Annotated in this window: 48 protein-coding genes and 1 pseudogene (2 of these 49 cut by a window edge); 17 read left to right on the top strand and 32 right to left on the bottom strand. The window is 71.6% G+C overall.

The window, feature by feature from the left end; genetic code table 11:
- On the bottom strand, nt 1-207 hold the 5' portion of the coding sequence (locus tag ACIPWY_RS12695; protein ID WP_100594282.1) for a hypothetical protein. 9 nt of this gene lie to the left of the window's left edge; only the first 207 of its 216 coding nucleotides appear in the window; its start codon is at nt 205-207; its stop codon lies beyond the left edge, outside the window.
- A 405-nt stretch (nt 208-612) separates the two neighbouring features.
- Nucleotides 613-1,356, bottom strand: coding sequence for a FadR/GntR family transcriptional regulator (locus ACIPWY_RS12690; RefSeq protein WP_362902652.1), 744 nt, complete (start codon nt 1,354-1,356; stop codon nt 613-615).
- A 204-nt stretch (nt 1,357-1,560) separates the two neighbouring features.
- Between ACIPWY_RS12690 and ACIPWY_RS12685 the strand changes: the two genes are divergently transcribed.
- The 5 genes from ACIPWY_RS12685 to ACIPWY_RS12665 are packed head-to-tail and all read left to right on the top strand — an operon-like array spanning nt 1,561 to nt 8,149.
- Nucleotides 1,561-3,183 (top strand): ABC transporter substrate-binding protein, encoded by a 1,623-nt coding sequence (locus ACIPWY_RS12685; RefSeq protein WP_362902650.1) that lies wholly within the window; start codon nt 1,561-1,563, stop codon nt 3,181-3,183.
- A 30-nt stretch (nt 3,184-3,213) separates the two neighbouring features.
- Complete coding sequence (locus ACIPWY_RS12680) at nt 3,214-4,176, top strand: ABC transporter permease (protein ID WP_362902708.1); 963 nt, start codon at nt 3,214-3,216, stop codon at nt 4,174-4,176.
- Nucleotides 4,177-6,165 (top strand): dipeptide/oligopeptide/nickel ABC transporter permease/ATP-binding protein, encoded by a 1,989-nt coding sequence (locus ACIPWY_RS12675; RefSeq protein WP_362902648.1) that lies wholly within the window; start codon nt 4,177-4,179, stop codon nt 6,163-6,165.
- Entirely contained in the window at nt 6,162-7,166 is a 1,005-nt protein-coding gene (locus ACIPWY_RS12670) for an ABC transporter ATP-binding protein (protein ID WP_362902646.1), read from the top strand. The genes ACIPWY_RS12675 and ACIPWY_RS12670 overlap by 4 nt, the downstream gene beginning before the upstream one ends.
- Nucleotides 7,163-8,149: a dihydrodipicolinate synthase family protein gene (locus tag ACIPWY_RS12665; protein WP_362902644.1), complete on the top strand. Its 987-nt coding sequence runs from the start codon at nt 7,163-7,165 to the stop codon at nt 8,147-8,149. The genes ACIPWY_RS12670 and ACIPWY_RS12665 overlap by 4 nt, the downstream gene beginning before the upstream one ends.
- Nucleotides 8,150-8,163: 14 nt before the next feature.
- Here ACIPWY_RS12665 and ACIPWY_RS12660 read toward each other — a convergent pair whose 3' ends face one another.
- Nucleotides 8,164-8,895 carry a TerB family tellurite resistance protein gene (locus ACIPWY_RS12660; protein ID WP_362902642.1) on the bottom strand — a complete coding sequence of 244 codons (732 nt, stop codon included), beginning with the start codon at nt 8,893-8,895 and terminating at the stop codon, nt 8,164-8,166.
- A 166-nt stretch (nt 8,896-9,061) separates the two neighbouring features.
- Complete coding sequence (gene leuA, locus ACIPWY_RS12655) at nt 9,062-10,780, bottom strand: 2-isopropylmalate synthase (RefSeq protein ID WP_362902640.1); 1,719 nt, start codon at nt 10,778-10,780, stop codon at nt 9,062-9,064.
- A gap of 292 nt (nt 10,781-11,072) precedes the next feature.
- Between leuA and ACIPWY_RS12650 the strand changes: the two genes are divergently transcribed.
- The 4 genes from ACIPWY_RS12650 to ACIPWY_RS12635 all read left to right on the top strand — a co-directional run bounded on the left by ACIPWY_RS12650 (nt 11,073) and on the right by ACIPWY_RS12635 (nt 15,113).
- Complete coding sequence (locus ACIPWY_RS12650; RefSeq protein WP_362902638.1) at nt 11,073-12,146, top strand: M4 family metallopeptidase; 1,074 nt, start codon at nt 11,073-11,075, stop codon at nt 12,144-12,146.
- 71 nt (nt 12,147-12,217) lie between these two features.
- Nucleotides 12,218-12,484 carry a protealysin inhibitor emfourin gene (locus tag ACIPWY_RS12645; protein ID WP_362902636.1) on the top strand — a complete coding sequence of 89 codons (267 nt, stop codon included), beginning with the start codon at nt 12,218-12,220 and terminating at the stop codon, nt 12,482-12,484.
- A 101-nt stretch (nt 12,485-12,585) separates the two neighbouring features.
- A complete protein-coding gene (locus ACIPWY_RS12640; RefSeq protein WP_362902634.1) occupies nt 12,586-13,926 on the top strand; it encodes a GH1 family beta-glucosidase in 1,341 nt (446 codons plus the stop codon).
- Nucleotides 13,923-15,113: an MFS transporter gene (locus ACIPWY_RS12635; RefSeq protein WP_401533054.1), complete on the top strand. Its 1,191-nt coding sequence runs from the start codon at nt 13,923-13,925 to the stop codon at nt 15,111-15,113. Before ACIPWY_RS12640 ends, ACIPWY_RS12635 begins: the two co-directional genes overlap by 4 nt.
- A 50-nt stretch (nt 15,114-15,163) precedes the next feature.
- On the opposite strand, the gene ACIPWY_RS12630 is transcribed toward ACIPWY_RS12635, so the two are convergent.
- Complete coding sequence (locus ACIPWY_RS12630) at nt 15,164-16,018, bottom strand: NAD(P)-dependent oxidoreductase (protein WP_362902630.1); 855 nt, start codon at nt 16,016-16,018, stop codon at nt 15,164-15,166.
- A 127-nt stretch (nt 16,019-16,145) separates the two neighbouring features.
- On the opposite strand from ACIPWY_RS12630, the gene ACIPWY_RS12625 reads away from it, so the two are divergent.
- On the top strand, nt 16,146-16,985 hold the full coding sequence (locus ACIPWY_RS12625; protein ID WP_401533052.1) for a helix-turn-helix transcriptional regulator: 840 nt from the start codon (nt 16,146-16,148) through the stop codon (nt 16,983-16,985).
- Nucleotides 16,986-17,042: 57 nt separating this feature from the next.
- Here the strand turns inward: ACIPWY_RS12625 and era are convergent, their stop codons facing one another.
- On the bottom strand, nt 17,043-18,005 hold the full coding sequence (gene era, locus ACIPWY_RS12620) for a GTPase Era (RefSeq protein ID WP_362902626.1): 963 nt from the start codon (nt 18,003-18,005) through the stop codon (nt 17,043-17,045).
- A 184-nt stretch (nt 18,006-18,189) separates the two neighbouring features.
- On the opposite strand from era, the gene ACIPWY_RS12615 reads away from it, so the two are divergent.
- Complete coding sequence (locus ACIPWY_RS12615; RefSeq protein ID WP_362902706.1) at nt 18,190-19,500, top strand: ammonium transporter; 1,311 nt, start codon at nt 18,190-18,192, stop codon at nt 19,498-19,500.
- Nucleotides 19,497-19,835, top strand: coding sequence for a P-II family nitrogen regulator (locus ACIPWY_RS12610; RefSeq protein WP_362902625.1), 339 nt, complete (start codon nt 19,497-19,499; stop codon nt 19,833-19,835). Before ACIPWY_RS12615 ends, ACIPWY_RS12610 begins: the two co-directional genes overlap by 4 nt.
- Before the next feature lie 22 nt (nt 19,836-19,857).
- Here the strand turns inward: ACIPWY_RS12610 and ACIPWY_RS12605 are convergent, their stop codons facing one another.
- The 6 genes from ACIPWY_RS12605 to ACIPWY_RS12580 all read right to left on the bottom strand — a co-directional run bounded on the left by ACIPWY_RS12605 (nt 19,858) and on the right by ACIPWY_RS12580 (nt 24,702).
- A complete protein-coding gene (locus tag ACIPWY_RS12605; protein WP_362902623.1) occupies nt 19,858-20,211 on the bottom strand; it encodes a cytidine deaminase in 354 nt (117 codons plus the stop codon).
- Between the two features lie 73 nt (nt 20,212-20,284).
- On the bottom strand, nt 20,285-20,638 hold the full coding sequence (locus tag ACIPWY_RS12600) for an MmcQ/YjbR family DNA-binding protein (RefSeq protein ID WP_401533048.1): 354 nt from the start codon (nt 20,636-20,638) through the stop codon (nt 20,285-20,287).
- A 4-nt stretch (nt 20,639-20,642) separates the two neighbouring features.
- Entirely contained in the window at nt 20,643-21,926 is a 1,284-nt protein-coding gene (locus tag ACIPWY_RS12595; protein ID WP_362902619.1) for a hemolysin family protein, read from the bottom strand.
- The gene (gene ybeY, locus ACIPWY_RS12590; protein ID WP_362902617.1) at nt 21,923-22,420 is read right to left on the bottom strand and encodes an rRNA maturation RNase YbeY; all 498 of its coding nucleotides are present in this window, start codon (nt 22,418-22,420) and stop codon (nt 21,923-21,925) included. The genes ACIPWY_RS12595 and ybeY overlap by 4 nt, the downstream gene beginning before the upstream one ends.
- 10 nt (nt 22,421-22,430) lie before the next feature.
- Entirely contained in the window at nt 22,431-23,468 is a 1,038-nt protein-coding gene (locus tag ACIPWY_RS12585) for a PhoH family protein (RefSeq protein WP_362902615.1), read from the bottom strand.
- A gap of 142 nt (nt 23,469-23,610) precedes the next feature.
- Nucleotides 23,611-24,702, bottom strand: coding sequence for a PfkB family carbohydrate kinase (locus tag ACIPWY_RS12580; protein ID WP_362902613.1), 1,092 nt, complete (start codon nt 24,700-24,702; stop codon nt 23,611-23,613).
- Between the two features lie 349 nt (nt 24,703-25,051).
- Between ACIPWY_RS12580 and ACIPWY_RS12575 the strand changes: the two genes are divergently transcribed.
- Complete coding sequence (locus tag ACIPWY_RS12575) at nt 25,052-26,428, top strand: MFS transporter (protein WP_362902611.1); 1,377 nt, start codon at nt 25,052-25,054, stop codon at nt 26,426-26,428.
- On the opposite strand, the gene ACIPWY_RS12570 is transcribed toward ACIPWY_RS12575, so the two are convergent.
- The 9 genes from ACIPWY_RS12570 to hrcA form a co-directional block, all read right to left on the bottom strand.
- Entirely contained in the window at nt 26,389-27,393 is a 1,005-nt protein-coding gene (locus ACIPWY_RS12570) for an adenosine deaminase (protein ID WP_362902609.1), read from the bottom strand. The two genes, ACIPWY_RS12575 and ACIPWY_RS12570, sit on opposite strands and share 40 nt — an antisense overlap.
- A 21-nt stretch (nt 27,394-27,414) precedes the next feature.
- Nucleotides 27,415-28,323, bottom strand: a complete 909-nt coding sequence (locus tag ACIPWY_RS12565) for a ribonuclease Z (protein ID WP_362902607.1) — start codon at nt 28,321-28,323, stop codon at nt 27,415-27,417.
- A gap of 20 nt (nt 28,324-28,343) precedes the next feature.
- Complete coding sequence (locus ACIPWY_RS12560; RefSeq protein ID WP_362902605.1) at nt 28,344-28,697, bottom strand: histidine triad nucleotide-binding protein; 354 nt, start codon at nt 28,695-28,697, stop codon at nt 28,344-28,346.
- Between the two features lie 131 nt (nt 28,698-28,828).
- Entirely contained in the window at nt 28,829-32,116 is a 3,288-nt protein-coding gene (locus ACIPWY_RS12555) for a S41 family peptidase (RefSeq protein WP_393701996.1), read from the bottom strand.
- 91 nt (nt 32,117-32,207) lie between these two features.
- Nucleotides 32,208-32,600 carry a VOC family protein gene (locus ACIPWY_RS12550; protein WP_362902601.1) on the bottom strand — a complete coding sequence of 131 codons (393 nt, stop codon included), beginning with the start codon at nt 32,598-32,600 and terminating at the stop codon, nt 32,208-32,210.
- A 20-nt stretch (nt 32,601-32,620) separates the two neighbouring features.
- A complete protein-coding gene (locus ACIPWY_RS12545; RefSeq protein WP_362902599.1) occupies nt 32,621-33,364 on the bottom strand; it encodes a 16S rRNA (uracil(1498)-N(3))-methyltransferase in 744 nt (247 codons plus the stop codon).
- Entirely contained in the window at nt 33,361-34,434 is a 1,074-nt protein-coding gene (locus ACIPWY_RS12540; RefSeq protein WP_393701992.1) for a nitronate monooxygenase, read from the bottom strand. Before ACIPWY_RS12540 ends, ACIPWY_RS12545 begins: the two co-directional genes overlap by 4 nt.
- A 168-nt stretch (nt 34,435-34,602) precedes the next feature.
- Nucleotides 34,603-35,739 (bottom strand): molecular chaperone DnaJ, encoded by a 1,137-nt coding sequence (dnaJ, locus tag ACIPWY_RS12535; protein WP_266670426.1) that lies wholly within the window; start codon nt 35,737-35,739, stop codon nt 34,603-34,605.
- Nucleotides 35,740-36,756, bottom strand: coding sequence for a heat-inducible transcriptional repressor HrcA (hrcA, locus tag ACIPWY_RS12530; protein ID WP_362902595.1), 1,017 nt, complete (start codon nt 36,754-36,756; stop codon nt 35,740-35,742).
- Between the two features lie 121 nt (nt 36,757-36,877).
- On the opposite strand from hrcA, the gene ACIPWY_RS12525 reads away from it, so the two are divergent.
- Together ACIPWY_RS12525 and ACIPWY_RS12520 are read left to right on the top strand one after the other, a co-directional pair.
- Complete coding sequence (locus tag ACIPWY_RS12525) at nt 36,878-37,609, top strand: MBL fold metallo-hydrolase (RefSeq protein ID WP_393701989.1); 732 nt, start codon at nt 36,878-36,880, stop codon at nt 37,607-37,609.
- 34 nt (nt 37,610-37,643) lie between these two features.
- A complete protein-coding gene (locus ACIPWY_RS12520; protein ID WP_401533041.1) occupies nt 37,644-38,474 on the top strand; it encodes a DUF3097 domain-containing protein in 831 nt (276 codons plus the stop codon).
- A 12-nt stretch (nt 38,475-38,486) separates the two neighbouring features.
- Here ACIPWY_RS12520 and hemW read toward each other — a convergent pair whose 3' ends face one another.
- From hemW to lepA, 4 genes are all read right to left on the bottom strand, one after another.
- On the bottom strand, nt 38,487-39,719 hold the full coding sequence (hemW, locus tag ACIPWY_RS12515) for a radical SAM family heme chaperone HemW (protein ID WP_401533039.1): 1,233 nt from the start codon (nt 39,717-39,719) through the stop codon (nt 38,487-38,489).
- A gap of 77 nt (nt 39,720-39,796) precedes the next feature.
- Nucleotides 39,797-41,749, bottom strand: a complete 1,953-nt coding sequence (locus ACIPWY_RS12510) for a SpoIIE family protein phosphatase (protein WP_362902587.1) — start codon at nt 41,747-41,749, stop codon at nt 39,797-39,799.
- Between the two features lie 257 nt (nt 41,750-42,006).
- Nucleotides 42,007-43,896: a long-chain fatty acid--CoA ligase gene (locus tag ACIPWY_RS12505; protein ID WP_362902585.1), complete on the bottom strand. Its 1,890-nt coding sequence runs from the start codon at nt 43,894-43,896 to the stop codon at nt 42,007-42,009.
- A gap of 326 nt (nt 43,897-44,222) precedes the next feature.
- The gene (gene lepA, locus ACIPWY_RS12500) at nt 44,223-46,082 is read right to left on the bottom strand and encodes a translation elongation factor 4 (protein ID WP_362902583.1); all 1,860 of its coding nucleotides are present in this window, start codon (nt 46,080-46,082) and stop codon (nt 44,223-44,225) included.
- A gap of 220 nt (nt 46,083-46,302) precedes the next feature.
- On the opposite strand from lepA, the gene rpsT reads away from it, so the two are divergent.
- Nucleotides 46,303-46,569: a 30S ribosomal protein S20 gene (gene rpsT / locus ACIPWY_RS12495; protein WP_362902582.1), complete on the top strand. Its 267-nt coding sequence runs from the start codon at nt 46,303-46,305 to the stop codon at nt 46,567-46,569.
- Between the two features lie 775 nt (nt 46,570-47,344).
- Here the strand turns inward: rpsT and holA are convergent.
- Complete coding sequence (holA, locus tag ACIPWY_RS12490) at nt 47,345-48,331, bottom strand: DNA polymerase III subunit delta (protein ID WP_362902580.1); 987 nt, start codon at nt 48,329-48,331, stop codon at nt 47,345-47,347.
- A gap of 57 nt (nt 48,332-48,388) precedes the next feature.
- Here holA and ACIPWY_RS12485 point away from each other — a divergent pair, with 57 nt between their 5' ends.
- On the top strand, nt 48,389-48,634 hold the full coding sequence (locus ACIPWY_RS12485; protein WP_362902578.1) for a hypothetical protein: 246 nt from the start codon (nt 48,389-48,391) through the stop codon (nt 48,632-48,634).
- A gap of 245 nt (nt 48,635-48,879) precedes the next feature.
- On the opposite strand, the pseudogene ACIPWY_RS12480 reads toward ACIPWY_RS12485, so the two are convergent.
- The 6 genes and pseudogenes from ACIPWY_RS12480 to leuS form a co-directional block, all read right to left on the bottom strand.
- Nucleotides 48,880-49,614 (bottom strand): annotated as a pseudogene (locus ACIPWY_RS12480) (YceI family protein); the annotation flags it as partial.
- A gap of 78 nt (nt 49,615-49,692) precedes the next feature.
- Nucleotides 49,693-52,443 carry a ComEC/Rec2 family competence protein gene (locus ACIPWY_RS12475; protein ID WP_401533034.1) on the bottom strand — a complete coding sequence of 917 codons (2,751 nt, stop codon included), beginning with the start codon at nt 52,441-52,443 and terminating at the stop codon, nt 49,693-49,695.
- Nucleotides 52,440-53,600, bottom strand: coding sequence for a helix-hairpin-helix domain-containing protein (locus tag ACIPWY_RS12470; RefSeq protein WP_401533090.1), 1,161 nt, complete (start codon nt 53,598-53,600; stop codon nt 52,440-52,442). Before ACIPWY_RS12470 ends, ACIPWY_RS12475 begins: the two co-directional genes overlap by 4 nt.
- A 185-nt stretch (nt 53,601-53,785) precedes the next feature.
- A complete protein-coding gene (locus ACIPWY_RS12465) occupies nt 53,786-54,631 on the bottom strand; it encodes a DegV family protein (protein WP_362902574.1) in 846 nt (281 codons plus the stop codon).
- A 63-nt stretch (nt 54,632-54,694) separates the two neighbouring features.
- Entirely contained in the window at nt 54,695-55,438 is a 744-nt protein-coding gene (locus ACIPWY_RS12460; protein WP_362902572.1) for a hypothetical protein, read from the bottom strand.
- Nucleotides 55,439-55,587: 149 nt separating this feature from the next.
- Nucleotides 55,588-57,369, bottom strand: the 3' portion of a protein-coding gene (leuS, locus tag ACIPWY_RS12455; protein ID WP_393701981.1) for a leucine--tRNA ligase. The gene runs 1,113 nt beyond the window's last position; the window shows 1,782 of its 2,895 coding nt (coding positions 1,114-2,895); the start codon falls outside the window, past its right edge; its stop codon occupies nt 55,588-55,590.

The following is a 57,369-nucleotide window of genomic DNA, read 5'->3' as shown; positions in this document are numbered from 1 at the left end:
CTCGCCGCGGCTCCTGGCATTCGCATAGGCGGTGGCCGCCCGCAGCCGCTCGGAAGTCGTCGCCACCCGCACGGTGTCCGGGGCGCAGTCCCATTCGCGGCCGCCTCCGAAGGGCCGGAGCTGTACGTACGGACCCTCGTGCCCCATGACCCGGCCCACCTGTCCGGTGCTGATGTCGACGGCGTAAGAACCGATTGGCGGCTTCATCGGCGTTGGCTCCTGTCCATACGTTCCGTGCGTTTCCCGGCGGGCGGCAGCGTCAACCGAAACAACGGCCCCATTCCACGCGCAGACACGGGACGCGGCGCTGAATCGTCAGCGGGGTGACGCGAGAGGCAATTCCCGATCTCCGGTGCGGGTATTCGCCCAGCTCTTCCCGCACCCCCGATCGTGTGCCCGAGCCGCCGTTCCGCCCACGTCAGGTGGCTCCCCGCCGCCGTCGAATTTCACGCTTCCCACCCAGGGAGCGGCGCGCGCCAAATAGACTGCGAAGGACCTCTGGGTTCTATGCGGCGAGGGAAAATTCGAACACTAAATTCGCAAACAGGGATGCTCGATACTGTGCGAAGCCGGATGAATGTGCGCGCGTAACTCCACAGATATCCAGCGCACTCACTCGACGCCTCTCGTCTCCTGTTCCGCGCGCGCCTCTATGCCCCGGAAGTGGTGCGCCATGGCCCGCTGCGCGCCGACGGCGTCCTGGGCGCGCAGGGCCGTGACGATGTCGCGGTGGCGGCTGACGGTGACGTCGGGGGCGGGGTCGCTGGACCAGGAGCGCGCGCCGGCGACGCGGTCGAAGACGTTCCAGAACGCGCCGAGGAGCTGCGGGATCAGCTCGTTGCCCAGCGAGCGGTAGAGGGTCTCGTGGAAGTCCCGGTCGAGGTCGGCGAAGGGCACGTCGGCCTCGCCCGCCGTTGCCATCCTGCCGACGATGCCGTCGAGCCGGTCGAGGATCTCCGCCGGGAGCGGTGCCGCGGCGACCCTGCGGATCAGGCCTTCCTCGAGGATCTCGCGGACCTGGAGGATCTCGGCGAGGGCGTGCGCGTCGGCGGCGGGGCGCAGCAGGGTGCGGAAGGTGAGGCCGTCGGCGAGCGGGGTGAGGGAGGCCTGGCCGACGTAGGTGCCGTAGCCGTGTCTGATCTCGACGATGTCGAGTGCCTGGAGGGCCTTGAGGGACTCGCGTACGGAGTTTCTGCTGACGCCGAGTGATTCCATCAACTCGGCCTCGGTGGGCAGCAGTTCGCCGGGATGCAGCCCTCTGTCCAGGATCAGCTGGGTGACCGCGCGCTGGACCTGCTGACTGACGCGGCGGTGCCGTATCGCCGGGTTCCTGGGCTCCTCAGACATGCGGGGCATCGTAGGCGCAGCAGACGTCCCACGTCCCATGTCGGGACCAAACTTCTTCCCGCCCGGCGCCCGGAGCCTTCCGGACACCCTCCGGGCTCCCTCCGGGCTTCTCTGCGCGATCTCTTGACCGGCCCTCCCGGCGCTCTTATGGTCACGTCGCTACCAAGACGTAGGACGTTGGATCTCCCGCGCATCTCCCTCTCTGGAGGCACCATGAGCGACCACGAGACGACCGGCCGCCGATCTTTCCTCAAGTACACCGGCGCCCTCGGCGCGGCCGCTGCCATCTCCACCTCTCTGTCGGCCTGTTCGTCCGGGCCGAAGTCCACCAACGACACGGGCGGCGACAAGGGCGGCGGATCCTCGCTGACCGCGGTCATCGGGTACGGCAACGACGGAAGCTGGGACCCGACGCAGACCGCGTCGGCCTTCGCCATGGCCGGTAACCAGCACATCTACGAGGGGCTCCTCGACACCGACCCGATCACGCGCGAGCCGTACGCGGCGCTCGCCACGAAGGTGCCGACGGACGCCGAACTGGCCACCACCTCATGGAAGTTCACCCTGCGCGCGGGCGCCAAGTGGCACGACGGCAAGCCCGTCACGGCGGACGACGTCGTGTTCGTCTTCGACCGGATCCTCGACCCGGGCACGCAGTCGCTCGCCAAGGGCTTCTTCGAGAGCTGGCTCAAGGAGGTCAGGAAGACGGGCGACGACTCCGTCGAGCTCGTCCTCAAGTTCCCGTTCCCCGACGGGGCCGCGCGGCTGACCCTCGCCAAGATCATGCCGAAGCACGTGTTCTCGAAGCCGGGCGCGTGGGACGACGCGACCAAGGGCAAAGCCGTGGGCTCGGGCCCGTACCGGCAGACCTCGCACCAGCCGAAGACGAACACCACCTTCGAGGCGTATCCGGACTACAACGGGCCGCGCAAGGCGTCGTTCAAGAAGATGAACTGGCTGACCATCGTGGACGCGGCGCCCCGCGTCGCGAAGATCTCCGGTGGCAGCGCGGACGCGCAGATCGCGGACAACATCCCGTACGCGAACATCGCGCAGCTGAAGAAGGGCGGCCTCACCGTCGAGGGCGGGGCCGGGATGAACAACCTCTTCCTGATGTTCAACACCGCGCACAAGCCGTTCGACGACGTGCGGGTGCGCCAGGCGCTGCACTACGCCATCGACAAGCAGAAGATGATCGAGGTGGCGCTCAAGGGGCACGGGAAGGGCGCGAGTTCGTTCCTGAACGAGGGCAACCCCGACCACCGGCCGGCGAAGACGGTGTACGACTACGACCCCGAGAAGGCGAAGAAGCTCCTCAAGGACGCCGGGGTCAGCGGACTCTCGGTCTCCCTGATGTCCGTCAACGTGTCGTGGATCATGGACTGTCTGCCGACGATCAAGGCGTCGTGGGACGCGATCGGCGTGAAGACGACGCTCGACCCGCAGGAGACCACGGCCGTCTTCACGAAGATGGACCAGAAGAAGGACTACCAGATCGTGGCGGCCGCCTCGAACCCCAACCAGTTCGGTCTCGACGCCGACCTGATCATGCATTACAACTACGGCCCCTCGAACCTGTGGATGGGCTACGCGCGCTGGGCGGGCAGCTCCGACGCCAAGCACCTCTTCAAGCTGATGGACCAGGCGACGCGCGAGCCGGACCCGGCGAAGAAGAAGACGATGATCCAGGAGTACATCGACATCGTCGCCGAGCAGGCCGTGCTCTACCCGGTCGTGCACAACGAGCTGATGACGGCCTGGGACCCCAAGAAGATCACCGGTGTGCAGGCGCAGCCCTATCCCGGGATCAACGTGCTCAAGGCCAAGCCCGCGTAACGCGGCTTTCTCGCAAGGGAGTTCGTGCCCGTGGTCGTGATCGCCAGAATTCTGGCCCGCCGCCTGGTCCTGCTCGTGCCGCTGCTGCTCGGCATCGTCCTGTTCGTCTTTCTCGTGATGCGGTTCTCGGACAGCGATCCGGCGTCGGCGTTCTTCCAGGGCGCCAATCCGACGCCGCAGCAGCTGCACGACTTCCGGGAGCGCAACGGGCTGCTCGATCCGCTGCCCGTGCGTTACTTCCACTTCGTGGGCGATCTCGTCCGGGGCGACATGGGGGTCAGCGCCCTGACCCGGCAGCCGGTGGTCGAGCAGGTGACCACCGCGCTGCCGCTGACACTGCAGCTGACGTTCCTCGGCCTCGCGGTCGCGGTCGTCGTGTCCCTGGTGCTGGGTGTCACGGCGGCCATCCACCGCGACCGGCTCCTCGACCAGATCATCCGCGTGGTGTCCCTGACGGGGGTGGCGGCGCCCGGGTTCTGGCTGGCGCTGCTGATGATCCAGTATCTGGCGGTCGGGCAGGGCTGGTTCCCGACCGGCGGTTACATCAACCCGGCCGACTCCTTCACCGGCTGGCTCAAGTGCATGACACTCCCGGCGCTCTCGCTGTCCCTGCCGGTCGCGGCGCAGCTGACGCGCATCGTGCGCACGGCGGTGGTCGAGGAGCTGGACAAGGACTACGTCCGTACGGCGATCGGCAGCGGTCTTCCGCCGGTCGTCGTGGTGGGGCGCAACGTGCTGCGCAACGCCCTGATCAATCCGCTGACCGTGCTCGGACTGCGGGTCGGCTATCTGCTGGGCGGGGCGGTCGTCACGGAGACGATCTTCTCCCTGCCGGGGATGGGGAAGCTGATGATCGACGCGGTGAAGAACGGGGACCCGGCGGTCGTCCAGGGCGTCGTCCTGACGACGGCCGTCGGGTTCGTCGTCGTGAACCTCGCCATCGACATCCTGTATCTGATGGTCAACCCGAGGCTCAGGGGGGCGCAGAGCTAGATGGTCACCTCCCGAAAAGCGCTCGCCGAGGCGCTGTCCCGGCCGGGCATCCGGCTGCGGTCCCTGCGCCGGCTGCCCGTCCTGTCCCGGATCGCGGTCGCCGTCGTCGGCGTCGTCGTCCTCGTGGCACTGTTCGCTCCGCTGCTCGCACCCCACGACCCGCTCGACCAGCAGACGCAGACCGACGGCACCGGGCATCCCTCGGGCAGCCACTGGATGGGGCAGGACAGCCTGGGCCGCGACATCCTCAGCCGGCTGATGTACGGGGCCCGCTGGTCGCTCGCCATCGGGCTCGGCGCGACGCTGCTCGCGCTCGTGGTGGGCGCGGTCCTCGGCGCGATCGCGGCGACGTCACGCAAGGCGGTCGACGAGACGCTGATGCGCTGCCTCGATGTCGTGATGGCGTTCCCCGGGATCGCTCTCGCGGCGGTCCTCGTCGCCGTGTTCGGCGGCGGCATCCCCGTACTGATCTGCGCGATCGCGTTCCTGTTCACTCCACCGGTCGCCCGGGTCGTACGGGCCAACGTGCTCGACCAGTACGGCGAGGACTATGTGACGGCGGAGCGGGTGATCGGGGCGCGGACGCCGCACATCGTGCTGCGGCACGTCGCGGTCAACTGCGCGGCGCCGGTCCTGGTGTTCTGCACGGTGCAGGTCGCGGAGGCCATCGTCTTCGAGGCGTCCCTGTCGTTCATCGGGGCGGGGGTCCGGCCGCCCGACCCGTCGTGGGGCAGTGTCATCGCGGACGGCAAGAACATGGTCCTCATCGGAGGCTGGTGGGCGACCGTCTTTCCCGGTCTGCTGATGCTGCTCACGGTGCTGGCGCTCAACATCCTGTCCGAGGGCGTCTCCGACGCGTGGGCCGCGCCCGCCGCGCGTGACGTGTCCGGCGCGGAGGCGGACCGCCTCGAAGCGCCGAAGCCCGGCAGCGGCACCGTCCTCGAACTGCCCGGCCTCGCCGAGGCCGCCACCCGGCTGAGGTCCCGCGCCCGGCCCCTTCCCGAGGGCGAGCCCGTCCTCCAGGTCACCGATCTCGCCATCGGCTTCGACGCACGGCACGGCGGCGTGGACATCGTCGACGGCATCACCTTCGACGTATGCCCCGGTGAAGTGCTCGGCCTGGTCGGCGAGTCGGGGTGCGGCAAGTCACTGACCGCACTGACGGTGATGGGGCTCGAACCCAAGGGCGCGCGGATCCGCGGCCGGGTCACCTTCGACGGCCAGGAGCTGATCGGCCGCTCGATGGGTGCCAGGCGCCGGCTCCTCGGGCACGACATGGCGATGATCTACCAGGACGCCCTGTCCTCGCTGAACCCGGCGATGACCGTGCGCTCCCAGCTCAAGCAGGTCGTACGCCGAGGTGGCCGGCGCACCCCGGCCGAGCTGCTCTCCCTCGTCGGCCTCGACCCGGAGCGGACCCTGCGCAGCTATCCGCACGAGCTGTCGGGCGGCCAGCGCCAGCGCGTCCTGATCGCGATGGCTCTGTCGCGCAGCCCGAAGCTGATCGTCGCCGACGAGCCGACGACCGCACTCGACGTGACCGTGCAGGCGCAGGTCATCGAGTTGCTGCTGCGGCTGCGCGAGGAGCTGGGCTTCGCGCTGATCCTCGTCTCGCACGACCTGGCGCTCGTCGCCGACGTCACGGACCGGGTGGTCGTGATGTACGGCGGGCAGATCGTGGAGACGGGCGTGACGGCGGACCTCGTCGAGGCGCCCACCCACCACTACACGCGCGGGCTGCTCGGCTCGGTCCTCTCGCTGGAGACGGCGGCGGACCGGCTGACGCAGATCCGGGGCGTCGTGCCGTCGCCGGCCGACTTCCCGGCGGGCTGCCGGTTCGCCGACCGGTGCCCGATGGCGAGCGAGGTGTGCCGGACGACGGCGCCCGATCTGCTCGGCGGCCGGCGGCACGCGTCGGCCTGTCACCATCCGGCGGTGGTGCCGCCGCCCACGGTTCCGGCTCCCCGGGGAAGCGAGGCTCTCAAGTGACGGATCCCGTGGTCGAGTTGAGGGATGCCCACGTGGTGCACCGGGCCCGCTCCGGCGGTCTGTTCGCCCGTGACCGGGTGTACGCCCTCACCGGCGCCGACCTGTCCGTGGCCCCCGGCGAGACGGTCGGCGTGGTCGGCGAGTCCGGCTGCGGCAAGTCGACGCTCGCCAAGGTCCTCGTGGGGGTGCAGCGTCCGACGTCCGGCACGGTCGTCGTGGACGGCCGCGACCTGTGGACGATGAAGCCGGGCGAGCGGCGCGCGGCCGTCGGCGAGGGTGTCGGCATGATCTTCCAGGATCCGTCGACCGCCCTGAACCGGCGCCTGACCGTCCGCCAGATCCTGCGCGACCCTCTCGACGTCCACCGCCGTGGCACGCCCGCCGCGCGCGAGGAACGCGTAACGGAGCTGATGTCCCTGGTCGGCCTGCCGGGCGCACTCGCGGGAGCGCTGCCCGGGCAGTTGTCGGGCGGGCAGCGCCAGCGCGTGGCGATCGCCCGTGCCCTCGCGCTCGAACCCGCCCTGGTCGTGGCGGACGAGCCGACGAGCGCGCTCGACGTGTCGGTGCGGGCGCAGATCCTGAATCTGCTGCTCGACCTGAAGGAACGCCTCGGTCTCGCCCTCGTGTTCGTCTCGCACGACATCCAGACCGTGCGGCGCATGAGCGACCGCGTGATCACGATGTATCTGGGCCGGATCGTGGAGGAGTCGCCGTCCGACGACGTGCTCGACCGGGCCAGGCACCCGTACACCCGCGCGCTGTTCTCGGCGACACCCGGGCTGCTCGACCCGATCGACCCGATTCCGCTGGTCGGCCCGGTGCCGTCGGCGACGCATCCGCCGAGCGGCTGCCCGTTCCGTACGCGGTGCTGGAAGGCCGACGCGGCCTGCGCGGAGGCGATGCCGGGGTTCGAAACGAGCGGTGACGGGCACCGATTCCGCTGTCACCATCCCGTGCGCGAGGGCCAGTCGACGCACGAACTCGTCCAGGAGGTTTCATGACTCTGCCCGCCCACCTGTCTCCCACCTCCGCCCTTTCACGGCCGCGCTCCGCGCCTTTCCCTCTGCTGACCGGCGTCGTCCCGCCCGTCTGCACTCCCCTGACCCCGGACAACGAGGTGGACGTCGCTTCCCTCGTACGCCTTGTCGACCACCTCGTCGCGGGTGGCGTCGACGGCCTCTTCGTGCTCGGCTCCACCAGCGAGGCGGCCTTCCTGCCCGACGGGCACCGCGAAGTGGTCCTCGACACCGTCGTGGGCCATGTCGCCGGTCAGCTGCCCGTCCTGGCCGGGGCGATCGACATGGCGACCCTGCGCGTCCTCGACCACGCCCGTACGGCGGCGGAGGCCGGCGCGGACGGGATCGTCGCCACGGCGCCCTTCTACACGCGCACCCACCCGGCCGAGATCGCCCGCCACTTCCGGCTCCTGGCCCAGCTCTGCGGCCTGCCCGTCTTCGCCTACGACCTCCCGGTGTCGGTGCACTCCAAGCTGGGCGCGGACCTCGTCCTCGACCTGGCCGCCGACGGGACGCTGGCCGGCCTGAAGGACTCCAGCGGTGACGAGGGCGCCTTCCGCGAGGTCCTCATCGGCGCACGCTCCCGCGCCGACATCACGGGGTTCAGCGTCCTGACCGGGTCGGAGCTGACTGTGGACTCGGCGCTCGCGATGGGCGCGGACGGGGTGGTGCCGGGCCTCGGGAACGTCGACCCGGCCGGGTACGCGCGGCTGTACGCGTACTGCCGGGCCGGTGACCGGGAGCGGGCGCGGGTCGAGCAGGAGCGGCTGTGCGCGCTGTTCCGGATGGTGCGGGTGGGGGATCCGGCGCGGATGGGCGGGAGTTCGTCCGCCCTCGGGGCGTTCAAGGCGGCCCTGCATCTGCGGGGCGTGATCGACTGCCCGGTGACGGCTGCTCCGCAGGTTCCGCTGTCGGCGGGGGAGGTCGAGCAGGTGGGGAAGTTTCTGGCGGCGGCGGGGCTGTCGTAGCGCGCCGTGATGGTTCACGACGGGGTGCGGGCCGCTTCCAGGAGCTGGGACACCTCGTCCGTGCACATGGTGAGGGCGGCGCCCGCGGTGCTGAGGACGTCGCGTTCGGCGGGCGTGTAGGGCCCGTCGGCGAGCGCGATTCTCGCGCCCTGGAGGAGGATCGACTCGCGTCCGGCGGGGGCGAGGTGCGGGGCGAGCGGGTCGAGGGCCTCGTGGAGTTCGATGGCGAGTCCGGCGCCGGGCCCGCAGTGTTCGGGGACGCGGCCCGCGTCGGTGAGCAACGCCTCGACGAGCGCGGCGAGCCGGACGTCCGTGCAGTCGTCGAACCCGGCGCCGCGCAGCGTCCCGACAGCGGTCTCCAGGGCCGTACGGGAGGAGACGCCGCCCGCGGAGAGGACCGCGAGGACGACGGTGTGGACGGCGTCGCGGAGCATCGCGGAGAAGCGGTGCGTGGTGGGGTGGTCGAGGACGTCGGCGGCGAACCGGTCCTCGCAGGCCGCGCATTCGACGACGGGCCCGATGCCGCCGCGCGGGACGAGCGGGATGCCGAGGAGCACGAAGCGGCGACGGCCCGTGCGGCGACGGTAGTTACGGTCACCGCCACAGCCGGGGCAGAAGAACTCCCCGTCGCCGACGGTGGTCCACGCGGTGCGGACGCCGATGAGGCGCGACAGGGGGCGGGCCACTGGAAGCGAAGCTTGACCAGCAGGCCCGTTACGGTCGGTTCGTCCCCAAATCGGCAGCACGTCGCACACCTCCGTCGACCCCCAGGCCACATCGCCTGGTTGGGCGTGATGTTAGCCACATTGTTGATACGGCGTCATCACCTTGTACGGGACCATGGCCGGTATACGACGCGGCCCCGCCCGCCACGAGGGCGGACGGGGCCGGGGAACGTGCCGGTGACCTGGGTCAGCGTGCGGAGCGGTTGACCGCCGAGACCACGGCCTTCAGGGACGCTCGTGTCGTATTCGCGTCGATCCCGATGCCCCACAGGACCTTGTCGCCGATCGCGCACTCGATGTACGAGGCGGCCTGCGCGGAGGCACCCTCACTCATCGTGTGCTCCTGATAGTCCAGCAGGCGGGCGTCGATACCGACGGCCTGCAGGGCGTCGAAGAACGCCGAGATCGGGCCGTTGCCCGTACCGGTCAGGACGGTGGCCTCGCCGTCGACGTCGGCCGAGACGGTCAGCGTGTCGACGCCGTCCGTGTCGGTCGTGGTCTGCCCGGCCTTGACCTGGATGCGGCCCCACGGGTTCTCGGAGTTGGGCAGGTACTCGTCCTGGAAGACCGACCAGATCTCCTTCGGCGTGACCTCGCCGCCCTCGGCGTCCGTCTTCGCCTGGATGATCTTCGAGAACTCGATCTGCATGCGGCGCGGCAGGTCCAGCTTGTGGTCGTTCTTCAGGACGTACGCGATACCGCCCTTGCCGGACTGCGAGTTGACGCGGATGACGGCCTCGTAGGAGCGGCCGACGTCCTTCGGGTCGATGGGCAGGTACGGGACCGCCCACTCGATGTCGTCGACGGACTTGCCGGCGGCCTCGGCCCGCGCGTCCATCGCCTCGAAGCCCTTCTTGATGGCGTCCTGGTGGGAGCCGGAGAAGGACGTGTAGACCAGGTCGCCCGCGTAGGGGTGGCGCGGGTGGACCTCCATCTGGTTGCAGTACTCGGCGGTGCGGCGGATCTCGTCGATGTCCGAGAAGTCGATCTGCGGGTCGACACCCTGCGAGAACAGGTTCATGCCCAGCGTGACCAGGTCGACGTTGCCGGTGCGCTCGCCCTGGCCGAACAGGCAGCCCTCGATGCGGTCGGCGCCGGCCATCAGCGCCAGCTCGGCGGCGGCGACGGCCGTGCCGCGGTCGTTGTGCGGGTGCACGGACAGGCAGACGTACTCACGGTTCGACAGGTTGCGGTGCATCCACTCGAAGCGGTCCGCGTGCGTGGACGGGGTCGAACGCTCCACGGTGGCGGGCAGGTTGAGGATGATCTCGCGGCCGGGGCCCGGCTTGTAGACCTCCATGACCGCCTCGCAGACCTCCAGCGCGAAGTCCAGCTCGGTGTCGGTGAAGATCTCCGGGCTGTACTGGTAGCCGAAGGTCGTCTCCGGGCCGAGGATCTTCTCCGCGTAGTCCATGACGTGCTGCGTGCCGTCGATGGCGATCTGCTTGATCTGTTCCTTGGTGCCGCGGAAGACGATCTCGCGGAAGGTCGGCGCGGTCGCGTTGTACAGGTGCACCGTGGCGCGCTTGGCGCCCTTCAGGGACTCGACCGTGCGCTCGATGAGCTCCTCGCGCGCCTGCGTCAGCACGGAGATCGTCACGTCGTCCGGGATCGCGCCCTCTTCGATGATCGACCGTACGAACGCGAAGTCGGTCTCGCCGGAGGCGGGGAAGCCGACCTCGATCTCCTTGTAGCCCATGCGGACCAGGAGGTCGAACATCTCGCGCTTGCGAGCCGGGGACATCGGGTCGATCAGCGCCTGGTTGCCGTCGCGCAGGTCGGTGGAGAGCCAGCGGGGGGCGACGGTGACGCGCCTGCCGGGCCACGTGCGGTCGGGGATGTCGACCTGCTCGTACTGTCCGTACTTGTGGACCGGCATGGAAGTGGGGCGCTGGAAGTTCGGCATGTGCGGGGGCTCCTCGGGTGTGTCCGGAAGGACGGCCGACGGTCTGAGCGCAACACCGAACTCCGCGGGGAGGGGGTCGGCCTCGACTACAGGCCCTCGCCGCGGCAGCTAAGGAGAAGCAACCCGTAACGCATGATGTGTCGCAGCCTAGCCCAGCCGTGCGAGGGACGGGGGTGTGTATCAGTATGCGGGACTGACGTCAGGTAACGGGCAGGAGGTGACGAATACCTCTATTTCATTAATCTTGGCTGCGGGTAGTGACAGCTCGGTCACGCAATGCCACATTGCCGCCATGACCGCGAACCGTAAGGGCTTCGAGCCCGTCTTCTGCACCATCGTGCCGCCTCACATCCTCGACAAGGCCGCCCGGTCCGCCGACCCCGCCCTCTCCGCCCCGGCCCGCCGCACCCTGGAGCGCGACGCCCTGGAGCGCACGCGCCGCCGCCTGACCACCGTGATCGGCGCCCCCGCGGTGGCCGCGCCCGCGGACGCCGTCGAGCACAAGCCGCACCGCACGGTCTACGACGCGGGCCATCACACCGAGCTGCCGGGCGCGAAGGTCCGCGGCGAGGGGACCGAGCCGGGCAAGGACGCGACCGTCAACCGCGCGTACGCGGGCCTCGGCGCCACCTTCGAGCTGTACCTGGAGAAGTTCGCCCGCGACTCCATCGACGGCAGCGGCCTGCCGCTGACCGCGTCCGTGCACTTCGACAAGGACTACAACAACGCGTTCTGGAACGGCGAGCAGATGGTGTTCGGCGACGGGGACGGGGAGATCTTCCTCGACTTCACCATCCCCGTCGACGTGATCGGCCACGAGCTGACGCACGGCGTCACCCAGTACACGGCGAACCTCACCTACTTCGGGCAGCCGGGCGCCCTGAACGAGTCGGTCTCGGACGTCTTCGGCTCCCTGATCAAGCAGTACTCGCTCGGTCAGAGCGCGGCGGACGCCGACTGGCTGATCGGCGCGGGCCTGCTCGCGCCGCGCGTCACCGGCAAGGCCCTGCGCTCCATGAAGGCGCCCGGCACGGCGTACGACGACGACGTGCTCGGCAAGGATCCGCAGCCCGCCGACATGGACCACTTCGTGCAGACGAGCAGCGACAACGGCGGCGTGCACATCAACTCCGGCATCCCGAACCACGCCTTCTACCTGCTGGCCGTGGCGCTCGGCGGCAACGCGTGGGAGCGGGCCGGGCAGATCTGGTACGACGTGCTGACCGGCGGCGAGCTGGCGCAGGACGCGTCCTTCGCGGACTTCGCGAAGCTGACGGTGAAGGCGGCGCGCACCCGCTACAAGGACGGCGAGGAGCTGGAGTCCGTCACGAAGGCCTGGTCCCGGGTCGGCGTACCGACGGAGTAGGGGCCGCCTCAGGCGCAGGCTCGGTGGCCGCCCGGCTGGGCAGCGGGCGGCCACTGGAGTAGACAGGTCCCATGCGTATTCAGGTCGTCCGTACCGGAGGATTCGCCGGGATCGAGCGGCGGGCCGAGGTCGACACCTCGGGCCGCGCCGACGCCCACGAGTGGCATGCCCTGGCCGAGCGGGCGCTGGCCGCGGGCCGGGGCACGCCGCCGGTGGGGGTGCCGGACGGGTTCAGCTACACGATCACGGTGGACGGGAAGACCGTGTACTGCGCGGATCCGCGGCTCACGGACGAGCAGCGGGGGCTGATCTCGCGGGTGCTGAAGGAAGGGGCGTAGCGACCCCTCGGGGTGTGGCCGCCCTCCGGGATGTCATGACCCTTCGGGGGTGTAACGGCCTTTTCCTGCAAGGGCGTTGACTTCTATTACCGCCGGTACGGATGATCGCGCGCATGGCAGCGAGCGAACCGGTACCTCAGTTCCCGCACGACTTCCTGTGGGGCGTGTCCACCTCGGCCCACCAGATCGAGGGCGCCGTCGACGCGCGCCTGCCCTCGGTGTGGGACGCGTTCACGGCAGAGCCGGGGCGGGTGAAGGACGGCTCGACGGCCACCGTCGCCTGCGACCACTACCACCGCTACGGCGAGGACGTGGCACTGATCGCGGGGCTCGGGGTGGGGGCGTACCGCTTCTCCGTCTCCTGGCCGCGGGTCCTGTCGCCGGGCGGCCTCGACTTCTACGACCGGCTCGTCGACGCGCTGTGCGCGGCGGGCGTACAGCCCGTACCGACGCTCTTCCACTGGGACACCCCGCTGTCCGTGGAGAAGGCGGGTGGCTGGCTGAAGCGGGACACGGCCTCGCTCTTCGCTGACTACGCGGTCCAGGTCGCGGACCGGATCGGCGACCGCGTACAGAAGTGGATCACCCTCAACGAGCCCGCCGAGCACACCCTGCTCGGCCACGCGCTCGGCCAGCACGCGCCCGGCAAGCAGCTCCTGTTCGACGCGCTGCCGGTGGCCCACCACCAGCTCCTCGGCCACGGCCTCGCCGTACGGGCGCTGCGCGCGGCCGGCGCCACGGACATCGGGATCGCCAACTCGCACGGCCCGACCTGGCCCGCCTCCGACGACCCGGCCGACCGTGAGGCCGCGGACTTCTACGACGTGCTCCTCAACCGGCTCTTCGCCGATCCCCTGCTGCTCGGCGCCTACCCGGAGGGCATCGGGGAGCTGATGCCGGGCGACGTGGACGCGGATCTGAAGGTGATCGCGGAGCCCCTCGACTGGTACGGGATCAACTTCTACCAGCCGACCAAGGTGGGCGCGCCGCTCGCCTCGGGGGCGGCGACGGAGTTCTCCGGCCTCACCCTGCCGCCCGAACTCCCCTTCTCCCCGCGGGAGATCGAGGGCTATCCCGTCACGGACTTCGGCTGGCCGGTGGTCCCCGAAGCGCTCACCGAGCTCCTCCTCGCCTTCCGCGACCGCTACGGCGACCGGCTCCCGCCCCTCGTCATCACCGAGAACGGCTGCAGTTACGAGGGAGTCGACGACCAGGAGCGGATCGCCTACCTGGACGGGCATCTGCGGGCCCTGCACCGGGCGCTCGACGCCGGTGTCGACGTACGCGGCTACTTCGTGTGGTCGCTGATGGACAATTTCGAGTGGGCGGAGGGGTACGCGCGCCGCTTCGGCCTCGTCCATGTCGACTACGCGACCCAGGAGCGCACGCCGAAGGCGTCGTACCACTGGCTGCGGGACGTGCTGCGGGCGCAGCGCGCATGACGTCCGCCGTCGCGGCGCTCGACGAACCCGTCGAGCGGGTCGGGCGCGGCTGGACGGCCGCCCTGTCGCTGGCCAACGGGGCGATCTGGGTCGGCTGGTACGGGCCCCTGCAGATCCTGCTCGCCGTCCAGGCCGAGGACTTCGCGCCCGGCACCGGCATGTCCAAGGAGACGCTGCTCGCGTGGGTGACCGGGGTGGGCGCGGTGGTGTCGCTCGCCGCGAACCCGTTCTTCGGCGCGCTCTCGGACCGCACGGTGTCGCGGTTCGGGCGGCGTACGCCGTGGATCGTGGCGGGCGCGGGCGGCGGCGCGTGTGCGCTGCTCCTGCTGGCGGGCGCCGGGTCGGTGTGGACGATGGCGGCGGGCTGGTGCCTGGTGCAGCTGACGCTGAACGCGGCGTTCGCGGCGGTGACGGCGGCCGTGCCCGACCGGGTGCCGCGGCTCCAGCGGGGCGCGGTGGGCGGCTGGCTGGGGGCCGCGCAGATCCTGGGCGTGGTCGTCGGCACCGGGCTCGCGACCGTCGTGGGCGGGGTCGGCGCCGGGTACACGGCGTGCGCGGTGTTCGCCCTGGTGGGCGTCATGCCGTACGTGCTGCGCCATCCTGACCTGCGGCTCGCCCCGGCGGACCGGCCACCGTGGGCCTGGCGGACCTTCCTCGCCGGGTTCTGGCTGAGCCCCCGCCGCCACCCCGACCTCGGCTGGGCCTGGCTGACCCGTTTCCTGATCAACCTCAGCAACGCGCTGGTCCTCCTGTACCTCCTCTACTACCTGCGCGACCGCCTGCACTACGGCGACCCCGACCAGGGCGTGCTCATCCTGACGGCGGTCAACGGCGTGACCCTGCTGTGCACGGTCGTCGTGGCCGGGGCCGCCTCCGACCGGGTGGGGCGCCGCAAGCCCTTCGTGATCTGGTCGGGCGTCCTGATGGCGGTGGCGACGGCCGCGCTGGCCTGCTGGCAGACCTGGCCGGGCGCGATCGTCGCGGCGGCCGTCCTCGGCGTCGGCTTCGGCGTCTTCACCTCGGTCGACTTCGCGCTGATGACGGACGCCCTGCCCCAGGTGGCCGCGCCCGCGCTCGCCGCGCCGATCGTGACGTATCTCGGCGGCTACCGCGTCCTGTACCTGGTGGCGGCGGTGATCGGGCTCGCGGGCGCGCTCCTGGTGCGGCGGATCCGGTCGGTGGCCTGACGGGTGGGCTCCATCGGTGGGGCTCTACCGATGAGCTCTACCGGTGGGCTCTACAGCGCGCCGGCGTCCAGGGCCGTCCACACGGACGGGAAGAACGGGCGGAAGCCCAGTTCGCGGCGGATGCGGCCCGTCGACATCACGCCGGACCACGGGTCCGTGTCCACCTTGTCGTACGCCTCCTGCGGCACCGGTACGCCGTTGAGCTGGTACAGGTCGACCGTGGTGATCGGGGCGTCGTCGGCGATGTTGTAGACGCCGTGCGCTCCAGGCGCGAACAGGAGCCGCTGCAGGCCCTGGGCGACATCCGCGTGGTGGCCCATGTGCAGGCGCTGCAGCGCCGGCCAGTTCGGCGCGAACAGCATCGCGTCGGCCAGGTGCGGATCCCCGTCGCCGTACACGAACGGCAGCCGTGCGATGCGCAGGTCGTCGAGGCCGTCCATCGCCCGCAGCGCGCGCTCCGCCTCCCACTTGGACTCGGGGTAGGCGCCCCACATGTGGCCGCCCGGGACCGGCTCGTCGTCCTCGACCAGCGGCCTGCCGCGCCCCGTGCCGTACACCAGACCCGTGCTGACCTGCACGAACCGTCGCACCCCTGCGGACACGGCGGCCCGGCCCAGCTCGATGGCGGCGTCCCTGTTGACCGCCCGCGCCTCCTCGTCGGACACTCCGCGGAAGGCGGCGGCAACGTTCACCACGGCGTCCGCCCCGGCCGTCGCCTTGCCGAGCACGTCCGCGTCCCGCAGGTCTCCGACCACCACGTCCGCGCCCAGTGCGGCGAACCGCTCACCGCGCGCCGCGTCCCGTACGAGCACCCGCACCCGGTCGCCCGGCGCCGTGTTCTGCAGCAGCCGCGGCAAGAACCGCTGTCCGACCTTGCCCGTCGCGCCTGTCACCAGTGTCAGCATGGCTGCCTCCTCGTGTTCGTAGCCATGTCCGAAGCCTGCGCGAGTGGCGGGCGCGGCGGGAGAGACGCGGTTGTCCAGGGACCGGCGCTCCCTGGTTACGGGAGCGGTTCCGAGCGATCCTGAAGAGGTGAACCGACCCGAACTCGCCGACTTCCTGCGCCGCTCCCGCGCCCGCCTGGCGCCGTCCGACGTGGGCCTGAGCGCGGGCCCGCGGCGCCGCACGCCGGGGCTGCGCCGCGAGGAGGTGGCGCAGCTCGCCGGGATGTCCACGGACTACTACACGCGCCTGGAGCAGCGCCGCGGCTCCCATCCGTCGCGGCAGATGCTGACGGCGCTGGCCCGCGCGCTGCGGCTCGACGACGCCGAGCGCGACCATCTGTTCCATCTGGCGGGCGAGGAGCCGCCCCGGGCGGGCCGTTCCTCCGGGCACGTCCGGCCCGGACTGCTGCTGATCCTGGACCGGCTGCACAATCTGCCGGCGTCGGTGATCAGTGACTGGGGCGAGATGCTCGCCCAGAACACGATGTCGGTGGCCCTGACCGGCGACCACACCGGCAGGAACGTGATCCGCGACTGGTTCATGAACCCGGCGACCCGGCCCATGTTCCCGCCCGAGAACCACGAGGCGCACGCCCGCGCCCACGTGGCGAGCCTGCGGGCGGTCGCCGCGGCCCGCCCGGACGACCCGGGCCCGGCCGCACTCGTGGCCGAACTGCGCGCCGGATCACGGGAGTTCGAGGAGCTGTGGCGGTCGCACGACGTGGTGGTGCGCCGCCCGTCACCGAAGCGCTTCCTGCACCCCGTGGTCGGCGCCCTCGACCTCGACTGCGAGGTCCTGCTCAGCGACGGCCACGACCAGCAGCTCGTCGTGCACTCGGCGCGGCCGGGCACGGAGGCGTACGAACGCCTGGAACTGCTACGGGTCGTGGGCCTCCAGGACCTGGCCCCGAGCACGTACGAGAGCTAGCGCGAGAGCCGGAGCCCCGAGGCGCGAGGCGCGCGGGCCCGCCCCCGATGCACCCGCCTAGAACCCGAGCTTGCGCAGCTGCCGCGGGTCCCGCTGCCAGTCCTTGGCGACCTTCACATGCAGGTCCAGGAAGACGGGGGTGCCGAGGAGCGCCTCGATCTGCTTGCGGGATTTGATGCCGACGTCCTTGAGGCGCTTGCCCTTCGGGCCGATGATGATGCCCTTCTGGCTGGGGCGCTCGATGTAGACGAAGGCGTGGATGTCGAGGAGCGGCCGGTCCGCCGGGCGGTCCTCGCGCGGCAGCATCTCCTCGACGACGACGGCGATGGAGTGCGGCAGCTCGTCGCGCACACCCTCCAGCGCGGCCTCGCGGATCAGCTCCGCCACCATGACCTGCTCGGGCTCGTCCGTGAGGTCGCCCTCCGGGTAGAGCGCGGGGCCCTCGGGCAGCAGCGGGACGAGCAGGTCGGCGAGCAGGTCGACCTGCTGGTCGGCGACGGCCGAGACGGGCACGATCTCCGCCCACTCGAAGCCGAGCTCCTTGCCGAGCTGGTCGATGGCGATGAGCTGCTCGGCGAGCTGCTTGCTGTCGACGAGGTCGGTCTTGGTGACGATGGCGACCTTCGGCGTCCTCTTGATGGAGGCGAGCTCCTTGGCGATGAAGCGGTCGCCGGGGCCGAGCTTCTCGTTCGCGGGCAGGCAGAAGCCGATGACGTCGACCTCGGCCCACGTCGTGCGCACGACGTCGTTGAGCCGCTGGCCGAGCAGCGTGCGCGGCTTGTGCAGGCCCGGGGTGTCGACCAGGATCAGCTGGGCGTCGGGCCGGTGCACGATGCCGCGCACCGTGTGCCGCGTGGTCTGCGGCTGGTCCGCGGTGATCGCGACCTTCTTGCCGACCAGAGCATTCGTAAGGGTGGACTTGCCCGCGTTGGGGCGGCCGACGAAGCAGGCGAAGCCGGCCCGGTGGGACGCTTCCCCGGACGGCTCGGATGACTGGGTACGAACGCTCATGGCGCCCATTGTCCCTGATCCATCGCGTCCTGCCGCACCTGCGGTGCCGAGCCGGTCCACGGTGAGGCTCCGGAAACCCCGGCGCAACACGAAACACCGCGGAAACGCGCGGGTCAGCGAACGGAAACGCACGGCGGTGAGGCTCGTCGTCCGCCCCCCACGCCCGAGGAGACCCCCCGTGCAGAGCGAGAACGTGCCCCTGGCCGCCGCCACCGGCCTCGACACCGGCGACACCGCGTGGCTGCTGGCCGCGACCGCGCTGGTCCTCCTGATGACGCCGGGCCTGGCCCTCTTCTACGGCGGCATGGTCCGCACGAAGAGCGTCCTGAACATGCTGCTGATGTCGTTCGTGTCGATCGCGCTGGTCACCGTCGTCTGGCTGGTCGCGGGCTATTCGCTCGCGTTCGGCGACGACGCGTTCGCGGGCCTCATCGGCGGCCTGGAGCACGCGGGCATGGCGGGCATCAGCCCGGACAGCCTCACCGGAACGGTCCCCACGTTCCTGTTCTCCACCTTCCAGCTCACCTTCGCGTTCCTGACGGCGGCGCTGATCAGCGGCGCGGTCGCGGACCGCACGAAGTTCGCGGCCTGGCTGGTGTTCGTGCCGGTGTGGACGCTGCTCGTATACGTTCCCGTGGCGCACTGGGTGTGGGGGCCCGGCGGCTGGATCTCGCACTCCCTCGGCGGGCTCGACTTCGCGGGCGGACTCGTCGTGGAGATCGCCTCGGGCGCGTCCGGTCTGGCCCTGTGCCTGATCCTGGGCCCGCGTCTCGGCTTCAAGAAGGAATCGATGCGCCCGCACAACCTGCCGATGGTGATGACGGGCGCGGGTCTGCTCTGGTTCGGCTGGCTCGGCTTCAACGGCGGCTCGGCGCTCGCCGCGAACGGCCTGGCCGCCGCGTCCGTCCTCAACACGCTGATCGCGGGCTGCACCGGCCTTCTCGGCTGGCTCTTCGTGGAGCACAAGCGCGACGGTCACCCGACGACGTTCGGCGCGGCCTCCGGCGCCGTCGCCGGCCTGGTCGCGATCACTCCGGCGTGCGGCGTGGTCGGCGTGCTGGGGGCCTGCGTGGTGGGTCTGGTCGCGGGCGTCGTCTGCTCGTACGCCGTCGCGTGGAAGTTCCGCTTCGACTACGACGACTCGCTGGACGTCGTCGGTGTGCACTTCGTCGGCGGCGTCGTCGGCACCCTGCTGATCGGCCTGTTCGCGACGGCCACGATGACCGGCGCCAAGGAGGGTCTGTTCTACGGGGGCGGGTTCGGGCAGCTCGGCAGGCAGGCCGTCGCCGTGCTCACCGTGGCGGCGTACACGTTCCTGGTGACGTACGGGATCGGCACGACGATCGACCGGGCGATGGGCTTCCGGGCCTCCGCCGACGACGAGCTGACGGGTCTCGACCAGACGGTGCACGCGGAGACCGCCTACGATCACGGCGTCCACGCCGGACACACCGTCCCGCACACCCCCCACCACTCCGCCCCGCCCAAGGAGCCCTCCGCATGAAGCTCGTGACCGCGATCATCAAGCCGTTCCGCCTGGACGAGGTGAAGACCGCGCTCCAGGAGCTCGGCGTACTGGGCCTGACCGTCACGGAGGCCAGCGGGTACGGACGCCAGCGCGGCCACACCGAGGTCTACCGGGGGGCCGAGTACCGGATCGACCTCGTCCCCAAGGTCCGGATCGAGGTCGTCGTCGAGGACGCGGACCTCGACCCGGTCATCGACGCGATCGTGAGCGCGGCACAGACCGGGAAGATCGGCGACGGCAAGGTGTGGGCGGTCCCGGTGGAGACGGTCGTCCGTGTGCGGACGGGCGAGCGGGGACCGGACGCGGTGTAGCGCCGCCTCTGGGCCGGCTGTCTCAGCCCGCCGCCACGGCCCCGTGCACCACGCCGTCGGGCCCGGCGAGGAACACCGGCGTACCCACGCCGCCGAGATCCCGTACCGCCGCCAGGTCCTCCGCCCCGACCTCCGAACCGCCGGAGACGACGGCGGCGGCCTCCAGCGACTGGGCCCCCGAAGCCACCGCCATCGCGACAGCGGTCCGCAGCGCGGACAGCTTCAGGGAGTCCAGCGCGACGGTCCCCGCCACATACGTACGCCCCGTCTCGTCCCGCACGGCGGCCCCCTCGGGCACACCGTTGCGGGCCCGGGCGCTGCGCGCGAGCGTGACGATCTTGCGGTCCTCGGGGGTGAGGTCGTTGCTCTCAGTCATGGGGTGAGCATAAGGAACGCCGTCACGCCCACCCGGCAACGGGGTACGCGGCCCCAGCTCGCGGGCCGGTGGGCTACGGGCGGTCGAGCTTGAGCCGCTCCGCCCTCGGCAGGCCGGCCACCACGAGGTCGTACGAGTCCTCCACGAGCTCCCGGACCATCCTGGCCGGGAGCTCGGCGACGGTCACGGTGTTCCAGTGGCGCTTGTTCATGTGCCAGCCGGGCACGATCGCCTCGTGGTCGGCGCGCAGGCGCACCGCGTCCTCGGGATCGCACTTGAGGTTGACGGTGAGGGGCCGCGCGTCCAGGTTCGACAGGGCGAAGAGCTTGCCCAGGACCTTGAAGACGGACGTGTCGGGGTTGAACGGGAACTCCTCGACGGCCGCGTTGAACGACAGACACAAGGCGCGCAGCTCCTGCGGCGTCACGACGTCACTCCTCCTCTTCGCCCACCGGCTCCACGAGCACGGTCACGATCTTGTTGCGCCGGCCGGCGGCGGTCTCGGCGGTCAGCCGCAGCTCGCGCCCGTCGGGCAGTTCGACGACGGACGAGGCCCCCGCGATCGGCACCCGGCCGAGCGCCTTGGCGAGCAGCCCGCCGACGGTCTCCACGTCCTCGTCGTCGTACTCCTCGATGCCGTACAGCTCACCGAGGTCGCCGATGTCAAGGCGGGCGGTCACCCGGAAGCGTTCGTCGCCGAGGTCCTGCACGGGCGGGAGTTCACGGTCATACTCGTCGGTGATCTCGCCGACGATCTCCTCGAGGATGTCCTCGATGGTGACGATGCCCGCGGTGCCGCCGTACTCGTCGATCACGACGGCCACGTGGTTGCGCAGCTGCTGCATCTCGCGCAGCAGGTCGCCCGCGTTCTTCGTGTCGGGGACGAACGTGGCGGGCCGCATCGCGGTCGAGACGAGCTCGCTCTCGGCGTCCCGGCTGATGTGCGTCTTGCGGGCGAGGTCCTTGAGATACACGATGCCGACGACGTCGTCCTCGCTCTCGCCGGTGACCGGGATCCGGGAGAAACCGGACCGCAGGGCCAGCGTGAGGGCCTGCCGGATGGTCTTGTACCGCTCGATGGCGACCAAGTCGGTGCGGGGGACCATGACTTCGCGGACCAGGGTGTCGCCCAGCTCGAAGACGGAGTGCACCATGCGGCGCTCCTCGTCCTCGATGAGGGACTCCTTCTCGGCGAGGTCGACCATGGCGCGCAGCTCGGCCTCGGAGGCGAAGGGCCCGTGCCGGAACCCCTTGCCGGGGGTCAGGGCGTTGCCGATGAGGATGAGCAGCGGCGGAATGGGCCCCATGATCCGGGCCAGCGGCAGCAGCACGTACGCGGCGGCCGTGGCCGTGTTGAGGGGGTGCTGGCGCCCGATGGTCCGGGGCGAGACGCCGACCGCCACGTACGAGACGAGGACCATCACACCGATGGCGACGGCCAGCGCCTCCCAGGTCGCGTCGAACTCCTGGAGACAGGCGTACGTGACCAGCGCGGCGGCGGCCATCTCGCAGGCGACCCTGACCAGCAGGGCGACGTTGAGATAGCGCGTCGGGTCGGCGGCCACCTGGGCGAGCCGGTCGCTGCCACGGCGCCCGGACCGGACGGCCTCCTCGGCACGGAAGCTGGAGGTGCGGGCGATGCCGGCCTCGGCGCAGGCCGCCAGCCAGGCGACCACGACGAGGGCGACAGCACCCGCGACGAGTGAAGGACTCATGACACGGTGGGCGCGGGAGACGGACCGGTCAGACCCTTGTCACCCCGCCACCCGTCCACGATGGCCGCCTGAAGCCCGAACATCTCGGCCTTCTCGTCGGGCTCCTCGTGGTCATAACCGAGCAGGTGCAGCACCCCGTGCACGGTGAGCAGCTGGAGCTCCTCGTCCATGGAGTGCTGCGTGGCCGCGTCCTCGCCCTGCTTCTTCGCGACCTCCGGGCACAGCACGATGTCGCCGAGCAGGCCCTGCGGGGGCTCCTCGTCGTCCTTCGACGGCGGCCGCAGCTCGTCCATCGGGAACGACATGACATCCGTGGGCCCCGGCAGGTCCATCCACTGCACGTGCAACTGCTCCATGGCGTCGGCGTCCACGACGATCACCGAGAGCTCGGAGAGCGGGTGGATGCGCATCCGCGCGAGCGCGTAGCGGGCGATGTCGAGGATCGCCTGCTCGTCGACCTCGGTTCCGGACTCGTTGTTGACGTCGATCGACATGCGGTGCTTGCTACTTCCCTCTGCCGCGGCCCTTGTGCGAGCCGTTCTCGGTGCCGTGCTGGCTGTCGTACTTCTCGTACGCGTCGACGATACGGCCGACGAGCTTGTGCCGGACGACATCCTGGGACGTGAGCCGCGAGAAGTGGACGTCGTCGAGGCCCTCCAGGATGTCCTGGACCTGCCGCAGACCGCTCTTCGTGCCGCTCGGCAGGTCGACCTGCGTCACGTCACCCGTGACCACGATCTTCGAGTCGAAGCCGAGGCGGGTGAGGAACATCTTCATCTGCTCGGCGCTGGTGTTCTGGGCCTCGTCGAGGATGATGAAGGCGTCGTTCAGCGTGCGGCCTCGCATGTACGCCAGCGGCGCGACCTCGATCGTCCCCGCGGCCATGAGGCGCGGGATCGAGTCCGGGTCGAGCATGTCGTGCAGCGCGTCGTACAGGGGGCGCAGATACGGGTCGATCTTCTCGTAGAGCGTGCCCGGCAGGAATCCGAGCCGCTCCCCCGCCTCCACGGCCGGCCGGGTCAGGATGATGCGGTTGACCTGCTTGGACTGCAGGGCCTGTACGGCCTTGGCCATCGCGAGATAGGTCTTGCCCGTACCGGCGGGGCCGATCCCGAAGACGATGGTGTGCTTGTCGATCGCGTCGACGTAGCGCTTCTGGTTGAGGGTCTTCGGACGGATGGTCCGGCCCCGCGACGAGAGAATGTTCTGAGTGAGAACCTCGGCCGGGGTCTCCTGGCCGTCACCCTCCCCGTTCTCGCTCGCCTTGAGCATGGCGATCGAGCGTTCCACTGCGTCCTCCGTCATCGGCTGTCCGGTGCGGAGCACCAGCATCATCTCGTCGAACACGCGCTGGATGAGGGCGACTTCCTTCGCGTCGCCCACGGCGCTGATCTCGTTGCCCCGGACATGGATGTCGGCCGCCGGGAAGGCCTTCTCGATCACGCGAAGGAGCGCGTCGCCCGATCCGAGGACGGTCACCATGGGGTGGTTCGCCGGGACCGTGAAATGCGCTCGCGCCTGAGCGGTGGGTGTCTGAGTCATGGGCCGGCACTGAAGGCCTGCTCATCCTCCTCGTGCGGGGGCTCTCGCCCGCGTCGACAGCCTTGCACTGCAAGGGTACGACGGTGCACCGACAACGCCGTAGGCCTTTTCCGCGGGCCCGGCATGATCCGGACGCGAAGCCCTAGACGCCCCGCCCGAAGCCGATCGTCGGCACCGCCCGCCGCAGGGGCCACGGGCGGCTCACCTCGGGCAGCAGCGCCTCCAGGAAGGCGTACCGGCGCAGGGCCGCGGGCTCCTGGTCGTCGTACGCCTGCACGTGGCGCCACCAGGCGGCCACTTCCGACCAGCCGGGCGCGGACAGCGAGCCGCCGAACTCCTGCACGGACAGCGCGGCGGTGAGCCCGGCGAAGGCGAGCCGGTCGGCCAGGGGCCACCCCGCGAGCGTCCCGGTCACGAACCCGGCGACGAAGACGTCACCGGCCCCGGTGGGGTCGAGGGCGGCGACCTCGATGGCGGGTACGGAGGCGGTCTCCCCGCTGCGGGAGTCCACGGCGTAGGCGCCCTCGGCACCCAGGGTGACCACGGCGAGCGGCACGTATTCGGCCAGCGCGTGCGCGGCGGCCCGGGGGCAGGACGTACGGGTGTAGCGCATGGCCTCCTCGGCGTTCGGCAGGAAGGCCTCGCAGCGCGACAGGTCGTCGAGGGAGCTCAGGTCCCAGCGGCCCGTGTCGTCCCACCCCACGTCGCCGAAGATCCGTGTCCCGCGGCCGGCGGCCGTGGCGATCCAGGGCTCGCTCGTTCCGGGGGCCAGCGACGCGACGGCGGCGCTCGCCCGCGGAGGGCACTGGGGGGCGGGCTCCTCCGGCGGCGGCTCGTGGCCGTGGCTGACCATGGTCCGCTCGCCCTCGTAGGCCATGGAGACGGTGACGGGCGAGTGCCAGCCGGCGACGGTCCGCGACGACGTCAGGTCGATGCCCTCGCCCTGCTCCAGACTGTCCCAGCAGTACTCGCCGTAGTGGTCGTCGCCGAAAGCGGCGGCCAGCGACGTCCGCAGTCCGAGCCGCGCCAGGGCGGTGGCCATGTTGGCGACACCGCCGGGACTGGACCCCATGCCGCGCGCCCAGGACTCGGTCCCCCGTACGGGGGCGCTGTCCAGCCCCGTGAAGATGATGTCGAGGAAGACGGTCCCCGTCAGATAGACGTCGCAGGGCGGATCGTCGGGGGTGCGCAGCCGGGCGAGCGGGTCCACATGCGCCGGGTCGTTGGAGTTCACGGTGGGCTCCCCAGAGTCGTGAGGGTCCGCACAGTGTGCCTGATGCCCCACGGGCAACGCGCGTAGCACGGCGTGCGGGACGGGAGACGCCGCCCTCGCTCCGGGGCCGTGACCACCGCCCGGCCACCCGAAGAAACCGCCTCGTTTACCCGCCCTTTCACCCTCCAAACGATACGTGGCCCAGATCACACCGGCCCAGCTGTTTTCACCCTCCCCGCGCTTGATACAAATTGGCCGCGCCCCCTCGTATCGCGAGCCCCGGCGCACCCCCCAATCTCCTTGCCTGTTCAGGCAACCCCGCAATTCCGCATGCCCTGATCCCCGTACACCGCCACGCTTTGGAACGCCCGTGTCCCCCCGCACTCCCCGGCCCCTTGTCGCCCTCTTCACGGCCGGTTATCTGGCCCCGTATCTGCTGCCCACCGTCGTGGGCCGCCTCGGTGACAGCCTCCATCTCCCCCCGGCGCAGGCGGGCCTCATCGGCAGTGCGCTGCTCATGAGTTCGGCCGCGGCGGGCTTCACCTTCGCCGGCCGCGTGGACCGCCTCGGCCCCCGCACCCTCGCGAGAGCGGGCCTGCTGCTCGCGGCGCTGGGATTCGGCGCGGCGGCCGCGACGTCCTTCGTGCCGCTGGTCGTCGCCGGCGCGATGGCCGGAGGCTTCGGCTCGGGCACGGCGACGACGGTCGCCGCGACGGGCATCGCCGCCCAGCGCGACCCGCACCGGGCGTCGACGCTGGGCCTGCTCAGCGTCTCGGCGCTGGCGGGCGCGCTGTATCTGACGATGCCTCACCTGGGCACGGGGCACGCGCTGCCGTTCGCGGCGATCGCGCTGACGGCGCTGGCGACGTGGCCGGCGACCGCCGGCCTGGAGAGCGGCACCGCCCAACTCCCCACCCCGGCAGGGCAGCCCAAGGCCGCCAGCCCGCTCCCCTTCCGCCGCTCGGGCCTGGTCCTGGCCGCCGCGATGCTCTGCTGGTCCATGGCACAGAACTCCCTGTGGGGCGTCAGCAGCCGCATCGGGACGGACCAGGCGGGCCTGACGGAGATCACCGTCGGCGCGGTCTTCGCGGTGGCGCTCGGCACGGCGCTCGTGGGCGTGCTCGGCGCGGGAGCGCTCGGGTCCAGGCTCGGGCGCGCGCTCCCGATCGGCGCGGGCACGGCCTTGATCGCGGTCTGCATCGTGGTGAGCGCCCGCGCGGACGACCTCACCTCGTTCGCGACCGGTGAGATCGCGTGGAACACGCTGTACCCGGTGGTCCTGTCGTATCTGATCGGCCTGGCCGCGTCGCTGGACCCGCGCGGCCGCTGGGCGGTCCTCGTCGGCTCGGCGGCGTCGCTCGGCACGGCCTGCGGGCCGCTCACCGGCAGCGTCCTGTCGCAGACGGCGGGCTATCCGGCGATGGGCGCGACGCTCGCCGTGGCGCTGCTCGTCCTGGCGCTGCCGCTCACGGCGGTGGCGCTGCACACGGGCGGCAGCCCGCTGCTGCGGCCCGGCACGGTCCGCAGGAGGGGCGGCGCCCCCGCCGCTCTGGTGGCCGGTGTGACGGGCGCCCCGGCGGGCGCGGTCCCGCAGATGGGCGCCCCGGAGCAGGCGGTCGTGGAGATCACCGTGAGTACGCCCCAACCGGCCCCGACGCAGGAGGAGTTCTCCACGGCGGGACCGCGGGGCGGCTCGGCGGCGTTCGGTCAGTCGTCGAACGCGAACGCGTCGACCTCGGCGAGGTAGCGCGAGCGCAGCTCCTCGTCGTCGTCGAGGAACGACGCGACGAAGGAGTTGCGGGCCAGCTCGCGCAGCCGCTCGTGGTCGAGCGGGAGCGCCTCGTGGACGGCGTGGAAGGTGTCTCCGACGTACCCGCCGAAGTAGGACGGGTCGTCGGAGTTCACCGTGCAGAGCAGACCGGCGTCCATCATCCGCGGCAGCGGGTGGTCCTCGAGCACGTCGATGGTGCGCAGCCGCACGTTCGACAGCGGACACAGCGTCAGGGGCACCCGGTCCCGCACGAGCCGCTCTACGAGCGCGGGGTCCTCGACGCAGCGGAGCCCGTGGTCGATGCGTTCGACGCCGAGCACGTCGAGCGCTTCCCATACGTACGAGGGATCGCCCTCCTCGCCCGCGTGGGCGACCTTGCGCAGCCCGAGCGCGCCCGCGGCCTCGTACACCTCGCGGAACTTGGACGCGGGGTTGCCGACCTCGGCGGAGTCGAGGCCGACGCCGACGATCCGGTCGAGGTAGGGCTTCGCGGACTCCAGGGTCTGCATCGCGGACTCGGCGGACTGGTCGCGCAGGAAGCACATGATGAGCCGGGTGGAGACGCCGTGGCGCTCCACGCTCCTCGACAGGGCGGCGCTCAGGCCCTCGACGACGGTCCCGATCGGCACGCCCCGCGCGGTGTGGGCCTGCGGGTCGAAGAAGATCTCGGCGTGCCGCACGCCCTGCGCGGCGGCGCGCGCGAGGTAGGCCTCGGCGAGCTGCTCGAAGTCCTCCTCGGTGCGCAGGACGGCCATCAGGCCGTAGTACAGGTCGAGGAAGGATTGCAGGTCTTCGAAGAGGTAGGCCTTGCGGAGGGCCTCGGTGTCGGCGAAGGGCAGGTCGACGCCGTTGCGGGCCGCGAGTTCGAAGGCGAGCTCGGGTTCGAGGGTGCCTTCGATGTGCAGGTGGAGTTCGGCTTTGGGGAGCGAAGCGAGGGACATCAGAGCATGGTACGCCCCGGATTAGATGCGTTTGGGTACCTGTACGCGGTCCAGGTCACGTGCCACGGTGAGCTCTCCGGTGAAGCCCGCGGCGCGGGCCTGGCGCTCGAATTCGGCGGGGTCGGAGTAGCGCTGGCTGAAGTGGGTGAGCACGAGGTGCCGCACCCCGCCCTCGGCCGCGACGCGCGCGGCCTGCCCTGCGGTCAAGTGGCCGTGATCGGAGGCCAGTTGGTGGTCCCCGTCGAGAAACGTCGACTCGATGACGAGCATGTCGCACCCTTCGGCGAGCTCGTGCACCCCGTCGCAGAGCCGGGTGTCCATGACGAACGCGAACCGCTGGCCGCGCCGCACCTCGCTCACGTCGTCGAGAGTGACACCGCGCAGGGACCCGTCGCGCTGGAGGAGCCCCACGTCGGGCCCGGAGATGCCGTGTTCGGCGAGCAGTTCCGGCAGCATGCGGCGCCCGTCGGGCTCCACGAGGCGGTAGCCGTAGGACTCGACGGGGTGGGAGAGCCGGCGTGCGTCCAGCGTGTACGACGGCGTCTCGGCGAGGACGCCGCCCTCGCCTGACACCGGCTCCTCGGCGAGCGCGACGCTCTCGCGGTACGCGGTGGCGTACCGCAGCCGGTCGAAGAAGCGCTGCCCGGAGCGTGGGTAGTGCGCGGTGACGGGGTGCGGCACCCGGTCCAGGTTGATGCGCTGGATGACCCCGGCGAGGCCGAGGGAGTGGTCGCCGTGGAAGTGGGTGACGCACAGCCGGTTGAGGTCGTGCGCGGCGACGCCGGCCCGGAGCATCTGGCGCTGCGTGCCCTCGCCGGGATCGAAGAGGATGCCCTCGCCGTCCCAGCGCAGCAGGTAGCCGTTGTGGTTGCGGTGCCTTGTGGGCACCTGGCTCGCGGTGCCGAGCACCACCAATTCCCGTACGGACACGGCGCGTTACCCGACGCCCGCTAGCCGGGGGGCCACTGGAGGCCGCGGCCCCCGAGGACGTGGGCGTGGGCGTGGAAGACGGTCTGGCCCGCGCCGCTGCCGGTGTTGAACACGACGCGGTAGCTGTCGAGCTTCTCCTCGGCGGCGACCTCGCCCGTCTCACGCAGTATGTCGGCGGCGATCTGCGGCTCCGCGGCGGCCAGCGCCGCGGCGTCGGGGTGGTGGACGCGCGGGATGACGAGGACGTGGGTCGGCGCCTGCGGGTTGATGTCCCGGAAGGCGACGGTGGTCTCGGTCTCCCGTACCAGCGTGGCGGGGACCTCGCCCGCGGCGATCTTGCAGAACAGGCAGTCGGCCTGCGGCTCTCCGGCCACGATCACGTCTCCTCATACCGTCCGGTCACTACGCCGGAATGCTATCCGGCCCGCCGCCACCCGCGACGCCTGGCTCCTGCGACAGCCACGGGCGCGCAGCCTTACGCGCGCCCGTGGCCTCACGCGTTGCCTCACTCCCGTACGCGCGGCTCCGGGAGTCCGGGGGCCGTGCGCGCCGGGTTCTCCGCGAGCGCCGCCAGCGCGATGCGCACGGCCTCGTCGAGCTGCGGGTCGCGCCCGGCGGCGTAGTCCTGCGGGGCGGCGACCACTTCGACATCGGGGTCGACGCCGTGGTTCTCGAGCCCCCACTCGTAGCCGTCGAGCCAGGTCGCGTACTTCGGCTGGGTCACCAGCGTCCCGTCGACGAGGTGGTAGCGGCTGTCGATGCCGATGACGCCGCCCCAGGTGCGTACGCCGACCACGGGGCCGATGCCGAGCGCCTTGATCGCCGCGTTGACGATGTCGCCGTCGGAGCCGGAGAACTCGTTGGCGACGGCCACCACCGGGCCGCGCGGCGCGTCCGCCGGGTAGCTGAAGGGGCGGGAGCCGCGCGGCAGGTCCCAGCCGACGACCCGGCGGGCCAGTTTCTCGACGACGAGCTGCGAGGTGTGGCCGCCGCGGTTCTCGCGCACGTCGACGATGAGCCCGTCGCGCGCGACCTCGACCCGCAGATCGCGGTGGATCTGGGCCCAGCCGGGGGCCTGCATGTCCGGCACGTGGAGATAGCCGAGGCGGCCGCCCGACTGTTCGTGGACGTAGGCGCGCCGGTCGACGACCCAGGCGTGGTAGCGCAACGGCTCCTCGTCGGCGACGGGGACGACGACCGCGTGGCGCGGGTCGCCGCCGCCTGCCGGGGAGACGGTCAGCTCGATCGCCTTGCCCGCCGTCCCCATGAGGAGCGGTCCCGGGCCGGTGACCGGGTCGACGGGGCGTCCGGCCACCGCGACGATCGCGTCACCCGCGCGCACGGCGACCCCGGGCGCGGCGAGCGGCGCGTGCGCGCGCGGGTCGGACGTCTCGGTGGGCAGGACGCGGTCGATGCGCCAACTGCCGTCCTCGTGGCGGGAGATGTCCGCTCCGAGGAGGCCCTGGCGCCGGTCGCCGCCGCTCCAGGAGCCGCCCGGCGTGACGTAGGCGTGGGAGGTGCCGAGTTCACCCTGGACCTCCCACAGGAGGTCGACGAGGTCGTCGTGGGTGGCGACCCGGTCGAGGAGGGGCCGGTAGCGCGCGAGGACGCCGTCCCAGTCGACGCCGTCCATGTCCGCGCGCCAGAAGTTGTCCCGCATGAGGCGGCCGGCTTCTTCGTACATCTGCCGCCACTCGGCGACGGGGTCCACGTCCTGGCGGACCCGGCTCAGGTCGACCGTGATGTTGGTGTCGCTGTCGTCGTCGGAGGAGGCGCGCCGGTCGCTGGGGACGACCTTGAGCTTGCCGTCGGTCCACAGCAGGACGCGCTTGCCGTCACCGCTGACGGCCAGGTGGTCGGCGTCGGAGGCGAGATGCTCGATGCGCTGCTGTGCGAGGTCGTAGCGTTCGAGTTCGGTCTTGGGGTCGGGCTCGTCGGGGGTGGCCCGGGACGCGCCGAGTACGCCCTGGACCGGGTGCCGCAGCCACAGGACGCCGTCCTTGGCTGCCCGCAGGGTCGTGTAGCGGGCGGCCTCGACGGGGAACGCGACGATGCGGTCGGCGAGCCCTTCGAGGTCGATACGGGTGGTGGGGGTGCCCTCGCTGTCGGGGGTCTCGGCGGCGGGGCTGTCCGGGGTCTCGAAGGGCCGGCCGTGCCGCTGGGGGCCGAACGGGGACGGGGTGGTCGCGGCGAGCGTGATCAGGTGGGGCCGCGAGCCCCCGACGAACGCGAGGTCGAAGACGTGCTCGTCGTAGACCGGGTCGAAGGAGCGCGCGGAGAGGAACGCGAGGTGTTTGCCGTCGAGGGTGAACGCCGGCGCGTAGTCCCGGAACCGCAGCGGCGTCGCCTCCGTCACCGACAGGTCGGCGGTGTTGGCCAGCTTGAGGTGGCGCAAGGGCGAGGGGCCGGGGTGCGACCAGGCGAGCCACGCCGAGTCAGGCGAGAAGACGAGGCCGCTCACGTCGCCGTCCTCGCTGCGGTCGACCTCCCTGACCTCGCCGCTCTCACGCTCGACGAGGAGCACACGCCCGTCGTGCGAGGCGACGGCGGCCCGGCTGCCGTCGGGCGCCACCGTGAGGCCGAGTACGCGGCCCAGCTGACCGGCGGCGAGCCTGCGCGGGGTGGCGCCGGGCGCGACGCCGGTGGCGGGCGCGAACTCCAGGGCGTCGTCGCCCTCGGCGTCCGTCACCCACACCACGTGTTCCTCACCCTCGACGCGGAAGGTGCGCGGGAGGCGGGCCCGTACGCCGGGTTCGGCGGCCAGCGCGCGGGCGGGCCCGGAGCGGTGGGTGACCCAGTGGACGGCGCCGCGCACCGAGACGGCGCTGCCGCGCGCGGTGTGGTCGGGTGCCGCGGCGCCGAACCAGCGGGCGGCGCTGACGGGGTGGGGCTGGAGGTCGACGCGCTGCCCGCCGAGGCGGATGTCGAGGCGGCGCGGCGCGCCGGCCTCCGCGCCGGCCTCGCCGTCGAGGGAATCCACGATCCACAGCTCACCGGCCGACGCGTACACGACGCGGGTGCCGTCGCTCGACGCGTGCCGGGCGTAGAAGCCGTCGAGGGGGGTGTGCCGGCGCAGTGAACTGCCGTCCGCGAGGGACGAGTACAGGGCGCCGACGCCTTCGTGGTCGGACAGGAAGGCGACCCTTCCCCGAGCTCTCGGCTCCGCTTGAGCAGGGGAGGCCTCAATGCCGACCCACATCGGGTACTCGATGTTCCCGTCGAGCCCGTCGTGGAGGCGGACGAACTCGCCGTCGCCCGCCCGGTCGATCCACAGCTTCCCGGCCGTGCCGCCCCGGTAGCGCTTCCACCAGGCGGCCTCGCGGCCCATCGGCGCGGACAGCAGGACGACCTGCCCGCCCGGCCCGGTCACGACGTCGCCCACGGGCCCGTACGGCAGCGTGGTCGCGGGTCCGCCGTCGAGGGGGACAGCCCTCGCCCAGCTGCGGCGCAGGGACGCCTGGCCCTGGGTGCTGAGCGCGAGGACCTGCCCGTCGGGGGTCCAGCCGCGCACCGTCGTCCTCGAACTGCCCCAGTGCGTAAGGCGTTTGGAGGGCCCGCCGTCGACCGGCGCGATGTGCACCTCGGGGGCGCCGTCGCGGGTGGACGTCCAGGCGACGGTGGTGCCGTCGGGCGAGATCCGCGGGTGGCTGACGGGGACGTTGTCGGCGCTGACGCGCCAGGCGCGCCCGCCGTCGAGGGGGGCGACCCAGACGTCGTCCTCGGCGGTGAAGGCGGCCAACTCGCCGTGCAGGTGCGGGAACCGCAGATATCCAGAGTGCGCTGTCCGTGTCACCTGATCACCCTAGGCGCGCACGCACGGCCAGGTCAGGGGGTTTGGTCACTTGCCCCGGACCGCCGCCCGACGCCACCGCAGGCGAGGAGGGTCAGCCGCCCATCAGCAGCCACTCCTGGAGCTCCACGATGTTGTCCTCGGGGTCCTTGAGGTGGGCGACCCGCATCCGGTCGGTCATCGGCGCGGGCCCGTGGAGGATCTCGGCGCCGCGCGCGACGATCTGCTCGCAGAACTCGTCCAGGTCGTCGACCCGCAGCACGACGAGGGAGCGGTGCCCGTCCGGGGCGTCACTCAGATCGCCGATGATCTCCGCCATCATCGCCCGGTCCTCGAGCCCGATGCCCGCGGAGCCCGTCGTGAGGCCGAACTTCTCGTACGGGCCGTCCTGCGCGCCCGACTGCGGCTTGAGGCCGAGCACGTCCACGTAGAAGTGGTAACAGGCACGGAAGTCGGTGACGAGGAGTCTGACCTGGGCGAGTTCCACACGTCCCCCTGGGGGTCTGATCAGGACCAGCGGCCGGTGCGGCCGAGGAGCAGCGCCGTCGCGGCGGTCCCCGCGGTCGATGTACGCAAAACGCTACGCCCGAGCCGGTACGGGCGCGCGCCCGCCTCGGCGAACGCGGCGAGCTCGTCGGGCGAGACCCCGCCCTCCGGGCCGACCACGAGGACGATGTCCCCGGCCGTGGGCAGCTCGGCGGTCGCGAGGGCGCCGCTGTCGCAGTCGCGGTCCTCGTGCAGCACGGCCGCGAAGTCCGCCCCGGCGAGCAGTGCCGCGACCTGTTTGGTCGTCGCGGCGTCCGCGACGTCCGGGAAGCGCACCCGGCGGGACTGCTTGCCCGCCTCGCGCGCGGTGGCCCGCCACTTGGCGAGCGCCTTGGCCCCGCGGTCGCCCTTCCACTGCGTGATGCAGCGGGCGGCCTGCCACGGCACGACCGCGTCGACACCGGTCTCCGTCATGGTCTCGACGGCGAGCTCGCCCCGGTCGCCCTTGGGCAGGGCCTGGACGACGGTGATCCTGGGCGCCTGCGCGGGCTCCTCCTGGGCGGGGCCCGCCGTGACGACGAGCCGGTCCTTGCCCTCGGCGGCCGCCACGACCGCCTCGGTCCAGCGCCCGCGCCCGTCGGTCAGGACGACGTCCTCACCGGCGCGCAGCCGCTTCACGGAGACCGCGTGCCGTCCCTCGGGCCCGTCGAGCACGAACGTTCCGGCGGCGGGCACCTCGTCGACGACGAACACCGGCGCCGTCATGCGGCACCCTGCGCGCCCAACGCGTCCTTCGCCTGCGCGAGTTCCGCCGCGAGCACCTCGACGAGCTGACCGGCGGGCAGCTCACGGGCGAGCCGGTGGCCCTGCCCGGCCCACAGCGCCATCCCCTGCGGGTCCCCCGCCTTGGCGGCTGCCTTGCGCAGCGTCGACGTCATGTGGTGGATCTGGGGGTAGGCGGCGGGGGCGTACGGGCCGTGCTCGTGCATGAACCGGTTCACGAGGCCGCGCGCCGGGCGCCCGGAGAAGGCCCGGGTCAGCTCGGTCCGCACGAACAGCGGGTTGGTCATGGCCTGCTTGTGCAGGACGTTGGCGCCGGACTCGGGGCAGACCAGGAAGGCCGTGCCGAACTGTCCGGCGTCGGCGCCCGCGGCGAGCACGGCGGCGAGCTGCCCGCCGCGCATGAGGCCACCGGTGGCGATGATCGGGAGCTGTACGGCCTCGCGGACCTGGGCGATCAGCGCGATGAGTCCGATGCCGGAGCCGTCGGCCTCCGGGTTGTCCCGGTGGGTGCCCTGGTGGCCGCCCGCCTCGATGCCCTGGACGCACACGGCGTCGGCGCCGGCCTGCTGGGCGGCCTGGGCCTCCTCCGGGGTGGTCACGGTGACGGCGGTGAGGGTGCCGGCGCGGGCGAGGGAGTCGAGGACCTCGCGGCTCGGGCAGCCGAACGTGAAGGTGACGACCGGTACCGGGTCGTCGAGGAGGATCGCGAGCTTCGCGTCGAAGCCGTCGTCGCGCCCGCTGTCCGGGTCCCCGAGCTGTGTCTCGTACCAGGCGGCCTCACCGGCGAGCTGGCTGGCGTAGACGGCGACGGCCGCGGGGTCCGCGTACTCGGGCTGCGGCATGAAGAGATTGACGCCGAACGGCTGGTTGGTCAGCCCCCGTACCTGCTTGATCTCCTGGTACATCCCGTCGGCGGTCTTGTACCCGGCGGCGAGGAATCCGAGCCCGCCGGCCTCCGACACGGCGGCGGCGAGCTGCGGACAGGAGGCACCGCCCGCCATGGGTGCCTGCACGATCGGATAGTGACAGAGATCGGTCAGCGTGGGGGACATGACCGCATCGTGCCACGTCCCCCGGACAAGTCCGAATCCGCCTGCCGGCCGCTGAAGGCAATCCGCCTACCGGCCGTTGAACGCGTCCTTCGACCGCGAGAACAGCCCTTGCTGCCCCGGCTGACTGCGCCTGCCCGGGGGCAACCCCCGGACCCCCGGCCGCGCCCATCAGCGCCCGTTGAACGCATCCTTCAACCGCGAGAACAGCCCTTGCTGCCCCGGCTGGAACTGCCCCGTGGGCCGTTCCTCGCCGCGCAGCTTCGACAGCTCGCGCAGCACCCGCTCCTGCTCCGGGTCCAGCTTGGTCGGCGTCAGGACCTCGACGTGCACGATGAGGTCGCCGCGGCCGCCGCCGCGCAGGTGCGTGATGCCCCGCCCGTGCAGCGGGACCGACTGGCCGGACTGCGTGCCCGGCCGGATGTCGATCTCCTCCAGGCCGTCGAGTGTCTCCAGCGGCACCTTCGTGCCGAGCGCCGCGGCCGTCATCGGGATGGTGACGGTGCAGTGCAGATCGTCGCCGCGCCGCTGGAAGACCGGGTGCGGCAGCTCGTGGATCTCGACGTACAGGTCACCGGCGGGGCCGCCGCCGGGGCCGACCTCGCCCTCACCCGCGAGCTGGATCCGCGTGCCGTTGTCGACACCGGCCGGGATCTTCACCGTGAGCGTGCGCCGCGAGCGGATGCGGCCGTCACCGGCGCACTCCGGGCACGGCGTCGGCACGACGGTGCCGAAGCCCTGGCACTGCGGGCACGGCCGCGACGTCATGACCTGGCCGAGGAAGGACCGCGTGACCTGGGACACCTCGCCGCGACCGCGGCACATGTCACAGGTCTGCGCGGACGTCCCCGGTGCGGCACCCTCGCCGCTGCAGGTCGTACAGACGATGGCCGTGTCGACCTGGATGTCCTTGGTGGTCCCGAAGGCGGCCTCGTCCAGCTCGATCTCGAGCCGGATCATGGCGTCCTGGCCGCGGCGCGTGCGCGACCGGGGACCACGCTGGGACGCCGTTCCGAAGAACGCGTCCATGATGTCGGAGAAGTTCCCGAAGCCACCGGCGCCGAAACCGCCGGCCCCGCCTCCGCCCGCCTGCGAGAGGGGGTCGCCGCCGAGGTCGTAGACCTGCTTCTTCTGCGGGTCCGACAACACCTCGTAGGCGGCGTTGATCTCCTTGAACCGCTCCTGTGTCTTCGGGTCCGGATTCACATCCGGGTGAAGCTCACGGGCCAGCCTGCGGAAGGCCTTCTTGATCTCGTCCTGGGAGGCGTCGCGGCGCACGCCGAGTACGGCGTAGTAGTCCGTGGCCACTTACGACTCCGCCAGGATCTGTCCGACGTAACGTGCCACTGCGCGTACTGCTCCCATCGTTCCCGGATAGTCCATGCGGGTCGGTCCGACCACGCCGAGCTTGGCTACTGCCTCGCCGCCCGAACCGTAGCCCACCGACACCACGGACGTGGAGTTGAGTCCCTCATGGGCGTTCTCGTGACCGATGCGTACGGCCATGCCCGAATCGCCCACCTCACCAAGGAGCTTGAGGAGCACGACCTGCTCCTCGAGTGCCTCCAGCACGGGCCGGATGGTGAGGGGAAAGTCATGTCCGAAGCGGGTGAGATTGGCGGTGCCGCCGATCATCAGCCGCTCCTCGGTCTCCTCGACGAGCGTCTCCAGCAAGGTGGAGAGCACCGTCGCGACCGTGCCGCGGTCCTCCGTGTCGAAGGACTCCGGCAGGTCCTGCACCAGCTGCGGCACGTCCGCGAAGCGGCGTCCCGCGACCCTGCTGTTGAGCCGGGCCCGCAGATCCGCGAGCGAGGTCTCGCCGAACGGCGCCGGGCAGTCGATCATCCGCTGCTCGACGCGCCCCGTGTCCGTGATCAGTACGAGCATCACACGGGCGGCGGCGAGCGAGAGCAGCTCCACGTGGCGCACGGTGGACCGCGTCAGGGACGGGTACTGCACCACGGCGACCTGCCGCGTCAGCTGCGCGAGCAGCCGCACGGTCCGGCCGACGACGTCGTCGAGGTCGACGGCGCCGTCGAGGAAGTTCTGGATGGCGCGGCGCTCGGGCCCCGTCATCGGCTTGACCGCCGTCAGCTTGTCCACGAACAGGCGGTAGCCCTTGTCGGTCGGGATCCGCCCGGCACTCGTGTGAGGCTGGGCGATGAACCCCTCCTCCTCCAGCGCCGCCATGTCGTTGCGCACCGTCGCCGGTGAGACGCCGAGGCTGTGCCGCTCGGTGAGCGCCTTGGAGCCGACCGGCTCCTCGGTCCCCACGTAGTCCTGGACGATGGCGCGCAGCACTTCGAGCCTGCGTTCACTGAGCATTCGCGCACACCTCCAGCTGTGTCGTCCGCGGCTGGCACTCGGTGCGGCCGAGTGCCAATAGTCTCCGGGTCAGTGTACGGCCGGTGGGTACGGGCCCGGCAAGGGCGCTAGCGTCGGACCCATGGACGACCTGGACTGGAATGCGGTGGGCTGGGAGGAGCTGTCCGCCCGGGCGGGCCGGATCCGGCTGCCGGGCTGGGACTGCACGACCGGCCTTGTGGTGGGCGACGGGGCGGCGTTGCTCGTCGACACGGGTTCATCACTTCGTGAGGGCGCGGCGCTGCGGGCGGACACCCGGCGCCTCATCGGCCCGCACGCGCGCGTGACGCATATCGCTCTGACGCACCCCCATTTCGACCATGTTCTCGGCACGGCGGCGTTCGCCGGGGTCGAGGTGTACGGAGCCGCGGGCATCGACGCCGTGTTCACGCGGGACCGCGACGAACTGCGGGCGTCCGCGATCGCCCACGGCCTGCCGCACGACGAGGCGGCCGAGGCGGTGGACGTGCTCGTCGTGCCGCACCACCGGGTGTGCGGGGAGTGGACGCTCGATCTGGGCGGCGGGCTCCAGGTGCTGCTGGCGAACGTGGGCCCGGGGCACAGCGGGCACGACCTGGCCGTCCTGGTGCCGGGCACGCCCGAGATCGTCTTCTGCGGTGACCTGGTCGAGGAGTCGGGTGAACCGCAGGCGGGCCGCGACGCGGTGCCTAGCCGCTGGCCGGCCGCCCTCGACCGGCTGCTGGAACTGGGCGGTGAAGATGCCGTGTACGTCCCTGGGCACGGAGCCGTGGTGAATGCGGAGTTTGTCCGTGCGCAGCGTGCCGCGCTGGCGGCTCGTTTCGGCGTGTCGTAACCGCACGGCAGTTCGTACTCCTATCGTCTGGTCCATGCGCCAGTACTCCCCCGACTTCACCCCGCCCTGGAAGAAGCAGCAGGCCGCGCCCGAGGTGGCGGCGGACGTGGACCTCGTGGTCGAGGAGGTCACGACCGGGTTCTGCGGGGCGGTCGTCCGCTGCGAGAAGACGGCCCAGGGCCCGACGGTGACCCTGGAGGACCGCTTCGGCAAGCACCGGGTGTTCCCCATGGACCCGCGCGGCTTCCTGCTCGAAGGCCGGGTCGTCACCCTCGTACGTCCCGTGGCCGCGGCGCCCGTACGTCCCGCGCGCACGGCCTCCGGGTCCGTCGCGGTCCCCGGGGCGCGGGCGCGGGTCGCGCGGGCCGGGCGCATCTACGTGGAGGGCCGGCACGACGCGGAGCTCGTGGAGCGGGTCTGGGGCGACGACCTGCGCATCGAGGGCGTGGTCGTGGAGTACCTGGAGGGCGTCGACGACCTGCCCGCGATCGTCACCGAGTTCGCTCCGGGGCCCGACGCGCGGCTCGGCGTCCTCGTCGACCACCTGGTGCCCGGCTCGAAGGAGTCACGGATCGCGGCGCAGGTCACCGGCGAGCACGCGCTGGTCGTCGGCCACCCCTACATCGACGTGTGGGAGGCCGTGAAGCCGTCGTCCGTGGGCATCGCCGCGTGGCCCCGGGTGCCGCGCGGCCAGGACTGGAAGACGGGCGTGTGCCAGGCGCTCGGCTGGCCGGAGAACACCGGCGCGGCCTGGCAGCACATCCTGTCGCGGGTGCACAGCTACCGCGATCTGGAGCCCGAACTCCTGGGCAGGGTCGAGGAGTTGATCGATTTCGTGACACTGCCCGCGGACATCCGCCAGTGACCGTTGGCCCCCTCAGTCGACGAGGTCGCGGACGACCGCGTCGGCGAGGAGGCGGCCGCGCAGGGTGAGGACGGCGCGCCCGGACTCGTACGGGGCCGCTTCGAGCAGGCCGTCGGACAGGGCGCGGCCGGCGGCGGCGCGGCCCGCGGGCTTCAGGAGCGACAGCGGGCAGCCCTCCAGGAGCCGCAGCTCCAGCAGGATCCGCTCGACGCGCCGGTCCTCCTCCGTCAGGAGCTCGCGACCGGCGCCGGGCGAGCGCCCCTCCGCGAGGCGTCCGGCGTAGGCGCCCGGGTGTTTCACGTTCCACCAGCGCACCCCGCCGACGTGGCTGTGCGCGCCGGGGCCCGCGCCCCACCAGTCGGCGCCGCGCCAGTAGAGCTCGTTGTGCAGGCAGCGACCGGCGTCGGTGGTGGCCCAGTTCGACACCTCGTACCAGTCGAAGCCCGCCCCGCCGAGGACCTCGTCCGCGATCAGGTAGCGGTCCGCGTGGACGTCGTCGTCCGTCATCGGGACCTCGCCGCGGCGGATGCGCCGGGCCAGCTGGGTGCCCTCCTCGACGATCAGCGCGTACGCCGACACGTGGTCGGGCCCGGCGCCGACGGCCGCCTCCAGCGAGGCCCGCCAGTCGTCGTCGCTCTCGCCGGGGGTGCCGTAGATCAGGTCGAGGTTGACGTGGTCGAAGCCCGCGGCGCGCGCCTCGGCGACGCAGGCCTCGGGGCGACCGGGGGTGTGGGTGCGGTCGAGGATCTTCAGCACGTGCTGCCTGGCGCTCTGCATGCCGAAGGAGATCCGGTTGAAGCCGCCTTCGCGCAGGGTCTCCAGGTAGGCGGGGCCGACGGACTCGGGGTTGGCCTCCGTCGTCACCTCGGCGTCGGGCGCGAGCCCGAACTCGTCGCGGATCGCCCCGAGCATCCGTACGAGGTCGTCGGCCGCGAGCAGCGTCGGGGTGCCGCCGCCGACGAAGACGGTCCGCACCTGGCGCGGGTCGTCGCCGAGGACCTTGCGGGCGAGGCGCACCTCGTCGACGAGGGTGTCCGCGTAGTTGTCGCGGGAGGCGAGGACACCGCCGGAGCCGCGCAGCTCGGTCGCGGTGTACGTGTTGAAGTCGCAGTAGCCGCAGCGCGTGGCGCAGTACGGGACGTGCAGATAGAACCCGAGGGGCCGGTCCGCCGCCCCGGCCAGGGCGGAGGCGGGCAGCGCGCCGTCGTCGGGGACGGGCTCACCGTCAGGGAGTGCGGAAGGCATGGACCTATTGTCCCGCAGCCGCGAGGTCGCCCCGTCGGCCGTCGCCCAAGGGGGCTCGGCCCGTCCTGCCCGGGGGCTCAGCCGGCCTGGAGGACCAGGAGTGCGAGGTCGTCGTCCGGCGGGCTTTCGGAGAACTCGTGGACCAGACGTCTGATCCGCTCGGCGAGCAGCGGCGCCGTGAGGCCCTGGCAGCCGGCGAGGGCGTGGGAGAGGCCGTCGCCGTCGTCGAACTGGCGGTGCCCGTCCCGGCGCTCCGTCACCCCGTCCGTGACGCACAGCAGGGTGTCGCCGTCGTGGAGTACGAGGCTCTCGCTGGTGTAGCCGGGGTCGTCGACGACCCCGAGGAGCACCTGGGGCTCGGCGGCGGACGCGACCAGGCCGTCCGGCCGCAGCAGGAGCGGCAGCGGGTGTCCGGCGGAGGCCAGGGTGCAGCGCATCCCGTCCTCGGTGGGCACCAGCTCCCCGTAGAGGAGGGAGAGGAAGCGCGGTGCGCCCTCGGGGGTGAGCCCCTGGCCGCCCGCGGCGGCGAGCGCGCGGGCCGCCGCGTCGGCCGCCTCCGTGGCGTCGTCGAGGAGGAGCCGGTTGAGCCGGTCGAGGACCTCGGCGACCTGGTATCCCTCGCGGGCGAGCAGCCGCAGCCAGGGCCGGGCGAGGCCGATGACGACGGCCGCCTCCGGACCCTTTCCCTGCACGTCCCCGAGCGCGAAGCACCAGCGGCCGTCACCGGCGGGGAACACGTCGTAGAAGTCGCCGCCGGGGCCGCCCGCGTCCCGCGGCTCGTAGACGAGCGCGGACTCGATGCCGGGGATCTGCGCGACGGCGGAGGGCAGCAGGCCGCGCTGGAGGATGCGGCTGATGGTCGCCTGCCGGGTGTAGCGGCGGGCGGCGCTGACGGCGAGGGCGACCCGGCGGGCGAAGTCCTCGACGAGGCCGGTGACCTCGTCGGGGAAGCGCGTCAGGCCCGCCCGTCCGATGAGCAGGGTGCCGACGGCGCGGCCGCCCGCGCTGAGGCGGTAGGCGAGCGCGGCGCCGGCCGGGTCGCCGCCGAGGGACTCGAAGGGCCACGGCACGGGGACGGCCGCGCTGCGCGCCGCGTCGGTGGGCTGGGGCGGGTCCTTCTCCAGGATCTTGCGGAGCTCCTCCATACGGTTCTCGCTGGTGTGCCAGACGCGGGCGAGGCGGGGCGTGGCGAGGGCGCCGGTGCCGCGGCCCGCGCGGTCGGCGCTGCCCCGGTCCGGTCTGCCGTCCTCGTCGTCGAGCCAGACCGCGCACCAGTCGGCGAGGCGCGGCACGAGCATCTGTCCGGCGAGTGAGGCGACCTGGTCCTCGTCGAGCTGTCCGGCGAGCAGGTCGGAGGCCTCGGCGAGGAAGGAGAGGGCGCCGCGGTTGACCCAGTCCTGGTCGTGCGGGAAGCGGCGCGGCGCGGGACCCGGCAGGTCGGCGGCGCGCAGCCCGCGCTGAAAGGTTCTTGCACCGGGATACGCCTCGAGGTCGCCGCCGCGCAGGTCGGCGTCGTCGACGGGGAGGCGGGCCCAGACGGTCTTGGTGCCGGGCTGGTAGGTGATGCCCCAGGCATCGGAGAGGGAGGCCACGAGGCGCAGGCCGCGCCCGCACTCGGGGGTGTCGGGTCCCAGGTCGGTGCGGTCGCTGCGGACGGCGCGGGCGGGGTGGTGGTCGGCGACCTCGATGACGAGGGCGGCGGGCGTGCACCCGCCGTCCTGGTCGTCGAGGTCGGCGGTTTCGAGGCGGCACAGCAGCTCGACGTTCGTACCGGCGTGTACGACGGCGTTCGTGACGAGTTCGCTGAGTACGACCACGGCGTCGTCGGTGAGCCGGTCGCCGCCGGCCGCCGTGGCGGTCAGGCCGAGTTCCGCCCAGTCGGCCAGCGCGGCCCGTACGAAGCGGCGCGCCGCGGCCGGGGCCACCGGGTTTCCGGGCAACGAGGTCCGCACGACGGCCGGTGCTCCCGGGCGGCGGGAGGGCTCGTCGGTGGCGTAGGTGGTCTCCCGTTGCAGCGGAATGGACCCCACGGTGCGGCTCCTGAGCAGGTTCGGGCAAAGACGCCTCAGGCGACACGGACAGAGTGACAGACCGGCCCCGCCCATAAGCACGGAGTTACCGAAGTGGGTCACCAAGAGCGCGAACAGTGCTACACGTGTTCAGGATCCGGGCCGTGACCGATGAAAGGGCTGCAACGCGAGATGCGCCGCGGCCGGACACCGAAGTGCCGGACCGCGACGCATCTTTCAAGCGGTGACGTGGAACGTCCAAGCGGTGACGCCGGGCGTCACTTCTCGCGCGAGCCCGCGTACATCTCGTCGATCAGGTGCCCGTACTCGCGCTCGACGACCGGCCGCTTCAGCTTCAGGCTCGGGGTCAGCTCGCCGTGCTCGATGTCGAGGTCGCGCGGCAGGAGCTTGAACTTCTTGATGGTCTGCCACTTCTGGAGGCCCAGGTTGAGCTCCTTGACGTAGCCCTCGACCAGTTCGACCGTGGCGGGGGCGGCGACCACATCGGCGTACGACTTGCCCCCCAGGCCGTTGTCCTTGGCCCACTCCAGGATCGACGGCTCGTCCAGGGCGATGAGCGCCGTGCAGAAGTTCCGGTCGGCGCCGTGCACCAGGATGTTCGAGACGTACGGGCACACGGCCTTGAACTGGCCCTCGACCTCGGCGGGCGCGATGTACTTGCCGCCCGAGGTCTTGATGAGGTCCTTCTTGCGGTCCGTGATCTTGAGGTAGCCGTCGGGCGACAGCTCACCGATGTCGCCGGTGTGGAACCAGCCGTCGGACTCGAGGACCTCGGTCGTCTTCTCGGGCAGCCCGTGGTAGCCCTCCATGACGCCGGGGCCGCGCAGCAGGATCTCGCCGTCGTCCGCGATCCGCACCTCGGTGCCGGGCAGCGGCTTGCCGACCGTGCCGGTGCGGTACGCCTCGCCGGGGTTGACGAAGGACGCGGCGGAGGTCTCCGTGAGGCCGTACCCCTCCAGGATGTGCACGCCCGCGCCGGCGAAGAAGTAACCGATCTCGGGGGCGAGCGCGGCGGAGCCGGAGACACAGGCGCGCAGCCGGCCGCCGAACGCCTCGCGCAGCTTGGAGTACACGAGCGCGTCGGCGACCTTGTGCTTCGCACCGAGCGCGAACGGCACCGAGGCCGAACCGGTCCTGCGGAAGTTGTCCTGGCTGGCCTTCGCGTACTCGCGTGCGACCTCGGCCGCCCACTGGAAGATCTTGTACTTGGCGCCACCGCCGGCCCGCGCCTTGGCCGCGACCCCGTTGTAGACCTTCTCGAAGATGCGCGGGACGGCCGCCATGTACGTCGGCTGCACGATCGGCAGATTCTCGATGATCTTGTCGACGCGGCCGTCCACGGCGGTGACGTGTCCGACCTCGATCTGCCCGGAGGTGAGGACCTTGCCGAAGACGTGCGCGAGGGGCAGCCACAGGTACTGCACGTCGTCCGGGCCGACCAGGCCGGTCCCGGCGATGGCCTTCGCCATGTACGACCAGTTGTCCTGCGGGAGCCGCACGCCCTTGGGCCGGCCGGTGGTGCCGGAGGTGTAGATCAGCGTCGCGAGCTGGTCCGCGGTGATCGCGCCGACCTTCTCCTTGATCAGGTGCGGGTGCTTCTCCAGGTAAGCGGCGCCCCGCTTCTCCAGGTCGGCGAGCGTGAGCAGCCAGCCCTCGGGGTCCGCGGCGTCCGGCTCGACCCCGGCCTCGTCGATGACGACGACATGGGCGAGGTCGGGCAGTTCGGCCCGGCGCTCGCGGGCCTTGGCCAGCTGCGCGGCGTCCTCGGCGATCAGGACCTTGCTGTCCGAGTCCGCGAGGATGAACGCCGACTCCTCGGCGTTGGTCTGCGGGTACACGGTGGTCGTCGCGGCGCCCGCGCACAGGATGCCGAGGTCGGACAGGATCCACTCGACCCGTGTGGAGGAGGCGAGCGCGACGCGCTCCTCCGGCTGCACGCCGAGCTCGATCAGGCCGGCCGCGATGGCGTAGACCCGCGTCGAGGCCTGCGCCCAGCTCAGCGACTTCCACTCGTCGGGGCCCTCACCGGAGGCCGATGGCACCGGGTAGCGATAGGCCTCGGTATCGGGCGTGGCCGCCACGCGCTCCAGGAAGAGGGCCGCCACGGACGGCGGCCGGTTCTCGATCAGGGTCTGTGTGTCGCTCACGACGTCCTCCGGGGGCCCGCGGCAGCGCGGCGAGACTGGGCGCGGCTGGCTGTTGGCGGCTGTTGTTTAACTGGCGAGTAACTACCGAGCAGTGATCAGAGTAGAGCGCGGTCGCCCGGTGCGTAAGGGGCCGCAGCCTGTCACTTCTTGTCGACAGCCGCTGTACACACGGCCCCCACAAAAGGCCCGCACAACAATGCCGGGAAAACAAGAGGCCCGCCGCACTGACGCGCGACGGGCCCCGGACAGCTGTGACGACCGACCGGACTGCCGCGGCAACCGACCGGACTGCCGTGGCAACCGACCGGACTGCCGTGACGACCGGCCTACTTCTTCTTCGTACCGTTGTCGTCGCTGGAGAGCACGGCGATGAAGGCTTCCTGCGGCACCTCGACGGAGCCGACCATCTTCATGCGCTTCTTGCCCTCCTTCTGCTTCTCGAGCAGCTTGCGCTTACGGGAGATGTCACCGCCGTAGCACTTGGCGAGGACGTCCTTGCGGATGGCGCGGATCGTCTCGCGGGCGATGACCCGGGAGCCGATGGCGGCCTGGATCGGCACCTCGAAGGCCTGCCGCGGGATGAGCTCGCGCAGCTTGGCGACGAGCCGCACCCCGTACGCGTAGGCCGCGTCCTTGTGCGTGACGGCCGAGAAGGCGTCGACCTTGTCGCCGTGCAGCAGGATGTCGACCTTGACCAGGCTGGAGTCCTGCTCGCCGGTGGGCTCGTAGTCCAGGGACGCGTAGCCGCGCGTCTTGGACTTCAGCTGGTCGAAGAAGTCGAAGACGATCTCCGCGAGCGGCAGCGTGTAGCGGATCTCGACGCGGTCCTCGGAGAGGTAGTCCATGCCGAGCAGCGTGCCGCGGCGGGTCTGGCAGAGCTCCATGATCGAGCCGATGAACTCGCTGGGGGCGAGGATCGTGGCACGCACGACCGGCTCGAAGACCTTGTCGATCTTGCCTTCGGGGAACTCGCTCGGGTTGGTGACCGTGTGCTCGCTGCCGTCCTCCATCGCCACGCGGTATACCACGTTGGGCGCGGTGGCGATGAGGTCGAGCCCGAACTCGCGCTCCAGGCGCTCACGGATCACGTCGAGGTGGAGCAGGCCGAGGAAGCCGACGCGGAAGCCGAAGCCGAGGGCGGCCGAGGTCTCCGGCTCGTAGACGAGCGCGGCGTCGTTGAGCTGCAGCTTGTCGAGGGCCTCGCGCAGGTCCGGGTACTCCGAACCGTCCAGCGGATAGAGGCCCGAGAAGACCATCGGCTTCGGGTCCTTGTAGCCGCCGAGTGCCACGGTGGCGCCGTTGTGCAGGGACGTGATCGTGTCACCGACCTTGGACTGCCGCACGTCCTTCACGCCGGTGATGATGTAGCCCACCTCACCGACGCCGATGCCGTCGGCCGGGGTCATCTCCGGCGAGGAGACGCCGATCTCCAGCAGCTCGTGGGTGGCGCCGGTGGACATCATCCGGATCCGCTCACGCTTGTTGAGCTGGCCGTCGACGACTCGTACGTACGTCACGACGCCGCGGTAGGAGTCGTACACGGAGTCGAAGATCATCGCGCGGGCGGGCGCGTCGGCGACACCGACCGGGGCCGGGATCTCGGCGACGACCTTGTCGAGCAGCGCCTCGACGCCCATGCCGGTCTTCGCGGAGACCTTCAGCACGTCGTCGGGCTCGCAGCCGATGAGGTTCGCGAGCTCCTCGGAGAACTTCTCGGGCTGGGCGGCCGGCAGGTCGATCTTGTTGAGAACCGGGATGATCTTGAGGTCGTTCTCCATCGCCAGATAGAGGTTGGCGAGAGTCTGCGCCTCGATGCCCTGGGCCGCGTCGACGAGCAGGACCGTGCCCTCACAGGCCGCGAGGGACCGTGAAACCTCGTACGTGAAGTCCACGTGCCCCGGGGTGTCGATCATGTTGAGGATGTGGGTCTTGCCCGGGTCCTCGCTCGGGGCCCAGGGCAGACGCACCGCCTGGGACTTGATCGTGATGCCGCGCTCGCGCTCGATGTCCATCCGGTCGAGGTACTGAGCACGCATCTGCCGCTGCTCGACCACACCGGTCAGCTGGAGCATCCGGTCGGCGAGCGTGGACTTGCCGTGGTCGATGTGCGCGATGATGCAGAAATTGCGGATCAGAGCCGGGGCGGTACGGCTCGGCGCGGGCACATTGTTAGGGGTCGCGGGCACGCAGGGTCCTGTCTCTTGAGGCGCCTGTCGCCTCGGGTCGGATCGTTACGTAGGTTCCATGGTCCCACGGACGCGGGACTGCGCCCGGTTTGGGCCGCTCGGAGCGCGACTGGTACCGTTGACAGCTGTGCCTCATGCCCTCTCAGCACGAGGCGCCTCAAGAGAAATCACCGGCGCGTGGGCGTGAGCTCGCGTGCCTGAACCTGAAAAGGCTCATTTCGTGGCGAACATCAAGTCCCAGATCAAGCGGATCAAGACCAACGAGAAGGCTCGTCAGCGCAACAAGGCTGTCAAGTCCTCCCTGAAGACCGCGATCCGCAAGGCCCGCGAGGCCGTTGCCGCGGGTGACACCCAGAAGGCCGCGGAGCTCACGCGCGAGGCTTCGCGCCAGCTCGACAAGGCCGTCTCCAAGGGCGTCATCCACAAGAACCAGGCCGCCAACAAGAAGTCGGCGCTTGCTTCCAAGGCTTCTTCCCTCAACGGCTGAGTACCCACTCCCTCACGGGACGGGCACACTCCTTTGATGTGATCGCCGGACGGACCCGAGCGGGCCCTCTCTCTCCGCTCCCGACCGGCACCCCGGATCTGCACGCGACTGCGTTCGCCACGCGGGTGCGGATCCACCGAGCTTGAACCCAAGACCCCGCACAGCTGTCCTTCCCCAGGATGGCTGGGCGGGGTTTTTGGCGTGTGGGGGGTGCGGGGGCTTGTGCGGGGGGGCTCGTACTGGGGGGCGTGGCGGGAGGCTGGGGCTGGCCGTGGGCCTGGGCGGCCTGCACGTGCGCCGGGGCTATCGGGTCGGGCGTCGCCGGGAGCGGGGGAAGGGGCGGAGGCGTTGCGGGTGGTGGGCCGGAGGGCCTGGAGGTGGCGGGCCGGAGGGCCTGGAGGTGGCGGGCCGGAGGGCCTGGAGGTGGCGGGCCGGGGTCTTGCGGGTCGGCCGTCGCCGGGAGCGGGGATACGGGGGGCGCCCTGCGGGTCGGCCCGTCGCCGGGTGCGAGGGCTTGGGCGTGGTGCGGGGGCGCGTGAACCGAGGAGCCTGCACGTTGCCGGCGGGCTTGCGCGTCGGCCGTCGCCGGGAGCGGGGATACGGGGGGCGCCCTGCGGGTCGGCCCGTCGCCGGGTGCGAGTGCTTGGGCGTGGTGCGGGGACATGTGAGCCGAGGAGCCTGCACGTTGGCCGGCGGGCTTGCGCCTCGGCCGTCGCCGGGTGCGGGGGCCTGGGCCTGAGCGTGGCGACGGTGGCCTGCGGGTTTGGGTGGGGGCTCAGCCGCGGCGGGAGCGGGCGGCCCGGGCGATGGTGACCACGGCCTTCTCCAGGGCGTACTCGGGATCGTCCCCGCCACCCTTGACGCCCGCGTCGGCCTCGGCGACGGCCCGCAGCGCGACGGCCACGCCGTCCGGCGTCCAGCCGCGCATCTGCTGGCGCACCCGGTCGATCTTCCACGGCGGCATCCCCAGCTCGCGGGCGAGATCCGCGGGCCGGCCGCCGCGGGCCGACGACAGCTTGCCGATGGCACGGACCCCCTGCGCGAGCGCGCTGGTGATCAGCACGGGCGCCACCCCCGTCGACAACGACCAGCGCAGTGCCTCGAGCGCCTCCGCGGCGCGGCCCTCGACGGCCCGGTCGGCGACGGTGAAGCTGGAGGCCTCCGCCCGGCCCGTGTAGTACCGCGCGACGACCGCCTCGTCGATGGTGCCTTCGACGTCCGCGCCGAGCTGCGTCACGGCGGACGCCAGCTCACGCAGGTCACTGCCGATCGAGTCGACCAGGGCCTGGCACGCCTCCGGCGTCGCGGAACGGCCGGTCGCCCGGAACTCGCTGCGCACGAACGACAGCCGGTCCGCGGGCTTGGTCATCTTGGGGCAGGCGACCTCGCGGGCCCCCGCCTTGCGGGCCGCGTCGAGCAGCCCCTTGCCCTTGGCTCCGCCGGCGTGCAGCAGCACCAGCGTGATCTCCTCGGCGGGCGCCGCGAAGTAGCCCTTCACGTCCTTGATCGTGTCGGCCGAGAGGTCCTGCGCATTGCGCACGACCACGACCTTGCGCTCGGCGAAGAGCGACGGGCTGGTCAGCTCGGCGAGCGTGCCGGGCTGGAGCTGGTCGGACGTGAGGTCACGCACATCCGTGTCAGCGTCGGCGGCGCGGGCGGCCGCCACCACCTGCTGCACGGCGCGGTCGAGCAGCAGGTCCTCCTGCCCCACGGCGAGGGTGACAGGGGCGAGCACGTCGTCTGTTGCAGTCTTCCTGGCCATCGCGGTCAAGCATCCCACGCGGCACTGACATCCCCCTCCGTGCCGGAGAATGGCCGGGTGACCGATGCACGACATGTACTGGTGCTGCCCGACCGCGACGCCGCGGAGGAGGTGGCCGAGGAGCTTCCCGACCGGTTCGGCGTCACCGAGGAGCCCCAGCTCGTACGGGATGCGCTGGCCGGTGAGGACGACGCCGAGGACGCCCAGTGGCTGGTGGTGATCGAGGACCCCGCCGGCCGCCTCGACCCCGCCTCACTCGACGAATTCGCCTCGGAACACGAGGGCTGGCTCGAGGCGCCTTAGCGGCGGGGCCATCGGGGACCGGCCATTGAGGGAGCCGCAGTTGGGACACCGCAGTTGGGGCACCACAGTCGAGGCGCGCCTCGTTGGAAGCGCCACAGTTGGGGCGCCCTCGCTTGGAGCCCACAGTTGGGGCGCCCTCGCCGGGAGCCCACAGTTGGGGCGCCCTCGCCGGGAGCCCACAGTTGGGGCGCCGTCGCCGGGAGCGCCCAGCTGAGGGTGCCGCGGTTGAGCGCACCGCGGCGGCGTCAGCGCTTGGGGACGATCTGGATGTCGAGCTCGATCCTCACGCTGGAGTCGACCGCCGCGATCCCGCGCGCGGGCATCGTCTGCCAGTTGACCGTGAAGTCGTCGCGGTGCAACTCCGTAGTGGCGCGGCAGGCGGCACGGGTCTCCCCCTCCATGCCATTGCCCAGGCCGAGGCACTCCGCGTCGAGCGTGACCGTGCGGGTCACACCGTGCAGCGAGAGCGCGCCGGTGATCGCCCAGCGGCTGCCGCCCTTGTGCACGAACCGCTCGCTGTAGAACGCGAGCGTCGGGAAGTGGTCCACGTCGAGGAAGTCTGCCGACCTGAGATGGTCGTCGCGCATCTTCACGTTCGTGTCGGTGGAGGACGCGTCGATGACCACGTGCATCACGGACCGCTCGACCCGCTCGGCGATGCGCAGCGCGCAGCGCGCAGTGCGCAGTGCGCCCGCGAACGTGTTGAACCGTGTATGGATCCGGGCCAGTCCGCCGTGCCGCGCCGTGAACCCGACCGATGAGTGCATCGCCTCGTCGATCTCCCAGTCCCCGGCGACGGGCAGGGCCGGCGGCTGAGCGACCTGGAGCATCACGTCACCGAGCGAGGAGTGCGTGCTTTCGCCGACCGAGGCGTTCTCCCGGTACGGCGTGTAGCCCTCCGCCGTGACCGCGAGCCGGTAGTCGCCGGCGGGCACGGCCGCGACGAACGAACCGAACGGGTCCGCCCCGCCACTGACGACCGTTTAGCCACCTCAGAGGCATTTCAATCGCTCGGTAACCGTGCGCTCGGCTCCGGGACGTGCCTGAACGTGCCCCCATCACGACCCGCCCGCCACCACCCCGAGCCCCGCCCCCTCTCCCTGGCCCGAACGGTCCGCCCCGCGCCTGTCCCGCCCCGATCCGGTGACCGCCAACGCCCCGTCCCGGTCCGTCCGGAGGACCGCAGCTCCACCGGCCTGCAACTCCGCGACCGTGCGGGCCGACGGATGCCCGTACGGGTTGTCCTCGCCGCAGGAGATCAGGGCAAGGCGGGGCGCGACCCGGCGCAGGAGTACCGGATCCTGGTAGGCCGAGCCGTGGTGGGCGACCTTGAGAACGTCCACGGGTGGCAGCGCCGCCGCCATGGGGGATCTCAACAGGGCACGCTGCGCCGGTGGTTCGAGGTCGCCCAGAAGCAGCAGCGTGAGACCCGCGGTGCGGACCAGCAGGGTGACGCTCGCGTCGTTCGGACCGTCCGGGTCGGGGGCGGGTCGCGGCGGCGGCCACAGCACCTGCCATCCGAGCCGGCCCGTCCGCCGCTCCTCCCCCGCGACGGCTCGGGTCATCGTGATGTGCCGGGCAGCAGCCAACCCTCGTACGAAACGGACCTGTTCAGGCGGCTCGTCGAACCCCGTCGTCTCGATCGCCCCCACCTCGCGCCCCCGCAGCACCCCAGGCAGTCCCGCGACATGGTCCGCGTGAAAGTGGGTCAGCAGGACGAGCGGGACCCGGGTGATCCCGAGCGAGCGCAGACAACGGTCGACCAGCACCGGATCCGGCCCCGCATCCACCACCACCCCGGTCCCCGCACCCGCCGCGAGCACCAAGGCGTCGCCCTGCCCGACATCGCACATCACCATCCGCCAGTCCGGCGGCGGCCACCCCGTGATCACCCGGGTCAGGGGCCGCGGCTGAATGACCACGAGGATCAGGAGCAGCGCACACATCCCCATGGCCCACGGGGACTTGAGCACCTTGCGGCCCACGAGGACCACGCCCAGGGTGACCACGGCGAGCAGCAGCCCGCCTGACGGGCCACCGGGCCAGTCCACGCCTCCGCCGGGCAGTGCGGCACCCGCGCGCGCGATGTCCGCGATCCATCCGGCGGGCCAGCTCGCGCACCAGGCAAAGAACTTCGCGACCGGCATCGCCAGCGGGGCGATGGCCAGTGCGGCGAACCCCAGCACCGTGGCCGGCGCGACCGCGAACTCCGCGAGCAGATTGCAGGGCACCGCCACCAGACTCACCCGGGACGCGATGACCGCAACGACCGGCGCACACACGGCCTGCGCCGCGGCGGCCGCGGCGAGCGCCTCCGCCAGGCGCGGCGGACACCCCCGCCGACGCAGTGCCGCACTCCACCGCGGGGCGAGGGTCAGCAGCGCACCGGTGGCCAGGACAGACAGCAGGAACCCGTAACTCCGAGCCAGCCAGGGGTCGTACAGCACCAGTAGCAGTACGACCGTCGCCAGTGCCGGGATCAGGGACCTGCGCCGCCCGGTGGCGATGGCGAGCAGCGCGACGAGGCCGCAGGCCGCCGCCCTGAGCACGCTCGGCTCCGGCCTGCACACGATCACGAAGCCGAGCGTGAGCGCGCCGCCGAGCAGCGCGGTCGCCCGCAGCGGGACTCCGAGGCGCGGCGCGAGGCCACGGCGCTCGGACCGGTGCGCGGTGCCCGGCGGACCGATGAGCAGGGCGAGCAGGATCGTGAAGTTCGCCCCGCTGACCGCCGTCAGGTGCAACAGGTCGGTGGCCTCGAACGCCTCGTGCAGCTCGGGCGGAACCCGGGAGGTGTCCCCGACTACGAGCCCGGGAAGCAACGCGCGCGCGTCTGCCGGCAACTCCTCGGTCGCCTCCCGCAGCCCGCCCCTCAGCTTCCCCGCGAACCGCTGAGCCGCGGAGGGCGCGCCGACGACCCGCGGGCTCTCGTCCCGCCCGACACGGAGCACGGCGGCGACGCGGCCTCCACCGGCCGACGCGGGCGCCAGCCCTCCGTGCACGACCAGCCGCGTACTGGGCAGGAGCGACAGCCACGGCGTCGTCCCCGCGGCGGCTCGGTCCACGTCGACGAGGACCAGGACCGGCGTACGCACCCGCGTCCCGGCGCCCGAGGACCCGCCCCCCGCCGCCTCGCCGACTCTCAGCACGTCGGCGGCGATGACGACGGAGGAGGGAGCCGCGTGGTCCCCCTGCACCCGGGGACGCGTCAGCCTCGGATCCGCCGTCACCTCCAACTCGGCTGTCACCCGGGCGAATTGCCGGGCGAGCCCAGGAACGGGACCTCGCGTCAGATCCGCACCATGCAGGGCTGCGGAGGCCCCGGACGCGGCGACGCACAGCAGCACGGCGGCCACGGACATGCGAGGCCGGAGCGAGAACACTCCACGGGGAGGGCGGGGTGACGGTGACCGTACTTCCGGGGACGGGGACGGGGACGCAGGCGCAGGCGCGGGCGCAGGCGCAGGCGCAGGCGCAGGCGCAGGCGCGGGCGCAGGCGCAGGCGCAGGCAATAGCGACGCTTGGGGTAGTGACGCTGGGCATTGTGGCGCTGGGGACAGCGCCTGGGACCGTGGCTCCGTCCTTCCGTCCCGCCCCCGCGTCGCCCCTCCCAGTAACAACGCTCCGGCCACCGCCGCACAAGTCAGCGCCAGGGCCGTCACCCAGGCCGCCGGAGCGTCCAAGGTCACCGCCGCGGTGGCCCATGCCGCGAGTGCCGGAGGGACGAGCCGGAGGTCTGCCGGGCCCTCCTGCCTAGGGTTCGCGTCACCCAAGGAGGGGTCCGAGGCCGGTGCAACTCCCGTGCGGCTCATGGCCGTACGAGTTTCTGAAGGTCGGAGAAACGCCGGTCACCGATGCCGTTGACCTCACGCAGCTCGTCGACGGAACGGAAACCCCCGTGCTCGACGCGGTAGTCGATGATGTGCTGGGCCAGCACGGGTCCGACGCCCGGCAACGTGTCGAGCTGCTCGGCAGTAGCGGTGTTGAGACCGATCGGCCCCGCCGCCGGGGCCCCGGCGCCCGTGCCTGCAGACCCCACCGAGCCCGCCGAACCCGCCGAACCCCCTGAGCCGATCCCGCCCGGTGCCGCCGGCGCGCCCACGACCACCTGCTCGCCGTCCGCCAGCAGTCGCGCCCTGTTGATTCCCCCGGGGTCCACTCCCGGACGGATCCCACCCGCGGCGCGCAACGCGTCGGCAACCCTGGATCCGGCCGGCAGCCGATGAATCCCGGGACTCCGCACCTTCCCACTGACGTCCACGACGATCCCCGCCGCAGGCGCCCCGGCCGCCCCGTCCGTACCGCTCGCTGCCGACGCACCGCCCGACGACGGAGCCGACGGCCCGGCGTCCGCCGCCTGACCCGCGCCGGACGAACCAGCCGCCTCGTCGGGCACCGCCGGACGCACCACCTCGGGCGCGCCCACCGGCTGAGCCCGTCCGGCCCAGAAGTGCTGGACGGCGAAGCCCGCCGCGGCGACCAGAACCACGACCAGAGCGATCACGCTCCGCCGCTCCAGTCCACACCGTGTCTGCACCCACAGCGGCAGCCGCTCCCGCACGGCAAGCCCGGCCCGCTCCCGCCAGGAGGGCGTATTCCTCTCGGTCTCGCCCGCCGGTTCGTCCCGGTCCTCCGTGAACTCCCTCGGCGCCGCACCCACGACACGTACCCCGCCGTCGTCGGAATCGGCGTCGGTATCCGCCCGAGCCCACCGAGGAGGACGTGAAGACACCGTCCCGGCCCACCGTGGAAGAGGCGGCCGCACCCACTCAGGCGGATCCGGCGAACTCGGCACGGCCGGTGGACCGGGCGAAAGACTCGGCGCACCGGACCAACCCGGCGGCCCAACCCGTCCCTCCGCGAACAGCGCCTCCGCCCGCAGCCTCAACGCCTCGGCCGACGCCTGCCGATAGCGCCGCCGCACACGCCTGCGCCGCTGCCACGTCCCCGACGCTCCCCCCGGCGCCATGTCTCCGGCAGCCGCCTCGAGCGTCTCCGAACGTACTGCTGTCTCTGAAAGTGCTGATTCAAGTGCCATGCCACGAACGCTAGGCACCCCGCCGAATCCGCGGTGATCTTGCTCAATTCCCGGGGACAACCCGCCAGTTGTGGATAACTCCGTCACCCACAAGAGCGCCCAAGGTCACCGGCACCTCACCGAGGCGAGACAACCGCCCCCAGCAACCCCGGCCCCGTGTGCGCCCCGATCACCGCGCCGACCTCGCTGACATGCAGGTCCATGAGCCCCGGCACCCGCTCCCGCAGCCGTTCCGCGAAAGTCGCCGCCCTTTCCGGCGCGGCGAGATGGTGCACCGCGATGTCGACCTCGCTCGTTCCGGCGCGCTCGGCGACGATCTCCTGGAGACGGGCGATCGCCTTCGACGACGTGCGCACCTTCTCGAGCAACTCGATACGACCGCCTTCGAGCTGCAACAGCGGCTTCACCGCGAGCGCCGAGCCGAGGAGGGCCTGGGCGGCGCCGATACGGCCGCCGCGGCGGAGGTAGTCGAGAGTGTCGACGTAGAAGTACGCGGAGGTGGCGGCGGCCCGCTTCTCCGCCGCGGTCACGGCCTCGTCGACCGTGCCGCCGCCGTCGGCCACCTCGGCCGCGGTGAGAGCGCAGAAGCCGAGGGCCATCGCGACCATTCCGGTGTCGACGACTCTGACCGGCACGGGCGCCTCGCGCGCAGCCAGGACCGCGGCGTCATAGGTGCCGGAGAGTTCGGACGACAGATGGAGCGAGACGATGCTGGTCGCACCCTCTTCGGCCAGTTTGCGGTAGGTGGCGGCGAAGATCTCGGGGCTGGGCCGGGAGGTGGTCACCGGCCGGCGTTTCTGCAGGGCTTCGGCGAGTGAGCGGGTGGAGATCTCGGCGCCCTCTTCCAGGGCCCGGTCGCCAAGGACCACGGTCAGGGGGACCGCGATGATGCCGTGGCGCTCCATCGTCCGCTGCGGCAGGTAGGCCGTGGAATCCGTGACGATCGCGACATGGCGGGACATGAGCTGGAGATTACCTGGCCGGGCCGGTGGACGTCAGCCCGGCCCCGGTGGCCCGGGCACGCGTCAAGTCGTGCTCTCCGGACGGGCTTTCTTCTGCCAAGGATAGGCCGGGCGCGGATCGGTGGGCGAGAGCGCGGGCCGGTCGGCCTCGCCCTGTCCGCCCTGCGGAGTCCCTGGCCAGGTCTGATGCGCGGCAGGGCGCTCCGGGGCCGGGGCCTCGGGCCACGGGGGCGGCGTCTGCGCGGGCTCGGGCGAAGGTTCGGTCGTCCAGTGCCGCAGCGCCCCCGCCTCGATGTCGATCTGGGCGCTCAGGGAATCCAGGTCGTCGTCGGCGAGCCGGTGGGCGCGGTCCCTGGCCGCCCGGCGCAGGGAGTCGGCCGACGTGGTGATCTGCTCCGTCCGCTTGCGCAGATCGGGCAGGAGCTCGGCGAGGTGCGCCTTGTCCGGCTCGCTCTCAAGACGCTTGAGGTCGTCGTCCAGCTCATGCCCGTGCACGCTGAGCCGCCGGAAGAGGTCCAGCGACTCCTTGAGCGAGGCGTCCTCGGCCACACGCGCGTGGAGCGCGTCCTGCGTGGACTTCATCGACGTACGCAGCTTGAGCCGCAGTTGGGCGAGCTCACCGGCCGCGCCCGGCTGCACGAACGTCCGCGCCTTGAGCGTGGTGTCCTCGACGGACCGGCGGGCCTGCGCGACCGTGCGGTCCACTCCCCGCTTGGCTGCGCCGACGACCTTCACCGTCACGTACGCGCCCAGGGCCAGGAACAGTACGAACATGAGCGCCACGATCGCGATCACGGCCTCTCCCATGACGCTCCTCCCGACAAGGTCGGCGGTCCGTCCGCCTCTTCCACCGTAAACGGAAAAGGCAGGCCGGAGGTTCCAGCGGAACCCCCAACCTGCCCGTAGGGAACAACCCTGATCCGGCCGACCTGACGGCTAGGCGGAGTGGCTGTCGATCACGCGGGGACGATGTTCACCAGCTTCGGCGCCCGCACGATGACCTTGCGGATGCCGGCGCCGTCCAGCGCCGCGACGACCCGCTCGTCGGCCAGGGCGGCCTTCTCCAGCTCCTCGTCGGAGATCGACGGGGACACTTCCAGGCGCGCCTTGACCTTGCCCTTGATCTGCACGACGCAGGTCACGGACTCGTCCACGACGTACGCGGGGTCGGCGACAGGGAAGTCCTGGTGGACGACCGAGTCGGTGCGGCCCAGCTTGCGCCACAGCTCCTCCGCGACGTGCGGGGCCAGCGGCGCGACCAGCAGCACCAGGCGCTCGGCCACGCTGCGCGACAGCGGGCCGCCCACCTTGGTCAGGTGGTTGTTCAGCTCGGTGACCTTGGCGATGGCGGTGTTGAACCGCATGCCCTCCAGGTCCTGGCGGACGCCGTCGATCGCCTTGTGCAGGGCACGCAGCGTGGTCTCGTCGACGGCGGAGTCCTCGGTGTCGACGACGGTCACCTCGCCGCTCGTCTCATCGACGATGTTGCGCCACAGGCGCTGCAGCAGACGGAACTGGCCCACCACCGCGCGCGTGTCCCACGGCCGCGAGACGTCCAGGGGGCCCATCGCCATCTCGTACAGGCGCAGGGTGTCCGCGCCGTACTCGCCGCAGATCTCGTCCGGCGTGACGGCGTTCTTCAGGGACTTGCCCATCTTGCCCAGCAGGCGGGAGACCTTCTCGCCCTCGTAGTAGTACGCGCCGTCGCGCTCCTCGACCTCTGCGGCGGGCACCGCGATGCCGCGGCTGTCGCGGTACACATAGGCCTGGATCATGCCCTGGTTGTACAGCTTGTGGAACGGCTCGGCCGACGAGATGTGGCCCAGGTCGAACAGCATCTTCGACCAGAAGCGGGCGTACAGCAGGTGCAGCACGGCGTGTTCGGCGCCGCCCACGTACAGGTCGACGCCACCGGTGGGCTGGCCCTCGCGGGGGCCCATCCAGTACTGCTCGATGGCCGGGTCGACCAGCTTCTCGCTGTTGTTCGGGTCCAGGTAGCGCAGCTCGTACCAGCACGAACCCGCCCAGTTGGGCATGGTGTTGGTCTCGCGGCGGTACTTCTTGGGGCCGTCGCCCAGGTCCAGCGTGACGTGGACCCAGTCGTCGTTGCGCGACAGCGGGGTCTCGGGCCGGGTGTCGGCGTCGTCCGGGTCGAAGGTGCGGGGGCTGTAGTCGTCGACCTCCGGCAGCTCCAGCGGCAGCATCGACTCGGGCAGCGAGTGCGCGACACCGTCCTCGTCGTAGACGATCGGGAAGGGCTCGCCCCAGTAACGCTGACGGCTGAACAGCCAGTCACGCAGGCGGAAGTTGACGGTGCCGCGGCCGATGCCGGTGCGCTCCAGCCACTCCGTCATGCGCGCCTTGGCATCGGTGACGCCCAGGCCGTCCACGGAGATCTCGTCGCTCGCGGAGTTGACCAGTCGCGCCTCGTAGGAGGAGAACGCGTCGTCCCACGTGGAGGGGTCGGTGCCGCGGTCGTCCGAGGGCTCCACGACGCAGCGCATCGGCAGCTCGAAGGCGCGCGCGAACGCGAAGTCGCGGGCGTCGTGGGCGGGGACGGCCATGATCGCGCCGGTGCCGTAGCCCATCAGGACGTAGTCGGCGATGAAGACGGGGACCTTCTCGCCGCTGACCGGGTTGGTCGCGTACGCGCCGGTGAAGACGCCGGTCTTGTCCTTCGCCTCGGCCTGCCGCTCGACGTCGGACTTCGAGGCGGCCTGCTTGCGGTAGGCGGCGAC

Origin of the sequence: Streptomyces sp. NPDC090032, from assembly GCF_044748025.1 — a bacterium.
Classification (GTDB): Bacteria; Actinomycetota; Actinomycetes; order Streptomycetales; family Streptomycetaceae; genus Streptomyces.
The sequence above is the reverse complement of the archived record's forward strand: the minus strand, read 5'-3'. Positions and strand labels throughout refer to the sequence as shown.

Coding starts and splice junctions, on each gene's coding strand:
- ACIPWY_RS12690 (WP_362902652.1), bottom strand. CDS start 1,356: ATGCCCCGCATGTCTGAGGAGCCCAGGAACCCGGCGATACGGCACCGC.
- ACIPWY_RS12685 (WP_362902650.1), top strand. CDS start 1,561: ATGAGCGACCACGAGACGACCGGCCGCCGATCTTTCCTCAAGTACACC.
- ACIPWY_RS12675 (WP_362902648.1), top strand. CDS start 4,177: ATGGTCACCTCCCGAAAAGCGCTCGCCGAGGCGCTGTCCCGGCCGGGC.
- ACIPWY_RS12665 (WP_362902644.1), top strand. CDS start 7,163: ATGACTCTGCCCGCCCACCTGTCTCCCACCTCCGCCCTTTCACGGCCG.
- leuA (WP_362902640.1), bottom strand. CDS start 10,780: ATGCCGAACTTCCAGCGCCCCACTTCCATGCCGGTCCACAAGTACGGA.
- ACIPWY_RS12650 (WP_362902638.1), top strand. CDS start 11,073: ATGACCGCGAACCGTAAGGGCTTCGAGCCCGTCTTCTGCACCATCGTG.
- ACIPWY_RS12645 (WP_362902636.1), top strand. CDS start 12,218: ATGCGTATTCAGGTCGTCCGTACCGGAGGATTCGCCGGGATCGAGCGG.
- ACIPWY_RS12640 (WP_362902634.1), top strand. CDS start 12,586: ATGATCGCGCGCATGGCAGCGAGCGAACCGGTACCTCAGTTCCCGCAC.
- ACIPWY_RS12635 (WP_401533054.1), top strand. CDS start 13,923: ATGACGTCCGCCGTCGCGGCGCTCGACGAACCCGTCGAGCGGGTCGGG.
- ACIPWY_RS12630 (WP_362902630.1), bottom strand. CDS start 16,018: ATGCTGACACTGGTGACAGGCGCGACGGGCAAGGTCGGACAGCGGTTC.
- era (WP_362902626.1), bottom strand. CDS start 18,005: ATGGGCGCCATGAGCGTTCGTACCCAGTCATCCGAGCCGTCCGGGGAA.
- ACIPWY_RS12610 (WP_362902625.1), top strand. CDS start 19,497: ATGAAGCTCGTGACCGCGATCATCAAGCCGTTCCGCCTGGACGAGGTG.
- ACIPWY_RS12605 (WP_362902623.1), bottom strand. CDS start 20,211: ATGACTGAGAGCAACGACCTCACCCCCGAGGACCGCAAGATCGTCACG.
- ACIPWY_RS12595 (WP_362902619.1), bottom strand. CDS start 21,926: ATGAGTCCTTCACTCGTCGCGGGTGCTGTCGCCCTCGTCGTGGTCGCC.
- ybeY (WP_362902617.1), bottom strand. CDS start 22,420: ATGTCGATCGACGTCAACAACGAGTCCGGAACCGAGGTCGACGAGCAG.
- ACIPWY_RS12585 (WP_362902615.1), bottom strand. CDS start 23,468: ATGACTCAGACACCCACCGCTCAGGCGCGAGCGCATTTCACGGTCCCG.
- ACIPWY_RS12570 (WP_362902609.1), bottom strand. CDS start 27,393: ATGTCCCTCGCTTCGCTCCCCAAAGCCGAACTCCACCTGCACATCGAA.
- ACIPWY_RS12545 (WP_362902599.1), bottom strand. CDS start 33,364: ATGACGGCGCCGGTGTTCGTCGTCGACGAGGTGCCCGCCGCCGGAACG.
- ACIPWY_RS12540 (WP_393701992.1), bottom strand. CDS start 34,434: ATGTCCCCCACGCTGACCGATCTCTGTCACTATCCGATCGTGCAGGCA.
- hrcA (WP_362902595.1), bottom strand. CDS start 36,756: ATGCTCAGTGAACGCAGGCTCGAAGTGCTGCGCGCCATCGTCCAGGAC.
- ACIPWY_RS12525 (WP_393701989.1), top strand. CDS start 36,878: ATGGACGACCTGGACTGGAATGCGGTGGGCTGGGAGGAGCTGTCCGCC.
- ACIPWY_RS12520 (WP_401533041.1), top strand. CDS start 37,644: ATGCGCCAGTACTCCCCCGACTTCACCCCGCCCTGGAAGAAGCAGCAG.
- hemW (WP_401533039.1), bottom strand. CDS start 39,719: ATGCCTTCCGCACTCCCTGACGGTGAGCCCGTCCCCGACGACGGCGCG.
- holA (WP_362902580.1), bottom strand. CDS start 48,331: ATGGCCAGGAAGACTGCAACAGACGACGTGCTCGCCCCTGTCACCCTC.
- ACIPWY_RS12475 (WP_401533034.1), bottom strand. CDS start 52,443: ATGAGCCGCACGGGAGTTGCACCGGCCTCGGACCCCTCCTTGGGTGAC.
- ACIPWY_RS12470 (WP_401533090.1), bottom strand. CDS start 53,600: ATGGCGCCGGGGGGAGCGTCGGGGACGTGGCAGCGGCGCAGGCGTGTG.
- ACIPWY_RS12465 (WP_362902574.1), bottom strand. CDS start 54,631: ATGTCCCGCCATGTCGCGATCGTCACGGATTCCACGGCCTACCTGCCG.
- ACIPWY_RS12460 (WP_362902572.1), bottom strand. CDS start 55,438: ATGGGAGAGGCCGTGATCGCGATCGTGGCGCTCATGTTCGTACTGTTC.